Origin of the sequence: Shewanella septentrionalis (assembly GCF_025370265.1) — a bacterium.
In the GTDB taxonomy this organism is placed as follows: Bacteria; Pseudomonadota; Gammaproteobacteria; order Enterobacterales; family Shewanellaceae; genus Shewanella; species Shewanella hafniensis.
Genome location: NZ_JAMTCC010000017.1, coordinates 1 through 57,671 on the forward strand (window position 1 = coordinate 1; position 57,671 = coordinate 57,671).

Genomic DNA, 57,671 nt, shown 5'->3' on the forward strand with positions numbered 1-57,671 from the left:
TTACCTGAGGTCAAACGTACCTTAGCCGTGCGCTATTGCCCTTGCTGCCATCAAGCTATGCATTTTATGGGTGTTCATATGCGTCATCGACCGACAGGCGCTAATATCACCGCTTAAGGCGAGAAGTATAAGGATAACGGGTTAACCAAACAGAATGAGGACTCGATAACAGCTTGATGAACAAGTGATAAAAATATTAGCTCGTTCGCTAAGGGCGGGTCATGTCTGCAAAAAGTTTCTTTCAAAATAAGACCTTCGCCAGTACAAATTCTCAATCCGCTATTTGCATAATAAAGTGTCAACAACCAGCATCGGGCTTGTTCAACACTTGGGATAAGGTCGCGGCTACGCGCGGCCTATCCTTATTTGTTAGTTTTATTTATTGCTCGAATCTAAACATTGCCTTAAATCCAGTGTCGATTCTATGCTGAGCCACCTTATATGCTGATCTTTGTAGTTCATCAAATCTTTCCTTATGTCGAATAACTTCGTTCATATTACTTGAGTCTTTACATATAAAATGATGAAGCTGACTATTTAGTGCAGAGGAAACAACACTGATATTGTCGAGCGATTGATTTAAAAAATCGTAGTTTTGTTTAGCATCAGGAACCAATTCCACATTCCAAAATGCCAACTCACGATTGGCTTTATATAGATTTCTTCTGGATTGGTATAAGTTGCCCCATACATTATGTAAATGTTCAATCCGTTTGATTGAAACGTCTTTGTCTTCAATTAGCAAACCCGGAGTTGGACATATATGGTTGTAATGAAATGCGAGTTCATGAAGATTTTCTTCGACTTCATCTATTGCCGAAAGGTATCTCTTAGCAGAAATATATGAGTCTTCTTTCCGTTTATTACCTAACCATTGGAAATAAGTATAGAAACCAAAAGCAAACCCCAAAAATGTAACAAGTAAGGTTCCAACATCAGTCCATTTAACATCATTGAACATTGTTTTATGTTCAGTGACACCAATAAAGAATCCAACTGTGATCGAGTAAAATACAACAATAGCTAAGATTACTTTTTTCAACTGCCTAATGTCCCCAATTCTCATGACTTCAATATAAAACTAACCTTTGTATAGTGCGCATGCGCGTTTATCTCATTTGACCAGTAAAAACGCGCATGGTTAACTACCTGTAATAAAAGGAACTTACCAGCTTTTGTTTAGATATGCCATCCAGAAAAACACGCATGCGCGTTTTCCAAACCTATTATCTCAAGCTGTCAAAAAAATAAGTTATTGATTATAAATGCTATATACATGAAGATCTTATGTAAACGCGCACAAATATTTTCAATCTAGTCCTTGAAATCGGCACAAACCAGATAACACTGTGTAAACAATCAGTATTAAGGGCGGCGAAAAAACCGGACACCCACCACTCTTTTTACTTTTAGCGCTGCGCAAACAACACAGAAAACAGTGCCAACCATAGTTAAATAAAAACTCCCCCCTTTTGAATCAACAGACTATACAAATGCTAAAAGGTGCGCCATGGCAAACCTACCTGCGATGATAAAGAGTACTTTTTACCAAGAAAGACCGGACACACAACTTTTTTGCTTTTATCGCTGCACAAACAACATCGAGATAACCAGTTCAAGTCAGCGTAAAATGCGAACTCCTGTCTTTAAATCAACAGACTACGCAAATGCTGAAAGGTGCGCCATGGTGATTGGCGAGACGACCGTCCGCCCCATGGACGGGGCGGTCGAGCATCCACGGATGGACTCGCTGCGAGTCGACGAGTGAATACCATGGCAAACCAGACTATGTAGTAAGTTTGATAGCAAAGGCCGAGTTGAGAGTAGTAAGACCTCACGAATTATCATTGGGTAGCATTAGATAGAAAGGTGTTGAAGATCCACGTGACTAATTTTAGGAAAAGGCTTTCTTAGCAGAAAAGAGTACGGATAACGCACTAACGCCATGGGGATTTGAGCGAATTATCGGCAAGTGGTTAATATCAAAAACAATCGTGATGTATGGCTAATGGTCGATATTAAAAACCAATGATGACTATTGATCTACAATCATATTATGCCGCTACCACGTGGCGCTGCGCACGTAGGGGGTGTAAGCGATTATGCATCACTTTAATGGTCTCAAACTGCACCATAGTTTTCGCACCCGACAAAACACATTCAGGTGACAATAACATCACTAGCGCGGACTGTAGGGTATTTTCAACCACGAGGGCGAGCACTCTTTGCTTTTGGCATTTAAGCTCAAAGACTTTACCCACATCGCTATAAACACAGATATCACTGGTATCAAAAAACCATGATTTAGGCATTTGCGGTGTCAGCATAAAATGGGCTGCGGTGGCATTGAGGGCAATTTGAACAATTGCAGCATCGGACAAAGACAGGGTTTTAGGTAATCTATCGAGTAAGCTCATATAGAATTTGGCGTGCGCAATATTAAATTCCATGCTTGATAAGGCATCTGGAATGATTAATTTTGCTTTATAAGACGTCAGAAATTCTATCTCGGAACCTAACGATACGCCTAAAACACCATACGAATCGTTATATTTCCATTGCCAATCTTTTTGTGGCATTAATAACATAACGGTGACCCAATATTTGAACACTGGGACATAATAGTAGATATTTTATCCAATATCAAAATAAAAATAATAAAATACAAATTATTTAACAGTTACTTAGTCGATCTAATATAGGATCTTAACAGCGATCTAGGGATCCTTTTAGATCGCTATTAAAGAATAAGATCTTATTTTAGATCGTTACATTAATCTTAAGATCATTATTTTAAGCGGTATGCATTCACAATTTCTTTAATTAACTTCGGACCTTGATAAATAAAACCCGAATAAATCTGCACCATACTGGCGCCCGCATCAAATTTGGCCAAGGCATCTTCGGCACTATTGATGCCGCCCACACCGATGATCGGGATCTGCCCTTTCAAACATATCGCTAACTGCTTGATCACTTTGGTAGACAGCTCTGTCAACGGTTTGCCGCTTAAGCCGCCACTTTCATTGGCATTAGCAAGACCGCTAACACCATCACGCGTTAAGGTAGTATTAGTCGCAATTGCGCCATCAAATTTGTTTTTAATCAAAGCTTGCGCGATATTTTCAATTTCTTCGATGGTTAAATCTGGGGCAATTTTAAGCGCGATGGGCACGTATTTTTTATGCTTTTCGGCCAGCTCAAGTTGCTTAGTTTTAATTGCGCTTAATAATTCATCTAATAGATCGCCATATTGTAGCGATCGCAATCCTGGGGTATTGGGTGATGAAATATTCACCGCAATATAAGCCGCATGGAGATAAACTTTATCCATACAGATCAAATAATCGTCTTTACCTTGTTCTACTGGGGTGTCTTTATTTTTACCAATATTAACACCAACCATAATGTCGGTCTTTTTAGCGATCAAATTTTTGACCAGATTATCGACACCTTTATTATTAAACCCCATGCGATTAATAATGCCTTTAGCAGGCTTTAATCTAAATAGGCGGGGTAAATCATTACCAGGTTGTGGCCTTGGGGTCACAGTGCCCACTTCAACATGACCAAATCCCATCGCATGAAAGGCATCAATCGATTCGCCGTCCTTGTCCATACCCGCAGCGAGTCCCACTGGGTTAGGAAAAGTCAGTCCCATAACACTCACGGGAGCCGGTGCAATCGTTTGTCCGTATAGACACGTTAACGGGCTATTGGCGGTCATTTTTAGACTGCCTATAGCAAGATGGTGAGCTCGCTCAGGATCCATCTGAAACATGACTTTCTGTGCGATTTTATAAAACATGTACTTTCCTCGACCTAAAAAAAGCCCCGGCGATCGCCAGGGCTTCTGATTGTTATAATAAGTTTACTTTTGGCCTTCGCAGTGAAGGATCAGAAGGTTAAGTTCACGTAGGGCGACAGAGAACTTAGCAAACTCATGGCTTTGCGACGTTTTGAAGTCAGCTAGCATGTGGAACCATCTTTCCAATAAGCCTTGATTGATCTCAATCCACTGAGAAATCACACTTTCGGCATCACAGGTTGCACTGCAGGTTCTTAGTACCACTGAACTTAATGCACGTTGTTGCCAATCCAACTCTTCCCTAAAGGCGGCACGAGCCAGTGCTTGCCAATGGTTAGCCACAGGTTGAGCGCTGATCTGTTCTAAGAACCAGTGCAGCTCAACGCGGGCGCCGAGTTTGAAGTAAGTTTCAGCCACTAGCGCAACTGTCTTATCTTCTGTTTGGGCAATTTGGGCAATGTCTAAGGCAGAGAACAAGGTGCTCATGTTAGCCACAATGGTTGCCACAGCTTGTGGTACGTTTTCTTTGACCAAAGCATTGATCTCAGATTGGATACCCTTAGCTTCTTCTTCGACCAGATATAAATGAACATTGTCTTTAATTTGTTCAAATACTGGTTTGAAGAAGGCAACGGTTTGTTCGATGCTACCAGTGCGGTTACGGTGACGCAGGAACCAGCGGCTAGCACGACGCATATTGCGGCGTAACTGATGCAGCATTTCACCTTGAACCACAGCAGGAACTATGCCGTTTAAGTCAGTGATCGATTTAGTTAATTCAGCTAAACCAAATACTTCGCGGGCCATAGTGTAGCAAATTGCCGCATCAGCAACTGAGGCACCTGTCTCATCTTGCATACGTTGAACAAAATTCAAGCCCATGTCGTTAACGAGTTCATTGGCGAGTGAGGTCGCAATGATTTCGCCACGCAGTGGATGGGTTGCCATTTTGTCGCTGTATTTTTCCTGAAGTTTTTTCGGGAAATAGGCAATAAGCAATTGGCTTAACAGCGTATCCTCAGTGATTTCTGGCGTCACTAATTGCTCTTTCAGCACCATCTTCGCATAGGCAACCAGTACTGATAGCTCAGGACGTGTTAGCGCACGGCCACTGGCTAAACGTTCAGCCAATTCGTCGTCAGACGGTAAGAACTCTAAGGCTCTGTCTAACTTGCCTTCTTTTTCCAGATACTGGATAAAGCGGATCTGCTCTTTTAACTGCTCAGCACCACGCACTTGAGTCACAGAGATAGTACGCGTTTGATCTTTACAGTCTTGCAGTACGATGTGGCCGACTTCTTCAGTCATTTCTTCCAGTAAACGGTTACGTTGTTTCAACGTCAGTTCACCTTCAGTTACCATAGCGTTCAGCAAAATCTTGATGTTCACTTCGTTATCTGAACAGTCCACACCACCGACGTTATCCACGAAGTCAGTGTTGATACGGCCGCCGTTAGACGCATATTCGATACGACCTAACTGAGTACAACCTAAGTTACCGCCCTCGCCGACTATCTTAGCACGCAGTTCGCCACCGTTGACACGCAATGCATCGTTGGCGCGATCGCCGACTTCAGCATGAGTTTCGCGTGCAGATTTAACATAGGTACCGATACCGCCGTTCCAGATCAAATCAACAGGCATTTTCAGCAGTTCTTTCATCAGCTCAGTTGGGGTCATAGAGGTTTTCTCTGTGGCCAACATTTGCTTAATTTCTGCCGATAACGGAATGGATTTAGATGAACGTAGGAAAATACCGCCACCTTTAGAAATCAACTTGCTGTTGTAGTCTTCCCAGCTTGAACGTGGCAGAGCGAATAAACGCGCCCGTTCATCATAACTTAATGCCGTATCCGGATTCGGATCGATAAAGATATGCATGTGGTTAAAGGCTGCAACCAGTTTAGTGTGCTTAGACAACAACATACCGTTACCGAATACGTCGCCCGCCATGTCACCTATACCTAAACAGGTAAAGTCTGTGGTTTGACAATCAATACCGACTTCGCGGAAATGACGTTTAACAGATTCCCAGCCGCCTTTGGCCGTGATACCCATTTTCTTATGGTCATAACCGTTACTGCCACCTGATGCGAATGCATCACCGAGCCAGAAGTTGTATTCAAGAGAAATCGAGTTTGCGATATCAGAGAATGTCGCAGTGCCTTTATCGGCTGCAACCACTAAATATGGGTCATCTTCATCGTGACGAACCACATCCAATGGATGGACGATTTCACCGTTCAAAATGTTATCGGTAATATCGAGCAAGGCACGGATAAAGATGCGGTAGCATTCTTGACCTTCGGTGAAGAAAGCTTCACGGCCGCCTTCGGTTGGCAATTGTTTACAAACAAAGCCACCTTTAGCACCCACAGGCACGATCACAGTGTTTTTCACTTGCTGTGCTTTTACCAGACCTAATACTTCGGTACGGAAGTCTTCACGACGATCTGACCAACGCAGACCACCACGGGCCACTTTACCGTAACGTAAATGCACACCTTCAACCCGTGGCGAATAAACGAAGATCTCGAATTTCGGCAGTGGACGTGGCATTTCAGGGATCAGTGAAGGCATGAATTTAAACGAGATATAACTCTTAGATTCGCCTTTAGCATCCTGTTGGTAGAAGTTGGTACGCAGAGTGGCGTTAATCAAGTCTAAATAACGACGAATAATACGGTCATCATCTAGGCTAGACACTTCGTCTAAACGTAAATTGATCTGTTCCATAAACTTGCCCAGAGTACGGGTTTTCAGTTTAGGGTTAAATTTACGGATGAACATCTTCACCAACAAATCAGCGATTTGTGGGTAACGACCGAAGGTTTCTTCGATATAAGACTGACTGAACGTCGCATCGATTTGACGCATGTATTTGGCATACGCGCGCAGTACCGAGACTTCACGGCCCGTTAAGCCTGACGCCAGAATAATGCGGTTGAAACCGTCATCTTCTAACTTCTTTTGCCACACTTGTGACAGTGCAGTTTGGAATCTGTCTTGGCTATCGGCGATGTTGTCGGTGTTGACGACTTTAACTGTCATCAAGAAGTCTAAGATCCAGAAGGTAGAACCGTCTGAGGTCGTGACTTCATATGGACGCTCGTTGATCACGCGCAGACCAAAGTTTTCCAGCATTGGCAGCACGTCAGAAAGATGAATTGGCTCATCTTTATGGAATAGCTTTAAACGCACTTTGTTGTCGTTCAGCGCCGCTTCTTGCGGTTGATAGAACAACATGCCGAGCTTGTGTTCGTCATCCAGTGCTTCGAGCTGTTGCATGTCAACGACGGCAGAGCTTGGCAATACATCTTCTTTATAGCTTTGCTCAAACGCATTGAAATAACGCTTTGTCAGATGAGTGCCGGCTTCTTCACCGAGTGCACTGTTAAGCGCGGTGCTTAACTTATCTTCCCACGAACGTGCCGCTTCTATTAAGTTGTTCTCTATGGCAGCCACATCTACATCCATATTATTGTTATCAACTTTGACTATGTAGTGAGTGCGGGCTAGCGTCGACTCGGAGAAATAAGTCGTAAACTCTACATCTTCTTTGCTGTTAAAATGCTGGGCCAGAATACGTTGAGTATCTTGGCGGAGTTTAGTGTTATAACGATCCTTAGAAACGTACACTAAACAGGATAAGAAACGGCCAAAGCCATCTTTGCGTACAAAGAGTTTCAGCTTGTCTCTGTCTTGCATTTCTAACACGCCATGGGCCATGTGCGATAAATCATCAACATTGGCTTGAATTAGCTCGTCACGAGGTAAATTCTCAAGAATGTTTAGCAGGGCTTTATAGTCGTGTGAACGTGGGGTTAAGCCTGAACGATCTAACACACGCTGCACTTTTTCGTTCAGCAGTGGGATTTCACGTGGGCTGCGGTTATACAGGTTTGACGCATATAAACCGATAAATCTATCTTCACCAACCACATTGCCTTTCTTATCGAAACGCTTGATACCGATATAATCGACATAAGCTGGGCGATGTACGCGGCTCTTGGCACTGCTCTTAGTGAGGATCAACAAGCTGTGATCTAAGGCTTCTTTGCGGGCGCTATCGGAGAAGCTAGATAGCAACAAACCTTGCTCAGGTTGCGCTTTAGTGTGCTTGTTCATCAAACCTAAACTAGAGGCGATATTAGGCACTAACTCAACATCACCTTCGACACGATTCAAATCGTATTGGCGGTAACCTAACAGCGTAAAGTGATGATTATTCAAGTAAGTCAGGAAGTTAATCGCTTCTTCTAACTCTTGCTTATCGCCCGGGAACGGACGTTTTGGCAATTCCTTGATCATCTCACCCAACTTGGCAGACATGGCTTCCCAGTCATTGACTGATGAAGCAACATCGGCAAGCACAGACTGAATTTCGCGCTCTAATGCTTTGATATCAACAGTGCTGCTTTGACGGTCAATTTCAATCAAGAATACGGCGACATGTTCAGTGCTTTCTGGGCTCTGATTAAGATAAGTGACATTGGTCACACCGCTATCTGAACGCTCGATGGCCAGCGGAGTGTGTAACATCATGTGAGCAGTAATACCCATACGATTCAATGCCATACCAACTGAATCTACCAAGAATGGCATGTCAGGTTGGATAACTTCAATGATCGAGTGGGTAGATTGCCAGCCGTGTTTGGCCTGGCTAGGGTTGAACACTCGTAAGTGAGTGTTACCTTTTGGCGTTTTGTTCAGGGCGTTCCATAAACTGAGAACCGCACCGTATAAATCACTGTCATTACGCGCATTGAGATCGTCTTTCGACATGTGGGCATAAAGGCAGGTGGCAAACTGTTCAACTTGCTTGGCTTGTGAATTAGGGACTTTAGCGTGAATTAAACTGACTACATTTTCAAGTAGTACTGAAGGCATTGCATCTTTCAAGGCCATGTTGCTGTTTCCTTAAGCGTCTATGGCAGCGCTTTTTTCATTATTTGGATGCTTCGGCTTAACGATCTCAGATAAATTAATGTGATCTGGATCATCGCGCGAAGTTTATTACTAAAACCGCTGTATTTCGAGGAAAATTTTAGTGGTACATCCTCTTGAAATCCAGTATTCGCGTAAACAATGAATGACAAATGACCAAACAATCGATAAAGCAGACTAAGTATTCAAAAACAAATGGGGAGCTAAGCTCCCCATTTGTAGACCCTACTTAGGTTGGCGCCAGAAAACGGCGGCCAATGCAGGAAGGATAATTATGGCACCGAGCATATTTACCACAAACATGAATGTTAACAATATTCCCATGTCCATTTGGAATTTAAGTGCCGAGAAGAACCAAGTGCTGACACCAATCGCCAATGTGAGGCCAGTAAAGATCACCGCACTGCCCCGTTCGACCAACGCCTCATAGTATGCCTGTTGCACTGGCATACCGTTCGAGAGCTTAGACGACATGGTCGAGAGGATATAAATACCGTAATCCACACCGATACCGACACCCAGCGCAATAACTGGTAAGGTACTGACTGCTAAGCCAATATCCAGTTGCGTCATCAAGGCTTGTGCCAATGTTGACACCACATACAGCGGGATAATTACCGCCACAGTCGCTTTCAAGGATTTAAAGCTGATTAAACAGAGTACAAACACGGCACCATAGACGTATAACATCATAGGTAATTGCGCTTCAGCTACCGCTTCGTTGGTCGCGGCCATCACGCCTACAGGACCCGATGCCAGTTTAAACTGCAGCTTGTCGTTATCCATTTTCGCGGCGACGGCTTTCACCTTAGCGACCACAGTTTCTATGGTTTCTGCCTTGTGATCTTTCATAAACAAATACACAGGCATGACAGAACAATCGCCATTTAACAAACCAGAGGTCGTCGGAATTTGGCCAATGGCCTGCACTAAACTCGCGGTCGTGCGCGGCAGCACTTCCCACCTTGGATTACCTTCGTTAAAGCCTGCGTTCACTTTTTTAGCAACCGACGCCAGACTCACAGTCGACTCCACCCCAGGCGTATTACGCACTAACCATTCAAACTCATCAATTTGAGTCAGCACATCGTGGTAAGTACAGGCTTCAGGTGCTGCCTCAACAATCACAGTCATCACGTCGGTAGTGATGGAGAAATGATCTGTGATGAAGAAAGTATCGAGGTTATAGCGCGAATCTTGGTGTAACGCTGGCGCCCCGCCCTGTAAATCACCAATCTTCATCTGATTGGCTTGTTGCAGACCGGCAAAATACAACACCACAGTGGCAATAATCACCACTACAGCGTATTTAGGCGTCGCAAAACGTGCTAAGAAACGCCAAATCGCTTCAGTACGGACTTCTTCAGCCGTCGGCTCTGCGGTTTTATTGACTTTGATTTCAGTAAAAGAAATCACCAAAGGCAACAGGATAAGGTTAGTGAAAATGATCACGCCCACACCGAGTGATGCCGAAATCGCGAGCTCGCGAATAATCCCGATATCAATCGATAACAGGGTAATAAAACCAACAGTATCAGACAGTAATGCGACGCCACCTGGCACTAATAAACTACGAAATGCCGAAGCCGCAGCCGCTTTGGTGGTTTGTCCGTCCATCACGCGGCGCCTTACCGCGTTGATCATCTGCACCCCGTGGCTGACCCCGATGGCGAATACCAAAAACGGCACCAGAATCGACATGGGATCGAGACCAAAACCAATCACAGTCAATAAACCAAGCTGCCAGACCACAGCGGTTAAACTGCAGACGAGGGGTAAAACGGTCAGAATGATCGATTTAGAGAAGAGGTAAACCATGACGGCGGTGATCAAAATGGCGATAACGAAGAACAGTAATACGCCCTTAGCACCATCGGCCACATCCCCCGCCATCTTGGCGAAACCTATGATGTGAATTTTAACCTTGTCGGTTTCGAACTTGGCCCTAAGTTCTTTTTCGAGCTGCGCCGCAAAGGCAATGGTATCTAAGGGTTTACCTGTTTGTGGGTCAAAGTCCATTAACTGCGCCGACACCATGGCCGCACTGTAATCGTTGGCAATTAATCGGCCAACGATGCCCGCTTTTTCAATATTATCGCGCACGGTTTCGAGCCCAGATACTGAGGTCGAAAAATCCGCAGGAATAACGGGCCCGCCTGCAAAACCATCTTCAACGACTTCGGTAAAACGAGTAGAAGGCGAAAAAATCGATTTCACCTGCGCGCGGTCAACCCCTGGAATAAAAAACAGCTGATCGTGCACGTTTTTTAAGGTATCAAAATAGTTCGCATTAAAAATATTGCCGCTAGTGTCTTCCACCGCCACCATGATGCTGTTGGCGCCACCAAAATCTTTTTGATGTTTCAGGTAGGTCTGCATATAACTGTGATGCAGTGGAATGTTTTTGATGAAGGCCGCATCCATTTTGAGTTGACTGGCTTGAAAGCCTAAAAACAACGTCAAAAACACAAAAATGCCGACGACCCATGCGCGATTGCGGAATAAAAATGACTCAAATCCGTTGACCAGTTTTTCTAACATCTTCTCGGCCCTGTTATTGTAGTTTTAAAATTTTATGGCTTAAGAATAAACAGCCCTTGGCTGCCGGATAACCACATATTCCCTTGATTATCCTTCGCAATAGAGACTAAGTTTTCCCCTTGGCGACGAGTGACAATACTGCTGGTATCATCCCCATTCAGCTTAATCACTATCCCTGCATTTCCCACGAGATAAACCGCATCGTCCGACACTGACATCGCCCCATTGATTGAAGATTGCACGGGCAGTTCGATTTCATTCCACTGGCTTAAACTCACGTCAGCTTTGAATATATGACCGCGAAGGCCCATCACATACACGGCATCTTTCGTTTCAATGGCATTAAACATAGAGCCATCGTAATCAAAACTGGTACGCGCAAAGGTTTGGCCTTGATCGCTTGAAACCGCCACTAGACCCAACTCGCCGACCAGTAATAAACGTCCGTCAGTCAAGGTTAAAATACGATTAAAGTGCGGCAATAATGAAGCGCGTGCGCTCACATAGGCTGATTGATCGCTGCCTTTCAACTCCGCTAAATAGGACACATCTTCTTCGGCTAACAGCTCCTCATGGAATTCGTCGATCCAATGGGCACCACCATCGTTGGTGCGATAAAACAAACCGTAAGCCCCAATGGCGAACCCCTTGTTTTCATCTAAAAAAACCACATCAAGGAATGGCTTTTCAATCTCGGGCGAATGCATCTGCTGCTGCCAAGTTTGGCCACCATCCTGAGTATGTAAAATGGTCGCATCATGGCCCACGGCCCAGCCGAGTTTGTCATTAAGGAAAAACACTTTGGTCAACTGCGAGCTCACGGGCGTCGCCACTTGATGCCAACTGCCGTCATAAACCAGAACATGACCGCGTTCACCCACAGCCACTAAGCCTTTGCCCACGTTGGCAATATCTAAAATCAGGGATGAAGCCGCAAGCGGTTGAATTTGAGAAAAAATCGGATCAGAGGGCGTTGCAGATAACGTAGAAGGGAAAAAAGCGCCACCGAAACTTAATGCAGCAACACACTGAAGGATGCGAAACGACATACAAACTTCCTTAAACTAATGAGGGGCGCAGAGCGCCCCTTTATTTGTGGCGTATTAACGGATACCTTCGCGACGCAACGCATCGGGGGTAAAGTTAGCTTCAGTCAGTTTGGCATCGAAGTTATACATACCACTTTGGTTGTCTAAACCCATGGCGAGATAACGACGGGATTGCAAATCATGGAAGACTTCCAGCGTGTCCCATTGAGTTGGCACTTCGTAGTAGTTCAAGCCATGTGCAACAGCCACACGATACAGCTGATCACGGTTATCGTAGAGATCGGCTATCGACACTTGCCATGAATCTTCGTCAAGGTACATATCGCGCACTTTGTAAATGTGGCGCATACCGTCTTTCAACGTCGCCTTCACTTGCCATACGCGGTGTTTTTCCCAACGAACATACTCAGGATTAACATGCCCAGGTTTTAAGATTTGGTCATATTTCAGCTTGTCTGAGTGCAGTTTGTAATCGTTGTACGGAATGTAAATTTCTTTCTTGCCAACCAGTTCCCAGTTATAACGCACTGGAGAACCGTTAAACATGTCGAAATCATCCGTCGTACGCAGACCATCAGACACTGTACCCGGTGTATCGAAAGCAACGTTTGGTGCTTTACGGACACGACGTTGTCCTGTGTTATAGGTCCAAGCTTGGCGTGGCAACGCCTCTTGATCCATGGTCTCTTTTACCAATAACGCAGTACCCGCTAAACGTGCTGGCTGAGTCACCACTTGCTTAAAGTAGAACAGCGTATTGCTGGCTTTAAGCAGATCTAAGGTCATCTCTGGACGAGAATATTCGAAGCGAATTTCCTCTGAGGTTTCCACTAAGCTATAGCTACCATCGGCCGTTGGTGCAGCTTGGCTACGGGAAGTCTCGATATCGACCCCGCGAAAACGCAAAATGTGGTTCCAAATCGCTTCTAACCCATTTGCTGGGATAGGGAATGGAATACCAATAGCAGCGCCAGAAATACCATTGCCCTGTGCAATCAATTCTGCACGTGTCGCGTTAGCTTTGGTTGCGTCATAGACAAACTGCGGCACAGAAGCGCTACGGCGAGTCTTATACACATTCATCTTGTAAGTATCAGGGTAAAGTTCGAACAACTTCATCTGACCCGGTGTTAAAAAGTCTTTATATTGCGCGTTGTTAGCATTGGTAATGGTGAATTCAATCTTATCCTCAGGGAAAGGATCTGGGTGATGCATCCCTTTGGTATAACCCGCTACAGGCTTAGTGATACCACCATCCCAAGCCGGAATAGAACCGTCAGCATTACCTGCCTTTTCAGCACCTAAAGGGGTGAGCTCATTGCCAAGTTTAGCCGCTTCAGCCTCTGATACCTTAGCCATAGCGACTGGCGCTACGAGTGCAAACATCACCGCACTCGCCAATATCGTCAGTTTCTTCATTGTTTGAGTCCTTTTAGATCGAATACTTGATATTGAATGAAACATAATCACGATCTGCCATCGCATTCGTCGTACCGACACCGCCAAAGAAATTGTTATAGGAGATATCTGCACCCCAACGGTTTTGATAGTCGAAGTTAACGCCTAGCGCGACAGACTTGCGTCCTTCCGTGAACAGGAACATAGGATCCGGAGTAATACCGTCAACGTCATGGGAGAAAATGACCCGTGGCGACATATTGACCCCTGCAAAGACGTTGTTGAAATCCGCTTTTGCCACTAAACGGTAGCCCCAAGCAAAGTCAGTTGGGAACGGGTTAGTTTCAGGACCATTGTGCAAGGCTTGAATGATGCCAGGCATATCTGGATTGCCGCCAGAACGTGACGTACCAGGACCATTGAGACGTAGCTCATCGAAACCTGGCATATCGTGGATCCACACACCGCCAACCTCGGCCAACATAGTTAAGTTATCTAAACCTAAGGTTGGACCAAATAGATGGGTGAAAGTCATCTGCGCCTGTGTGGTATCAACGCGAATAAAGCCATCCACGGTTTCACCCGGTTGAACGTCTTTAATCTGTGAAATACCATCAAGATCGGGACGAAGCCCCGCATTGGCTAACTGTTGTGGCATACCGGCGAACAGCAACTCAACGTCATCAATCTGCAGTGGCTCATCTTGACGATGGGCAATCTCACCCGCGACAGACGTATCACCAATCAAAGTATTGAAGCTGAAACCGTAGAGTTTAATATCCTCTGGATAGACGATTTGCGCCTTAGAGAAGCTCTTCAGGCTGAGCAACAATTCACGATTAATGTTGCCCGAGTTTTGGCCTACAGTTGCCAGATCTGACAACAATGCGCCCGTGCTAAAATCAGCAGCAGTACCGCTGATCAGTGGACGACGGCTATGGTAATTCATGAAATAGAAACCAAATTCGGTTTCACCTAGCTCAGGCGCGTAATAACCCAGCTTGATACCGTATTGGCCATCATTGCTTGGTTCTTCTTCATCCTGCACTAGCGTCACTTTCGTTGGGTAGGCTAAAGCCATAGAAACCAATTGCTGCGTCGGAATAGATTGGCCGCTGGCGATCATGCCCGCTAAACGCTCATATTCTTGCATCACAAAATCTAAGTTGATGTCAGGGTTAGCGTTAAAACCAAGCTGAGCGTTTTGAGCATAACCCCCAAAACCGGCAAAATCGTTAGTCGCAAAAATGGAGCCCGGAGTTGGGACCCAAATAGGTTGCCAATCATATTGATAGAATGCTTCAACCGTTAACGAATCTGTCAGGCCAAGGGATGCCCACACCATACCTTGCGGTCTAAACGCTTCTTTTAACTCAGCACCAGGTGCGTTAAGAATGTTCAAATCCACGGCGTTAATTTCACTGATCCCATGGGCAATCAGTGTACTTTCACCCCATGACACCACTTGATTACCAACACGAATAGATAATGGATTCGCACCCTCATTCAAATCGAAGTTGGCATAGACAAACGCATCTAATAAACGGATATCTTTACATTGTACTTCTGAAGCGCGGCTATCTTCGCAAGGGTCAAATTCTTTACCCGTGATCGGATCGTTGTAGTCATAATTGCCATCGTTCAGTTTACGATCATAAAAATACATACCGCGGGCGAACAAACCGTAGTTTTTGTATTTCAACGATAATTCATGCAAACCTTTGACGATCTCAGACGTAGTATCGCCTTGAGAATAAAGTAAGTTACTTAAGTCATTGTTGCTGGAATACGACCCAGGCTGGGCCCAAATCTCAGCTGAAGTATATTTTGTATTGCCAAATGCGCTGTAATTAGACCAATCGAATTGGGGTTGATTCACCTTACCAATTTGACCTTCCCAATCGCGCGCCCCAACACGCCAGCTCGCACCAGCAGTCCAAGTTGAGTCAAATGTGCCCTCAACCTCTCCCCAATCAAAAGATATTGCATTAACGCTTGGGATCATTAACAAACTCAATGCCGACGCCACCCCCAAAGCAAGCGCCGATTTGTTAAAACTATTTTTAACAATTTTCATTTTAGCTCTCCGTACCCTGCTGGATTCTTTGTTTTAGGAATTACAACCAACATCTTGTTAGCTCACAGGTAACATCATTGTTACAGCAATTAATCCCCTTGGGCAAGGCGCAGTTAGAGAAAATTTTCTAAAGAATTAAGCATGTAGACACATTTGTGCCAGCAGTTGAAAAGGTGGGATTTAAATTAGAGAAAAGCGGGAGAGAAATGAAGCGGGAAAAGATATCAAAAAATCATATAATTCATTAACATATTTAAAAACTAAATATCACAAACCGAGCCTGATAATCAGCCGACCGTTTAAAGTAATTACTCTAAGCGCAAATAAACAAATTCAGACTAGACTCGATTTAATGAAACAAATTGTCCCTTGTCATCTAAAACCAATTTGAAATAGCCTTGAATGCCATTTTCGGTTAAAAAACGTCTGAAATGACGGCCATTAATCCACAAAATACGTCCTTGCGTTTCGCGGACTTCAATTTTATCAGCAAGCCCTTGATAGTAAGGTAAGAAATCTCGATAACTGATCGTTAGTTTGAAATACAATTCCATAATATCAGGGCGGCATCGATTGCCGCCCTCCTCCTACAAACCGCTATTTTGCCAATGCCTTAGAGACTTTTTCGTACATATCCTTAGATAAGTCAGGTAAAGCCAAAAGTTGCCCTAAACAGGCTTTTATTAAGGTTTGACGGCCTAAGTCGAATTTATGGAACTGGATCAATGGCGTCACCATACGCGCCGCAACCTGCGGATTGAGCTTATTAAGGATCATTAAGCATTCAGTTAAGAAGGCATAACCCTTACCGTCTTGACGGTGGAATTGATAAATATTCCCCGCCGCAAAACTGCCCACTAACGCACGCACTCGGTTTGGATTACTCATACTAAATCGCTTGTGCTGTTGTAATTGACGCAGACGTTCAATCACATCTTGTGCATTATGGGTTGCTTGCAACATGAACCATTTATCCATTACCAATGGCGTGTCTTGCCAACGCAGCTCAAATGCGGTCATCAACTCATCGCGACAAGGCAAATCGCCCACGTTCGCCGCAGTCAGTGCGCCGAGGGAATCAGTCATATTGCTGGCTTTATCAAACTGAGCAATCACTAACGCTTCTGCCTCATCCGGCACCCGTGCTAACCAAGTTAAACACTGATTTTTAAGCGCTCTTGCCTGCGTGCTATCGACTGGTACCAAAGAGCGATAGAGCACGATCAATTCATCTTCAGAGTGTGAAGCCATCTCTGTTAACACAAATTCACGGGCCAAGGCTAACGCATCGAGATCAACGCTCTCTGTTTGCTCAATCAAAGCAGATGCCGTAGGTATGGCTAAGATTTCGGCAATCAATGCAGGGTCAAGTTCAGTGTCTAACAATACGCCTTTAAAACTATCGCGCACCCGGGGATCGAGCGTCATCGCTTGTTGCTGCTGTAAACTCGCCACATTTTGCCAAATCGCTTGGCTCACTAAGGTCACTGAGGCTTCCCATCGCGCCACTTCGCTGCTGGCAAAACGCATCAAGTGAACCAGTTGATCCACATTGAATCGGTATTGTAATTTAACGGGCGCGGAGAAGTTTTGCAGTAACGAAGCCACCGGTTTATGACTTAACCCCTCAAAGCTAAACACTTGTTCAGCTTGGGTAAAGTCGAGAACTTCATTCACTAAAGAGTGGCCCTTGGCATCTAAGAGTTCGATACTGAACGGGATATGCAAGGGGGATGCACAGTTCGCTAAACTTTGTTTAAGGGTTAATTGGTAAACGCCCGTTAGCGCATCGAAACTGTCCATCGCAGTCACAATCGGCGTGCCTGCTTGGCTATACCATAAACGGAATTGGGTTAAATCCACGCCACTGGCATCTTCCATTGCCGCCACAAAATCATCGCAGGTGACCGCTTGTCCATCGTGGCGTTTAAAATACAGTTTCATCCCCGCCTGAAACTTTTCTTCGCCGAGCAAAGTGTGCATCATGCGGATCACTTCAGCGCCCTTGTTATACACAGTGACTGTGTAGAAATTATTCATCTCAATCACAGATTCTGGACGAATAGGATGGGACATAGGGCCAGAATCTTCAGCAAACTGTTGATTCTTGATCACTTTAATTGCGTGAATTCGATTCACCGCGCGTGAACCTAAATCGGAGCTGAATTCTTGATCGCGAAAAACCGTTAAGCCTTCTTTTAAACTTAACTGGAACCAATCACGGCACGTCACGCGGTTTCCGGTCCAATTATGGAAATACTCATGGCCTACAACCGATTCAATACCGTGATAATCCTCGTCGGTGGCCGTTAAGGTATCTGCGAGCACATATTTAGTGTTGAAGATATTTAAGCCTTTGTTTTCCATCGCTCCCATATTGAAAAAGTCGACGGCAACTATCATGTAAATATCTAAATCGTACTCGAGGTCAAAACGACTCTCATCCCAAGCCATGGATTTTTTAAGCGACGCCATCGCATGGTGCGCTTTATGTAAATTACCTTTATCGACGAACACTTGCAGGATCACTTTACGGCGACTGCGGGTAATGAACTCATCTTGCAACAGATCAAAATCGCCAGCGACTAAGGCAAACAAGTAAGCCGGTTTTGGAAACGGATCTTGCCAGCAAACATAATGGCGACCGCCCTCTAATTCGCCTTGATCAATCAAATTCCCGTTACTCAGTAAAAACGGGAATGCGGCGCTATCGGCTTCGATACGAACTGTGTATTTAGCTAATACATCGGGACGGTCGAGGAAATAAGTGATCCGTCTAAAGCCCTCAGCCTCACATTGCGTGCAGTAGGCACCATCGGACATATACAGGCCTTCAAGGCTTGAATTGGCCTCGGGATCGAGCTTAGTGATAATATTCAGTTCAAACTCATCAAGCGCCGTTTCTAAGACTAATTGACCCGCGCTAACATGGTAAGGCACTGCCTCGCCGTCAACCGTCAACGAGACAACAGTTAAGTCTTCACCATCTAACACTAAGGCATGGGTATGTTTTGAAGTGCGTTTTATACGACTGATCGCCTGCACTTGAGTTTCATTGCCCGCCAGATTAAAAGCTAAGTCGATCGTTTCTATCGTAAAAAGTGGCGCTTGATAATCTTTTAAGTATTTTGCTTGAGCTTGTGTCATTTCGATCCCTTTAACGCTGATCTAAATAAGAAAAAACGCGCCATAAGCGCGTTTTGATATTGGATAAATCGACTCGACTAGCGCCTACTTAGCACTAGTTTTAGCCAGTTTTTGCGCATCAGCCATATCTAAAGTGATATAAGCGGTTTCGTCTAAAAATGCGTCTGGCAATTCGGCGTCGTCTTTAATGTCTTCCATTGATTTAACCGGTGCTAAACCATTGGCGACTCGACGCTCGTTTGTTCTGTCGAGGACTTTCTTCTCATCGGCTTCGCGGGAGGCAATGCGCTCACTTTCAACCAGAGAAACTGTCTTCTCTTTGTGGTGCTTTTTAAAGTCGGCAATATCTTGATTGATATAAGCAAACTCTACACTGCTTTTGATGCGGTTAAGGTGCTTGGCCTCAAGGCTAGTCACTAACTCAGGCGTCACATCATTGAGCGTACCATATTGTGCCATTGGCACTTTATCCCAAGGCAAGGCATTTTTCTCTTCAGCTTCGCCGTACTCACCTGGCTCTAACGCACTTGGGTAAGCAATATTGGGTGTCACACCTTTAAGCTGTGTGCTGCCGCCATTGATCCGATAGAACTTTTGAATCGTGTATTGCACATGACCAATTGGCTTTTGATACATATCGTAGATACGGCCTAAGCTCTTATGCTGCTGCACTGTACCTTTACCAAAGCTAGATTCACCAACAATCAGCGCGCGGTCATAATCTTGCAATGCGGCAGCAAAAATCTCAGAGGCTGAAGCACTGTAACGGTCAACCATCACAGTCAACGGGCCCGCATAACTGGTTTTGCCATCGTTATCACGGTGCGCAGACACACGGCCATCGGCATCACGAATTTGCACCACAGGGCCCATATCGATAAAGAGTCCCGTCAGCAACACGGCTTCTGTTAATGCACCACCACCGTTACCTCTAAGGTCGATGACTATGCCTTCAACTTTGGCTTCGTTTAACTTCACTAGCTCTTTTTCAACGTCCTGTGACAGGTTCATGTAGAAACCAGGAATATGGATCACACCGACTTTGCGATTAGCGTACTCGCCATCTTTAGGTTCAATCACCTTAGAGGTTGCCGCTCTGTCTTCAAGACGAATTTTATCGCGTACTAAGGTAACGTCGAATGGCTTAGCATTCGAACCGCCTTTCTTCGGTAAAATTTGCAGTACAACTTTACTGCCCTTAGGCCCTTTGATCAGATCAACCACGTCGTCTAAACGCCAGCCGATCACATCAACAATTTCACCGCCTTCTTGACCGACGCCGACAATCTTGTCTTCTGGCGACAGTTTTTCGCTGCCAGCCGCAGGGCCGCCAGCAATTAAGCTTTTAATAACAGTGTAATCGTCTTCAAGTTGCAGTTGAGCACCAATCCCTTCAAGGCTTAAATTCATTTCCATTTGGAAACGTTCAGCATTGCGTGGCGACAGGTAACTCGTATGCGGCTCAATGCTGCGTGAGAAGGCATTCATCACGCCTTGGAACACGTCTTCACTGTTGGTTTGAGTCAAACGTTTGATGGCGTTGTTGTAACGCTTTTGCAGGATCTCAACAATCTCAGGCCATTTTTTACCTGTGAGTTTCAGATTTAGCGCATCGTATTTAACACGTTGACGCCATAACTCATTGATCTCAGCTTGATCTTTTGGCCATGCCGCATCATCACGGTCGTATTCATAGGCATCGCCGGGGGCGGAGAAGTCCATCTCTTTATCCAGTAGAGATAAAGCATAGACAAAGCCTTCATAACGACGCTTTTGAACAATATCAAACATTTTATAGGCAGGCTCAAGTTCACCAGAACTGAGCATGTCATCGAATTGGGTAGCATAAGGTTTAAAGCTATCGACATCCGCTTGGGTTAACACATTGCGGCGATAGTCTAACTGCTGCAGGTAACGGTCAAAAATTTGCGTAGAAAAGGCATCATCAAGATTAAATCTATGATAGTGCGAACGAGTGTATAAGTCCGTTACCCTTTTGCTCGCGACCTTATGTTGCGCTTCCTGCTTGAGAGTGGGTAACTCGCTGATTTGAATCGTGGGTGGTACGGCCCAAGCCGAGAATCCGACAAAAACAGTGGCGATCGAGGTAGCCAAAGTGAGTTTTCGCATCAACAAGTTACTCCGTTTTAAAAAATGATTACAGCAGGATATGTTCTGCTCTAACTTTAATCGTTAGGCCACTATCAAGCTGAACATGAATATCTTCCTTGTTAATATCAGTAATCACACCGGCTACGGGTGTCATACCTAACTTAACATTGACGCGTTGTTTTTTCGTTAAATCAGTCAATTGTGCTTGGACATAATTTACGACTGGCGCTGCAGCTTTAGGCGCAGGCTTAGCAGGACGCTCAGTTTTAGCACGTTGAGGAACAGCCACCTTTTTAGGTGCTTTCTTCGCCGCAGGCTTAGGTGCGAGTGCTGCACGTTTCGCTTTCGCTTTATCCTGACTCTCTTTCAACATGGCTTGAGCATGGTCAATGTGCTCTTGCTCTAACTCGCCGCAAGGTTCGCCATCCAGATTAACGCGTTGTGCGCCCGCTTTAACGCACTTTAAATAGCGCCAGCTGCTGGTGTAACGTCTTAAGGCAACTCTGAGCTGAGTTTTACTGACTTTAGAATCATCAGCCAACCTTTCAGCCAAATCTTGAAACAATCCGATTTTTAATGGCTTAGTTTCACCTTCAGCAATAAAGCACAAAGGAAATGTTTCATACAAATACGCCAAAATTGCATTGGTGTCGGTCAACTTTTCTGTTGATTCCATCATTACTTCCACAGTCAAAAAGGGACATCGATTCGAGGTGATATATATCAACTTCTTACGTGTCGTTTATCTTCGTTAAACTCAATATTGAGTCAACGTACAAATTAGCATCCTAGCCGCGTTTACTAAAGTTAAAAAAAATATACCTTAACAAATTTTTACAGCTCAAAACACTAAGCTTATTCATTGCATGCGAATCAAACCAGCTTAATGCGTGCAGGCGCATATTATAAGGCGCACGCCACCGATTGCGACTATGAATTATGCGTTATTGTACGCAAATTAATCAAATAGGCAGTTTTCAAAACTTTTAACCAGTAATTCCAGCCCCTTTTGGTCTTCTTCGTCGAAACGATCGAAGATTGGGCTGTCAATATCGAGCACGGCAACCACGTTACCTTGAGCACAAACTGGCACAACGATTTCAGAATTACTGGCAGAATCACAGGCAATATGGCCATCAAATTGATGAACATCGGCCACTCGCTGGGTTTGATTGGTGAATGCCGCCGTACCACACACGCCTTTTCCTAGCGGAATGCGTGTACAAGCCACTTTACCTTGAAATGGGCCTAATACGAGTTGTTCGCCACGCATAACGTAGAATCCCACCCAGTTCAGCTCAGTTAAATTATCATTGAGTAAGGCTGAAAAATTCGCCATTGCCGCAACAAGGTCGTCTTCCCCTTCCAACAAGGCCAAGGCTTGACGGTTAAGTGACTCATAAAATTTCGATTTCATTACATTTCCTAACAATTTTATTCTGCTGCTTCGGTCTTTTTAGCCGCTTTTTTCGCAGCAGGTGGATTCGTTGGCGTACTATTAACCTGAACGACACCTTTAAGCAAGTTCGTCAGCTCATCTTTATTGTTAGCAAAATAGAATGCGAGCTTTTCGCCCACGCTTTCATCTATACCTAAATCAGCTTTTTGAATGAAGGGGATAAGGTTATCGGCGATATCGAGCATCTTATCGTAGGCATCAGCCTCCTTCTTAGATGTGAATGTCATCTTTTCAACCCCTTCTCTGACCACGACAAACTGTGTTATTACTGCCATGACTGCCCTCGCACTGTTTTTATATACAGTAACTAGAGTGACATAGATTGAACTTGTGATGCAAGTGTTCTGATTAATCTGATATTATTAGCGTACTTTCGTTGCCAAGATTATAAAGCGCTAGACTGTGCAGAACGGCTGATTAGCACTACACTTTGCACCGATCTCGCTGTTATTACTCCTATTTAGGCTAATATATATTTTTATATGCATGAAAACGCAGCAGAAAATTCAGTAATCCTTTGCCGTTCCTGCGATTTAGCAGTCCGCAAACGTGCCTTGCCAAGCGGTGTCAGAGCCCTTTGCCCCCGTTGCAGCACTGCACTTTATGACACTCCTTACTGCTCTGTAAATGGCATGCTCGCCCTATGTATCTCGGCACTAGTATTTTATTTTCCTGCCAATTTTTTACCCGTACTCGAAATTCACTTTTTCGGCAGCATTCGCACCACCACGGTTTTTCAGGGCGCGTTTGCGGTATTTGACCAAGGTTATTGGGTCGTTGGTTTAGCCGTGCTTGCCGCCGCTGTGATTGGTCCAGGCTTATTACTGTTGTCGATACTGACGCAGATTTTGATTGTGAAATGGGGACTGAGTCGTCTTTTTTGGCGTAACTCATTAAAGCAATTATTGAAGTTTCATGGCGTATTGTCGCAGCTCACTATGCTGGAAATTTATGTGATCAGCTTTTTGGTTTCATCGTTCCAGCTTTCTGATTTTTCGGATATTTATTTTGGTATGGGCACATTTTGCTTCACTATGTTGTTTCTCGTGACCTTGTTTCTGCAACGAGAGTACGACTTAGAGCACATGTGGACGTTATTGGAAGGTCATCGCTGATATGAAGCAACAAGGTAAAGATATCGGCCTGTGTTTGTGCAAGGTGTGCCGCCAGCTCAATAGTAGTGACCTCACCCATTGCCAGCGCTGTGAAGCTGAGTTACAGGTCAGGGACTATTCCAGCCTGCAAAAAAGTTGGGCTTTGTTGATTACCGCTGCCATCTTGCTGGTGCCTGCCAACATTTACCCTATCACTATGCTGACCAACCAAGGGCAAGTGCGGCACGACACCATTTTTTCGGGCATTTTGCATCTAGTGCATTCAGATATGTTGCCCATTGCCGTGATAGTTTTTACTGCCAGTATTTTAGTGCCATGGATTAAAATCATCGGCTTATCCATTTATCTGTGTGCCATCAGCTTTGATATTCCGATTTCAAAAAAGAAATTGATGGTGGGTTTTCACATCATCGAATGGATTGGTCGTTGGTCTATGCTCGATTTATTTGTCATCTCAATCACAGTGGCATTAGTGAATATGGGACAACTACTCGACGCTAAACCCGCGCCTGCCGCGACCGCATTTGCCTTGGTTATTCTGTTAACTCAGTTAGCCGCAAAAGTGTTAGACACTCGTTTACTCTGGGATCGATTGGAACCTCAAGATGACACAAATTGAATCGCCGAAAGTTGTAAAGAAAAAACTCTTTTCGCCCATTTGGCTACTGCCTATTGTCGCGTTGGCATTGGGTGCGTGGCTGGGCATTAAGAGCATTAAAGAATCGGGCGTTGAAATTCAAATTCACTTTCCGAGTGCAACTGGGATTGACGTAGGTAAAACCTTGGTCAAATACCAAGGCTTGACTGTCGGTAAAGTCAAAGACATAGGAATAGATGAAGATCTCAAGGGCGTGAACGTCAAGGTCATGATGGACTACCGTGCTAAGCCTTTCTTAAATAAGGAAACTCTCTTCTGGCTGGTCACCCCTAAGGCCAGTATCACAGGTGTTGAAGGCTTAGATGCGTTGTTTTCGGGTAACTACATCGCGATTCAACCGGGCAAAGGTAATGCGTCAACCTTCTTCGAGGCTGAACGCCAACCGCCGCCGATGCAAATCGGCTCAGAAGGTGTGATGGTCGAACTGACCTCAGACAAACTCGGTTCGTTGGATGTTGGCTCGCCAATATTTTTCCGCCAAATCCCTGTGGGCAGTGTGGTTAGCTATCGTTTAGATGGTAATCAAAGAGTCATCATCAGCGCTTTTATTCAAGAGCAATACGCGCGATTAGTGAAGAAAAACTCCCACTTTTGGAATGTCTCCGGCGTCAAAATTGATGCATCACTGACAGGCGTTAAAGTCAGCTCTGAGAGTTTGGCATCCATTCTGGCTGGCGGCGTGAGTTTTAGCTCTGATGATAAAGCGGATATTGCCAAAAACGGTGACATTTTTTCGCTTTATGATTCAGAAACCACAGCCCTTGGCGGCATAGAAATAAACCTGACCATGGCTGATGCTAACGGTGTCGACAAAGGCACTCGTATTGTTTATCGCGGCATCAATATCGGCAGCATTTTAAGCAAGCAACTCACCGCGAATGGCGTAATAGCCGTGGCTAAGTTTGAACCTCAATACGGTTCACTGTTAACTAACGACGGGGTGTTTTGGCTTGAAGGTGCCGATATTTCCCTCTCAGGCATTAAAAATCCAGAGCGTTTACTGACGGGTAGCGTGATCAACTTCCTGCCAGGCATTAATACTAAAACGGCTATGCCAAGCAGTTTTGCCTTGCAATCAAAGGCGCCTGACTTACTGCAATCGAAGAAGCGTTTCTTGACCTTAACCTCAGCCGAAAACATGGGCATTTCAGCGGGCGCCGAAGTTCGCTTTAAGCAAATCCCCATTGGCTCTGTGCTTGCGGTTAAGTTAACCAAAGATTTATCGGCGGTAGATTATCAACTCGAGCTACAACCTGAGTTTGCAGGCCTTATTCGCAGTGACAGCTATTTTGTGCCTGAGTCAGCATTAACGGTAAACGCATCGTTAGATGGTGTCTCAGTCAAAGCAAGGGATTTTACAACGCTAACTCAAGGTGCAGTTAGCTTGATCCAAGGCCACAGCGATACGCCACTCGCCGCCAACAGCGCCCTCACCTTGTTTAGCTCAGTGGATGCTGCGACAGCCTTCTATGATCGTCAGCAACAAGTGCATCTGACCTTAATCAGTCAAGATGGCGCTGATGTCAGCCAAGGCTCACCGATTTACTATAAAAAGATGCGAATTGGAACAGTTGACTCAGTGAACTGGCAAAGTAAGACCGAAGACTTCGCTATCAAGCTCGCTATCGACAAACAGTTTCAACCCTTGCTGAAAAAGCCAAAAGTATTCTGGCGTAACAGCGCTGTCGATATCAGCGCCAGTCTTGCCGGTATTGATGTTACGGTCGCGCCGCTTCAAGGAGCATTAAAAGGCAGCATTAGTTTGGGATTGCTTGATAGCAGTGATAAAGCCAGCAATGCAGCTAACTTAAAACTCTATGAAAGCAAGCAGTTGGCATTAACTCAGGCGCAGGCAATTCGCCTCACCTTACCCGCTTCAAGCAAGCTTACCGCCAAAGCAGCGATCCGCTATCAAGGTCATCAAGTAGGTGAAGTGTCGCAGGTGAAACTCAATGCCGATCTCAATACACTCACTGCAACTGCCTATCTCTACGGCGAATACGCCGAACATTTCAGCCGCAGCGACTGTGAATATCATTTAGTGGATGCGCAAATTTCTCTGGCGGGAATTAAAGCGCCAGAAACCTTGTTAACTGGCCCTTATATCGGTGTGCTACCGGGTACAAGCAGTCAAAAAGCGACCCAGTTTGTTGCCAACCTCGCTGCCAGCAGTTATGCCAACGTTGACGAAGATGCGCTTAAATTCGTCTTAGAAGATAACAACTTAGGCTCGATGAAAGTCGGCACACCTATCTTCTTCCGTGGTATCAAAGTCGGTCAAATCGATGGTTATCACCTGTCGACACAGGGCAATAGCGTGCTGATGCAAGCCCATATTGAGCCGCAGTACAGTCACTTAGTGAATCAAAGCAGTCAGTTCTGGGATGCTTCTGGAATTAAAGTCGATGTTGGCCTCTTTTCAGGTGCTCAAATCGAAGCGGGCTCGCTGGAAACCATACTCGCTGGCGGTATTAATGTCGCGACTAAGGACACGACTCAAGAGGGTAATCGTTTAGCAGCAGGAACAGTATTAAGATTGCAACACAAAGCCGAAAACGAATGGCAGGAATGGGCACCGGCCCAGTAATTCTTTTCATCAAAATACTTACACCAACGCACGAATATTAAAGCTCTTACAAATCAATCAGGCGCATTATGCGCCTGATTGATTATTTAGCTTATCGAACTGTTATTGGCACATTACAGGTGCTCAAGACCCTTACCATCCTATTAACCATAAAACCAATAGCAAACGGCGATCGCGGCGCTGATCCCCGCAAAGTCCGCAGTTAACCCGCAGGCTAAGGCGTGGCGGCCATGGCGAATACCCACAGAACCAAAATACACGGCGAGAACATAAAAAGTAGTTTCAGTGCTGCCCTGAAAAATCGCCGCTAATCGGCCAGCAAAAGAATCGACGCCGTGATGATCCATTGTCTCGAGCATCATGGCTCTGGCGCCTGAACCACTAAAAGGCTTCATCAGCGCGGTCGGCATAGCATCGACAAAACGCGTATCAAAACCCAATATCCGCACGCCACTGGCAATCAAGTGCAACAGATAATCCAAAGCACCGGATGCGCGCAGTAAACCTATAGCTAATAGCATGGCGAGCAAATAAGGGATCAACTTAATAGATTGAGCAAAACCCGCCTTCGCCCCTTCAATAAACTCATCATAAACCGCCACTTTGCGGATGCCCGCAACAATCACAAAGGTAAAAACCAGTAACAGCAAGATACCGTTACCCATTGCCGTCGACACTGTGCCAATGGCTTCAGCACTTAAGGTCATCAGATAAAAACCACTCGCCACTAGGCCAGAGAGCATCAAGGCGCCATAACCGAGCACCACTGAGTTCAATAACGAAATCCGCTGCACTAACGCCACTACCAACAAACCCGCCAATGTCGAGGCCGAGGTTGCCAGTAAAATCGGTAGGAAAATATCCGCAGGCGCGGCTGCACCTTGCTGGGCACGGTAAAGGAATACTGTCACAGGCACTAAGGTCACAGAGGAAGTATTGAGCACTAAAAATAGGATTTGTGCATTAGTCGCCACGGTTTTTAGCGGATTTAAACTCTGCAAATCATGCATTGCCCTTAAACCAAGCGGCGTGGCGGCATTATCTAAACCAAAAATATTCGCCGTTAAATTCATCGTGATACTGCCAAAGGCGGGATGGCCCTTGGGCACTTCTGGCATCAAGCGGCGCAGTAAGGGTTCAAACACAAAGGCGATGGCGCCGACTACTCCGGCCTTCTCGCCCACCTGCATCAATCCCATCCATAGGGAAAGTACGCCAATCAGCCCAAGGGAAATTTCGGCGGCAAGCTTAGCACTCGCAAATAATGCAGCGACCGAAGCCGATAGGACTTCTATGTGCCCATTGAACAGTTGCACCGCTATTACCAGCAATGCCGTAACAAAGAAAGCTAACCACACGCGATTCAGCACGCTAATCCCCTTATTTTTATTTGTTTTTATTCTATTAGCTCATGACTACTGAGTGCTAGCTTTATGGCGACTCATTCCATTATTGCGGCAATCGTCCGTGCATAAACATTAAACCATCAAAACGGCTGAGGCACTTGGGATAAAATCTCAGACCCAATAAGGGATTATGATATACTCGCGCCAGTTGATACACAGTCTATTTTCCTATGGTTCAATGAAATCAATGGTTCAATTAAATCAAAATTTTATCGATACAATCACCCAAGAACTCCCCGCCCATTTATCCATGGACGAGTTTATTGCCGCTTGCGACAGGCCGCTTAGACGTTCAATTCGGGTCAATACCTTAAAAATCAGCAGCGACGACTTTAAGACTCTGATGCAACCTAAGGGCTGGACGTTTGATCCTATTCCTTGGTGTGAAGACGGATTTTGGATCAGTTACGATGAAGAAGAACAACTCGGCAATGCCTTAGAGCACATTCAGGGCTTATTCTACATTCAAGAAGCCAGCTCTATGTTGCCGCCAACCGCACTTTTTACGCCTAGTGCATTTACGACTAGTACAAAGTGGCAGTGCGTTCTCGATCTCGCCTCTGCGCCGGGTTCAAAAACCACGCAAATGGCCGCATTGATGCAAAACCAAGGTTTATTGGTGGCGAATGAGTATTCGGCGAGCCGAGTGAAAGTATTGCACGCCAATATGCTGCGCATGGGCGCAAGCCACTGCGCCCTCACCCATTTCGATGGCCGCGTGTTTGGCGAATACCTGTACGAAAGTTTCGATGCAGTGCTCATTGATGCGCCCTGTGGCGGCGAAGGCACTGTGCGTAAAGACGCCGATGCGTTAAAATATTGGAGCCTTGACGATGTGTTGGCGATTAGCGAAACCCAAAAAGCCTTAATCGAATCAGCGTTTCTCGCCCTGAAACCCGGCGGCAGTTTGGTCTACTCAACCTGCACCTTAAACCGCCTCGAAAACCAAGGCGTGTGCGAGTATTTAAAGCAAGTCTACGGCGATGCCGTGCAATTTGAATCCTTAAGCGATTTATTTGATGGCGCTGAGCGAGCCACGACTGCCGAAGGCTTCTTGCATGTCTGGCCACAGATTTACGACAGTGAAGGTTTCTTTGTCGCTAAATTGACAAAAACTGCCTCTGTGCCGCGGTTACAACCAGAGCCTAAACTGCAGAAAAACTTCCCCTTCACGACCGCATCAGCGAAACAAGCTCAAGGGATCAAAGACTATTTTCAGCAGGATTTAGGTATCAGCTTACCAGACGAACTCATCATGGTTCGCGATGATGAATTCTGGCTATTTCCACATGAATTCAACGCTTTTATCGGCCGTATGCGCTTTCAGCGTATTGGCATTAAACTCGCAGATAACAGTAAGCACGGTTTTAAAGTCCGCCATGAAGCGATTATTGCTTTAGCGGGAAAACAACTTAGCCCAACGGCAAAAACGGTCGATGTGAGCGATGTTGAAGCTAAAGAGTATTTAATGGGGCGAGATATTCCCTTAGCCACCGCAGGCAAAGCCCAAGGTGAAGTGATCGTCTGTTATGGCGGCGCGCCATTAGGCATGGCGAAACATTTAGGCAATAAGTTAAAAAACAACCTGCCCAGAGACTTAGTGAAAGATAAAGTGTTATTGCTACCAGAACAGACAAAATCGTTATAGTTCTGCTGTTTTTTAGCGATAAATAACCTAAAAAAGGGGAAGGTGAACGCGACTCTAGGGCAAAAGCTCGACTACACTGAGTCTATTGTAAAGCGCACTGCATGGCGCTTTCACCTGTAGCGCACGGCTCTTCAACGAGCCATTCCCCTAGGCCCAAACAGCTTTCATCGTTTTGGGCCTTTTTTTATGCCAGTGTCTTTTTACATGAGCCTTTATGTCTCAGTATTGGCAATCGCGCAATCGCATAACATGGGTCAAAGCACTTAAAGCTAACGGCCGACTAAACGCGCCGCATCTTTGAATAAATTAAAGAAGTTATTACTGGTGTACTCAGCAAGATCCTCGTAGCGCTCACCTCTAAGCTCGGCCACAAACTCAGCAACATCACGCACATAAGCGGGCTGGTTCTCTTGACCACGGTGTGGAATAGGCGCCAAATAAGGCGAATCCGTTTCAACCAGCAGGCGATCCTGTGGCACTTTACGGATAACAGTGCGAAGTTCACCGGCATTTTTAAAGGTGACTATGCCTGATACTGAAATGTAAAAGCCAAGGTCAATCGCCGCTTTCGCCATTTCCCAATTCTCAGTAAAGCAATGCAGTACGCCGCCAACTTTATCCGCGTTGCCCTGCTTAAGCATAGTGATCGTGTCTTCACGCGCATCGCGAGTATGGACAATCAAAGGTTTATTCACTTCGACCGCAAGGGCGATCTGCTGCTCAAAACATTGTTGTTGCAGCAATTTAGTTTCGTCGGCATAAAAATAATCTAGGCCAGTTTCACCAATCGCGACCACTTTAGGATCGGTGGCAAAGCGGCGGATTTGCTCAACATCAAGCCCTTCTTTAACGTCTAATGGATGCACGCCCGATGACAAAAATACCTGATCGAAGGCTGCAACTTTATCTCGCATCGATTCAAATCCCTGCTGGCGCACGTTGACGCATAGCATATAGTCCACGCCACGGGCTTTCGCGCTGGCCAGAATATGTTCTAGGGTTTGTTGATCAGGCGCCGCTTTAAGGCGATCGAGATGGCAGTGTGAATCAATAAGCACAGGGATTTCCAAGCTGAATAACAAAAGGACGACAAGGATACCCAGCCAAGGGATCGAGGTCAAATTCCACGGAGGCGAAGTATCAGTTTAGAGTGTGGGCCAATGTTAAAACTAGAACAGTTAAACGAGAGCCACGCTTAAAGCAGAGCGTTTAAACCTAAGTAACATTTAAACCTAAGTAACCTTCAAACCAGAGCAATAATGCGGGCCAACTTACATAGTGCAGGTTAGATCGCCGGAGGCCAGTTCGCGGGACAGTAATTTTTCGATGTGGTGTTTATGGCTATCGGGCTCAGAAACAATTTTAATGCCAATGCCTACAGGACGGCCGCCCGAAGCACCTAAGGGATTGATCCATACCACGACACCGCGAAATTCATTCGTTATGGTCGCGCCCGGTAAGCGATACGCAATCGTCAGCGGCTGGCCAAGGTAATGCCCTTCACTGGTGGCAATGAATAATCCTGCCGGCTTAATAAAAGGCATATAGGCACGATATAGCTGATGTAAGGTATCAAAATTAACGACGAGATCTACCATGGCATATTACTTATTTGTTATCTCTCTATATTCTAAGACATAACTTTGACACAAGGCCAGATAATTGACGCTCGGCATTGTACTTAAGCTATGACACATTCCCATGATCTTGGCCGCCAAGTTCCCGAGCTGCGCATGGATAAACGCATCTTGGTGGCTATTTTTCAGTAACACCTGTCGTATAAGCAGGTATAAAACCTTAAGAACATCAATTATTTGTTGTTCACTTATAGTTAACAAACTAGCACACAGATGACCAGACGACAAACTTTGGGCCCAATCTTTGCGAAACTGTAGCAAGGATTGATAACGGCTCTGTTGACCACCTTCAGACTGCAAGCTCTCTGCCAACTTTAGCGGTCCACCCACCACACTCAAGCACCAAGTAACATCCTCTTGGATATCACATTGTTGCGCTAACCAGTTTTTGATGATTTCTCGACTTGGCACAACGAAGGGAATGCGCTGACAACGGCTGCTGACCGTCGCCATTAAACGTGCAGGCGTATCCGACTGCAATATCAGTAAAGTGTCTTTACCCGGCTCCTCAAGGGTTTTAAGGAGAGCGTTGGCGGCAGCGGAGTTAAGCCGCTCACTATGATGAATAATCGCCACTCGCATGCCACTTTGCTGGGCTGTGGCCGTCAGACGTGTGCAAAGCTCACGAATTTGATCGACTTTAATTTGATTGCCATCGGCAGCAATATGGTAAAAATCGGGATGATTTCCCGCATCAAAGAGCTGACAAGACTTACAAAAACCGCAGGCCCCCGCCGGTGTTGACTGCAAACACATGGCCGCACGCGCCATGAACACACTCAGCAGCTCACCACCATAGGCTGAATCAATGCCGACAAGTTGCGCATGTGGCATTTTTTGCCGCGTGAGTTGCGCTAAAAATGCCTGCCTTGGCCCTTCGAGCCAAGGCAATTGTGCAGCCGTAAATCCTGACTCAACTACCATGCCATCGCCTGTAGCACGGCTAAGATATCTTTATGCACTTCGGCCATGGTTTGACTCGCATCGATAACCACTATGCTGTCATCTTCGCTGGCAAGTTTAAGGTAAGTCGCGCGAGCTCGTTCAAAGAAATCAATCGCTTGTTGCTCGATTCTATCAAGCTCACCGCGTTTAGCCGCGCGGGTTAACCCAAGTTTAGGATCTAAATCTAAGTACAAGGTGAGATCGGGTTTAAAGCCTTTAAGGGTGGCAGTGCTCACCGCTTCCACTAACGGCATTAAGCCCCTGCCACCACCTTGATAGGCCAGTGACGACAAATTGTGTCTGTCACCCAAGACCCATTGACCCTGCGCAAGCGCAGGCTTAATGACATTGGCAACCAACTGGGCTCTGGCGGCATAGATAAGTAAACACTCGGCCTCGTCACACAGGGGATCGGTCGCATCGGCAATTTTGACCAAATCACGGATACGTTCGGCCAGTGGCGTGCCACCCGGCTCGCGGGTGCAGATCGGCGCTTTACCCGTATGTTTTTCAATAAAGTCGCGAATAAGGTTAATCGCACTCGACTTACCCGCGCCTTCTAAACCTTCAATAACGATAAATTTTGCAAAAACTGACATTGGATTTTCTTTCTCTGCATTTTTACTTTGGTGATTTTTCTGGCGTCGCCGGTTTTTTCTTACGCTGATACACATCTACAGCTTGGTTGTGTGCTTCAAGTGTGCTTGAAAACACATGGGTACCATCGTTGCGTGACACGAAATAGAGATAACTCACACTAGCGGGTTTAGACACTGCCATCAGTGAGGCTTTACTCGGTGCTGCAATCGGCGTTGGCGGTAATCCAAAAATACGGTAAGTGTTAAAAGGTGTCTCTTCGACTAAATCTTTACGGGTGATATTGCCCTTATAGCGTTCGCCCATGCCATAAATAACCGTCGGGTCGGTTTGCAGACGCATGCCTTGATTAAGACGATTAACGAATACTCCGGCAATTTGGTCGCGCTCATGGGCTTGGCCGGTTTCCTTTTCGACTATCGATGCCAAAATCAGCATTTCATAGGGGGATTTTAACGGCAAATTCGGCGCCCGTTCTGCCCACGCTTTGGCAAGCTCTTGCTCCATCATCTTATAGCTTTGAGTCAGCAGGACTTTAACATCCGCCTCAGCAGTATAATGATAGGTGTCGGGGAAGAATTTACCCTCTGGCAAACCTGAATCATCGCCCTGCGCCATCAATACGGCGGCAAACACCTCTGGTGACATCTGTAAATGCGGCGCGCTGGCAAGTTGTTGTTCCCATTCAACGATGGTTTTACCTTCAACTAATGTCAAACTGAAGGTTTTCACTTTTCCGGCAATCAAATCATTCAGCAAATCGGTAATGGTTTGTGAAGGTGAGATTTCGTAAAGTCCCGAGCGGATCTTAGCAAGCTCAGGGCGGAACTTAAGTAACCACTTGAGTTTCCACGTGTCTTGAATCACGCCATCGTCGGCAAGTTGCTGCGCAAGCTGGTTGACGCTGGTACCGCGTTCAACGGTCAGCTCTTTAGGCTCGCTGAGACTCAGCGGCGTTTGACTGTATTCGATGACGGTTTGATAGCCCCAAAAGGCGCCCAAACAGACTAATGTCAGCAAGGTCAACAAGGTTGAACTGGCGATAAGAATGAGTTTTTTCATAGGGTGAGTGAAAGTGTCTGTCTAAGTTGCGCGGTAATCGGAGCACGGCTGAACTTGAGCGAATCTATCGCCAGCACATCCACAATTCCTAAAACGCTGTTAGTGATAAACGCTGAGTCAAATTCAATTAAACGCTCGGCGCCAACGGGCAAACATTCGATATTCATGTTCTGTTCAAGCAAGGCTATCATAACCTGTTCGCGCATCACACCCGCCACGCCGCACAGGGCTAATGAAGGGGTTATAACGCGATTGCCTTTGATAAAAAACACATTCGCCATCGAAGATTCAATCACATTGTCTTCGATATCGTTAACTAACCAGTCATCAAACCCCTGAGGTAAAGGGTGGGATTTTATTAAGACTTGTTCGAGTCGATTTAAATGCTTCATCCCAGCCAACAAGGGCTGCAAACCCAATCGTATCGAAGAGGTTTTAAGGCAAATGCCCGCTTGCTGCCACTTTGCATAATGGCTTGGAATAGCATGAACTGAGACGATTTCGGTAGGATTAACCGTTTCTGGTGGTGTGTAACCACGGCCACCAACACCACGGGAAACGATTAACTTAATGCAATGATGTGGATATTCAATGGCTAAGGCATGAAGCTGCTGTTGCAGTGCTTCACTCATTTGCCATTGAAACCCAAGCCTTGCGGCGCCTGCGGTTAAACGAGCATGATGGGCGTTGAAAAACAAAATCCCCTCAGCGCCTGTCCGCATAGTCGCAAACAAGCCATCACCATAGGCAAGCCCTCGATCGGAAGGGTCGACACTCGCCTGCGATGCGCCATTCACCCAAAACACTTGTGTTAGTCCTGACTGATACGGCTGGCGACCGCTTCTTGCTGATCTTTATACTTGGCACTTTTACGGGTGTTATAAGGACGTGCAACCGCATGATTGAGGCGTTCAAAGTTAAGCGCGCCTATGGTCATACGTGGACGCAGGGCCAAAGGTAACTTACCGCTGTTATAGAACTCGAGCACGATTTTACCCTGCCAACCTGGATCGATACGGTGCGCAGTCACATGTACCATAAGACCTAAACGCGCCAATGATGAACGACCATCGAGCCAACCGACGATATCGGCGGGCAGCGTCACGCTCTCGTAAGTCACCGCCAAGGCCAATTCGCCAGGATGCAGGAAAAACGCTTCGCCATCAGGGATTTCGATAATTTCACTCATCACCCGATCAAGCGCAGCTTGCATCTCGACGCTTGGGCCACTCAAGTCGATATAAGGCGCAGTATGATCTTTAAACACGCGAAACTGTCCACCTAAGCGCACATCAACACTGACGCCTGAAATAGCTTCTATGCCGGGGCGAGGTTCTATTACGATAGTGCCGTTATCAAGGGCCTGTTCAATTTCGATATCGGTTAAGCGCATCTTGCCTATTACTCCTTGAGTTTTTATGTCGTTATTTTGCCAGTAAATGTTGGATACGAGTTTTTAAAATATCGGTCGCAATACGATTCTTACCGCCACGGGGAACGATAATATCGGCGTATTGTTTCGACGGTTCGATAAACTGTAAGAACATAGGACGCACGGTTTTCTTGTACTGAGAAATCACAGATTCCATCGTACGACCGCGTTCAGCCACATCACGGGTTAGGCGACGTAGGAAACAAATGTCCAGCGGTGTGTCCATAAACACACTCGCGTCCATCAACGCACGTAATTTAGGATCGGTCAGCAGTAAGATACCTTCTAAAATGATCACCTTTTTCGGTGTCATCGTCAGGGTTTCTGCTATACGAGTGTGTTCTGTGTAGCTATAACAAGGGATATCAACAGCTTCGCCAGACTTGAGCAACTGTAAATGGGTGCACAACAGTTGATGGTCCAACGCTTTTGGATGATCGTAATTCGTTAATACCCGTTCATCCATGGATAAATGACTCTGATCGCGATAGTACGCGTCTTCATTAATTACCCCAATTTGATCTGTGCCTAAATCGCGGCGTAATTCGTCAAAAATCGTTTTGGCAATTAAACTTTTGCCCGATGCTGACGCGCCAGCAATTGCAATAATGACACACTGCTGAGAATTCATACCCTTAAACCTTACTCGTCATCTGAAACACTAATAGAAACTGTTTTCTGGCTTTGCTTTAAAGCCAATTCTGCGCCCACTTTACGGGCAATTTCCCGATAAAGTGCGGCTACTTCACTGTCTGGATCGGCAAAGACCGTCGGTGCACCGTTATCCATGGCTTCACGGATATTAATGTGCAACGGCAAGGCGCCTAGCAGTGGAACTTGATAACGCTCGGCGATTTTACTGCCACCGTGTGTTCCAAATGGATGTTCTTTATGGCCACACTCGGGACATAAATGGAAACTCATGTTTTCGACGATACCTAGCACAGGAATGTTCACTTTCTGGAACATATTGATGCCCTTCTTGGCATCGGCCAGCGCGATATCCTGCGGCGTAGTGACGATAACAGCACCACTCACCGGTACTTTTTGCGACAGGGTTAATTGAATATCACCCGTACCCGGCGGCATATCGACGACTAAATAATCCAGCTCTGGCCATTGGGTTTCATTGAGCAGTTGCGCTAGCGCCCCCGCTGCCATTGGGCCACGCCACACAGCGGCTTCATCACCGCTGAGCATAAACCCAATCGATTGCGCGGCAATGCCATGGGCACTGGCGGCGGTCATGTGTTTGCCATCGGGGGAAAGCGGTCTGAAATCAGGAATACCTAGCATCATAGGCACTGACGGGCCGTAAATATCCGCATCAAGAATACCCACCTGCGCGCCTTCAGCCGCGAGGGCCAAAGCTAAGTTCACCGCTGTGGTTGACTTACCCACACCGCCCTTACCTGAGGCAACGGCAATCACTTGCTTCACATTGGCAATCGGTGCGATAGAAGATAACGCTGAATAGGCTTTTGGTTGAAAATCGATTTCACATTCGACTTCATCAATAGCATCGAGCACTGCTAGCTTATTCGTCAGCGCCATGACAGTGTCGCGATACTGGGTCATGCAAGGGTATGGATAGGCTAAGCCAAGCTGCAAACGCTTACCTTCCAACGCCAGTTTATTTACGCATCCTGCGCTCACTAACCCTTTCGCGAGATACGGGTCAACAAATGAATCGAGAATAGCCAGAACTGGCCCGAGAAGATCGTCATTTAGACGATAATCAGTTTGAGTTGAAGACAAAAGAATTACCCCCACCAATAAATTTGCCCAAGTGTACCAGATAATGCAGAAAACATTAGCGCAGATTTAGCTCAATCGGCTCAGCTTTTGATGAAAATCATCCTGTAATCGGTTAGTATCTCTACCAATATTTTTGGCCCACCACGATATTTGAGACAAGATGGCAACTTCACAACGTAAAATTCTCGTGACCAGCGCACTTCCCTACGCAAACGGACCGATACATTTAGGTCACATGTTGGAATACATCCAGACAGATATCTGGTCGCGTTATCAAAAGCTTCGTGGACATGAGTGCCACTATATTTGTGCCGATGATGCCCATGGCACGCCGATCATGCTTAAAGCCCAGCAATTAGGCATAGCGCCTGAAGATATGATCGCCCAAGTGAACAAAGAACATCAGCAGGATTTCGCCGATTTTAATATCGCCTTCGATAATTATCACAGCACCCACAGTGAAGAAAACCGCGTGCTGGCGAGTGATATTTACTTAAAACTGCGGGCGAATGGCTATATCAAGAGCAAGAGCATTTCTCAGCTGTTCGATCCTGAGAAATCCATGTTCCTACCTGACCGCTTCGTAAAAGGTACTTGTCCTAAGTGTAAATCGCCCGATCAATACGGTGACAACTGTGATGCCTGCGGCGCGACTTACAGCCCAACTGAACTGATCAATCCAAAATCAGCGGTATCGGGTGCAACGCCAGTGATGAAAGACACTGAGCACTTTTTCTTTGACCTGCCGGCCTTCGAAGGCATGCTCAAAGAGTGGACTCGCTCTGGCGCACTGCAAGTCGAAATGGCCAATAAACTCGACGAATGGTTCGAGCAAGGTCTGCAGCAATGGGATATCACCCGTGATGCACCGTATTTTGGTTTCGAAATTCCCGATGCGCCAGGTAAGTATTTCTACGTTTGGCTAGATGCGCCTATCGGCTACATGGGTTCGTTCAAAAACCTGTGTGACAAACGCCCAGAACTGAGCTTCGATGAATTTTGGAGTAAAGATTCTACTGCTGAGGTTTATCACTTCATCGGTAAAGACATAGTCTACTTCCACAGCCTCTTCTGGCCAGCCATGCTACACGGCTCAGGTTATCGTCAGCCAAACAGCGTCTATGCCCACGGCTATGTGACGGTCAATGGCGCGAAAATGTCAAAATCAAAAGGCACCTTTATCAAGGCGCGCACCTATTTAGACCACTTAGATCCTGAATATTTACGTTACTACTACGCGGCCAAACTCAGCAGTCGTATCGACGATTTAGATTTAAATCTGGAAGATTTCGCCCAGCGCGTGAACTCAGACTTAGTCGGTAAGCTAGTGAACTTAGCCTCGCGCACCGCAGGTTTTATCACTAAACGCTTCGATGGCAAGCTCGCGAAAATCGCTGATACTACGCTGACCGAAGCGTTTTTAGCCAAGCAAGACGTGATTGCCGATTTTTACGAGTCGCGCGAATACGGCAAAGCGATGCGCGAAATCATGGCGCTGGCGGATATTGCCAACGGGTTTGTGGCCGATGCTGCACCTTGGCAAATGGTGAAACATGACGATCAACAGGAAGCGGCACATCAAGTGTGTTCAAACGCCTTGAATCTGTTCCGTATTCTCGTGACGTATCTAAAACCTGTATTACCACGTTTAGCCCAAGATGTAGAAGCATTCTTCCAATTGCCACTCACTTGGGATGCATTGAGCCAAGATTTAGCGGGTCATGAAATCGCCCCATTCAAGGCAATGATGCAACGTGTTGAGCTGGATAAAGTCAATGCTATGGTTGCCGACTCCAAGGATAACCTGCAAGTCACGGCCGATGCACCAAAGACGGCTCCCGTTGAAAAAGCGGTTGAAGCTTCAGCGGTTAGCAATGAACCGCTGGTTGACGATCCTATCAGTGAGACCATCAACTTTGATGATTTTGCAAAAATCGACCTGCGTATCGCTCGCATCGTTAAAGCCGAGCATGTTGCAGACGCCGACAAGTTACTCAAGTTACAACTCGACATCGGTGGTGAAACGCGCCAAGTGTTTGCTGGGATCAAATCGGCTTATTCGCCAGAAGATCTCGAAGGCAAGTTGACTGTAATGGTTGCTAACTTAGCGCCACGTAAGATGCGTTTTGGCATGTCAGAGGGTATGGTGTTAGCTGCTGGCCCTGGTGGCAGCGACCTGTGGATTCTAGAACCCCATGAAGGCGCACAGCCTGGCATGCGTGTTAAGTAATCTGCGCTAGACAACGCTCGAAAAATCAATAAGGCCGCATTTTATGTGGCCTTATTTGTTGGTATCGATTGTTTGAGCCTATTTGTGGCTTCGAGTGTCACTTTGTCTTTTAAAAGACTGAGTTTACGCCACTAGGTTTAGCTGACAGGTTTAAGCGACTGCTTTAAGTGACAGGTTTCAGAGATCGAGTTAATGCTCGTATTTCTATCGACAAGGCATTTGCTGCAGTGTGATATTCATATCTGTGACCAATCTAAAATCAACGCAGTGTTCAGTGAATCATTCGAGGAGTAGTTATGGGAAATATCGTTGAGCAGTTGCTGTTTTCTGCCTCGATTACGGGTCCAATTTGTTTGATGTTAGCGCTCGGTGTGATCCTAAAACGCACCCAAATCATCAATGAAAACTTTATTGATGTCGCATCAAAACTAGTCTTTAACGTGACGCTGCCAGCCTTGCTGTTCCTTAGCATTATTAGCTCCAATCACGATCTCGCCTCCAGTGCGCCCTTAATTGGCTATGGTTTAGCGGCCAATTTCCTGTTTTTTATACTCTCCACCTATGCAACTGGGCAGCTATTTCCCAAGCACAAAGACCAAGGCGTGATCATTCAAGGGGGATTCAGGGCCAATACCGCGATTATCGGCTTAGCCTATGTTTCCAACGCCTATGGCAGTTCTGGTGTTGCTTTAGCTGCGGTTTATGTCGCCTCGATGACGCTGCTCTACAATATTCAAGCGGTTATTTGCCTCAGCCCTAAAGGCGAAGAATCCAGCCAACGCGCATTTGGCGTGATTATTAAAACCATTACCAAAAACCCGCTGATCATTGCCATTATGGTCGGCATGTTGTTCTATTTACTTGCTATTCCAGTACCGAAAATGGTGCTCGATGCGGGCCAATACTTTGCCAATATGACCCTGCCACTAGCGCTACTGTGCACTGGCGGTTCGCTCGATATTGGTTCACTCAAACATGAAAAGTATTCAACTTGGTTCTCGACCGCATTAAAACTGATCTTTGCCCCGCTTTTTCTTACGATTGGGGCCTTGCTGTTGGGCTATCGAGGGATTGAGTTAGCGCTGGTCTTTTTAATGAGTTCTGCCCCCACCGCAGCCGCCAGCTATGTGATGGCACGCGCCATGGATGGCAATGCACCCCTTGCAGCCAATATTATCGCGCTGACCACAGTCTGCTCGTTGATCACGTGCACCTTAGGCATCTTTGTATTGTCCACTTTGGAGCTGATCTAGCTGCTGCTAAAGGCTAAGAGCTGATTGCTAAATCAGCTAGAGGAACAAGTTTGAGTGCTGATAAATAACCATAACTCACAGTAAAAAAGGCGAGCCATGCTCTAATGCCGTTCACTTAAGAGTGAACGGCATTTTCTTTGCTTTAACCGGAAATTATTTTTGCTTATTTTATGAACTCTTGAATAAACACTTTCCCATTTAACATCCAACTTAAATTGCCGCGCATTTCGTTCTATATCCAATACGTATCTGGGGACATTGCGCGGTGTTTATGATGGCAGTTGTGTCAACTTGAAGATGATATAACTCGCTGTATCACGAAAAATCAGTTGATTGCAATGGACTGATTGCAAGCTTCTAGCTATTAGTAACATATTGTATTTAATGATATTGCAACCCAGAAGCACACCCCGCAGCTCTTGAGTCACCCGCTCATATTGAGTTCCTTTCTTCATTGGCGCTGCGAGCAACATAATCTACCTGAACTCGATGTATGGACTCCACCAAACTACAGTCGTAAGTTGGTGTCAACCAAAACAAAAGGAGTCCAGACTTGAGTAAGCCTACAATAATATCTCTCGACCTTGCAAAAAAAAGTCATTCAAGTTTGTAAAGTGAATCCATATGGTGAGTTGTTATTCAATAAAGCCATGTCACCACAAAAAACGAAAGACCTTCTTGCCAACTCTCCCCCTTGTGTAGTTGCTATGGAAGGCTGTGCTAGCTTTCACTACTGGGCTCGAGTCGCACAATCATTTGGGCATGAAGTCAGAGAGATGGCACCTAAAAAAGTAAAACCCTCTATCAGCAATCAAAAAACAGACGCTAATGATGCTATCGGCATTGCCATCGCATCAACACAGTTAGGAATGACTTTCTGCCAGGTTAAAGACCTATCACAACAGAACATTCAAGCGATTCAAATCAGCAGAAAATGGTTCGACCGAACAATCACATCACTGGGTAACCACATACGAGCGTTGAGTTTTGAATATGGCGCTATCATCACGTTAGGTAAAAAGTCATTAAGGCAAGCCATCACTCACTTTATTTCGCCAGAATCAACAGACTTACCTGAGCAAATCAAACCATTGCTCATGATTTTATGGCAACAATATCAAACAACAGAAGAGCACTACAAAGCGGTAACGTTACAGTTAAAGCAGTGGGTCACTCAATCAGAACTTTGTAAACGCTTGATGAAACTCGAAGGCGTTAGTCATATTGGTGCAGCCGGTTTACTGGCTTGCTTAGGTGACTGTCAGGTTTTAAGAATGGCCGGGATGTGGCTGTCTTCGTTGGTGTTCCCCCTAAACAACACAGCAGTGGAGGTAAGGTTGTTATGATTGGAATAAATAAGCACGGTGGCGATAAATACCTGCGTTCAATCCTCTATCAACCTGTTTATCCCGACAGCGTTAACAACGCTACAATCTCGATAAGGACAGAGGGTACGAATAGATCATTGGTTAAAAGATAGCTTCTTCAATAAAAAACCGTATATACGTGCGCATCTAATCTTTTTGTCAAAGCAATTGCTAAACAGGTGGAGTCCATATATGGGATAAACTGTTGAGCTAATAGCCCTCCAAGTGATCGGATCTTTCGACCAAGAGAAACTCCATCACACCGGAGGGAATATGCATAAATTAGTGGAAGTGTTTTGCGATGTCGATGATTTTTTGCGCTGTTTTCATTCCTGAATGGGGAAAAAAACCTGTTAACCGATGGTACACGCAAGCGTCAACGCGCTGGCCGTATTAAGATGAGCGAAGTGATGACCATCATACTTTTTCAGATGTACAACCATCGTAATTTCAAGAACGTCTACATCGGCTATCTCCGTACGTGAAAAAATGTCCGCCGTTCAGATTGAACTAGCAATTTCATTTGCTGAGCAATTTATGAAAATAGGGCAAATTTCCATGGCACAGACCTAAGTAAGATTTGAAAGGCCAATCAACTGTTCTTCCCTTCATATTAGCTAAGCAACATTTCAGTTGTTTTCACCCCATCCAATAATTCTAGAAATTGTCGAACTAACATAGATGATTTTTTACACACCTACACTTGATAACATACCAACTGCCTGTATGCCTAAGATGGGTAGATAAATGCTGAATGAGTGAAAGAATATCACTAAGGTAAAACCGGAAAAAATGATTGGAAGGGAGATTTTAGGCTAAACAACTATATTAAAATCCACATTTGGATCCCAAATAGTTCCCAAAACAAAAACAGCGACTCTTAAGTCGCTGTTTTTGTTTAAGAATTTGGCGGTGAGAGAGGGAGTCGAACCCTCGATACGTTACCGTATACACACTTTCCAGGCGTGCTCCTTCGGCCACTCGGACACCTCACCATATGTCGATTTATGTTAGCGTGGTTAATCTTTCACGTTTAACAATCGCTAGCGATTTCATATAGCCTTGCCGAGAGGCTTTCATCGTTAACGGAGCGGTACTGTACGCAAAAGCCTAAAGGGGGTCAAGTAAAAAAGACTCAGTTTCAGGCGGTTGCACAATTGCTAAACAAACCAGCGTCATTTCCTGAATCTTTTCACCGTTTTATGCCGTTAATTGACGGTAAATTTGTGTACTTCTTTTGACATTAAATTTGCGTCAAACGTTAGGGCTTTGGTCAGTTCCCTAAGCTCATCGGAGATCCTTTGAGTATTAAGGTAAATCTCACTGATCTTCAGTGCATTACGGTTTACGTCTTCGGATACCGCCGATTGCTCATGGGTTGCTGTGGCAATTTGCTCGTTCATTCGATCAATGATGTCGACTTGCTCTACAATACGTTTCAGTTCGATACCCGCTTTCTCAGCTTCATGAACGCTGTTGTTTGCCTGTGCCAAGCCCCTTTCCATGGCTTTTACTGCAATGCTCGCCCCCGTTTTTAATCTGTCGGTCATATTTTTAATATCGGAAGTAGAAGTTTGCGAGCGCTGCGCTAAACTGCGGACTTCATCAGCGACAACGGCAAAACCGCGGCCCATTTCCCCTGCTCGTGCAGCTTCAATCGCAGCATTGAGCGCCAGTAGATTGGTTTGCTCAGCAATACTGCTGATCACATCGAGCACAACGACTATACCGTGGATCTCTTTATCCAATTCATTTATCGCTTGAGATGCACCACTAATATCATCTGCCAAAGCCTTAATTGATATACCTGTACGGCCAACTTCAATGTTACCTGACTTTGCCTCACGATTAGCGGCCGAGGACGCTTCGGATGCCTGTACGGCATTGCTGGCAATTTCGGTCACTGTCGCGCTCATTTCTGTCATAGCTGAGGCTACTTGCTCTGCCTCGCTGTGACCCGCCATCACATCTTGCTCCATGGCGTGGGTACAAAGGTCCATTTGGGCTACCGCTTGCTGTAGCTTCGCGCCGCTAGCACGCACATGTAGGATAACCTTTTCAAAATCACTCATCATGTCGTTAAAGGCGATGGCAAGTTCACCAAACTCATCCGAGCTTGTTTGAGTCAAACGCACACTCAAATCATAATGTTTACGGGCTTGTGTAATAGTCGAATACAAATGATGCACACTGTCGTGCAAGTAGCGGATCACAGATAAACTCAGTATCAAGACTATCGTTAATACTGAGATTAAGGTCGTGAGCACTAAGAACATTTTCTCATTTGCTGAGGATAATCTCTCATGGGTGATCTTGAGTAAATTAGCTGAGACCTGTTGCTCATATTCACGTAATAACTCAATCCGCGCGGTTGATTTACTAAACCAATCTTCTGGGCTTTGTTGTTGAATTTTTTGATTATCTTGCTCAAATGCAATTTGACGTAACAGTTCAACGTCATGCATTGCAGCTGAACTCTGTAAACGGTTAAATGCAGCGGGTAAATCCATTGAGGCTAAGGCTAAAAACCTTTCTTGGTAGGTATTTTGCTCCGAGACTAAAGTGATAAATTTTGCATAAACCTTAGGCTTAAATCCGGCTTGACCAAAGGTTGAGCTGAGTACTGCCCTTTCAATCCCCGCCCTCTCCTTCAATTGCAAAAAGGCACTAAAGGCCGCGGCTTTAATGGCGATTTCTTGGTTGGCGCCAGTTTTAGCGGTTTCATCGACTATCGCCAGTAATATCTTATTTAATTCTGTGTAATAGGCGACTTCGTCGGCAACGCTGATACTTAAACTGTCCACCTGTGAGCGAATTGAATTTAATCGACCTAACTGTGAATTAAGTTCCTTAAGCTTAGGAGCAAATATCGATGGTAGCTGATTTTGGGTGATAAATTGCTGGTAGAGATTCAGCTGTGTATCCGTAAGCTGTCTTTGACTAGGGATTTTCGCGGCAAAGGCTTTTCCCGCAGAGCCAAGAAATCCAGCGCTCATTCCGCGCTCTTTTTGTAATTCGTGCACTAAATTACTGTTTGTCACAGCCAACTCACTCAATTGTACCACTAAGGTTAAATCCTGCTTATATTCATACTTTTCAATGAGGTAAAGGGAGCCGCAGAGGAAACAAGCTAATAAGGGAGGCAAAACGACCATTAATAATTTTTGTTTTAGACTGAGATTACCAATCCATTGCCATTTCATAAAAATTTCCTTTTAAACGAATTTTTAACTAAATTAGCGAACACTAGGTATAGCATAAGATTATGCATAGGACGACTAAGGTTTGTAGAAAAGTAGTCGCTAATATACTGATAAACTGCGACTTCATGCCTTTCTTTAAAGGTGAAAAAAAGCGCCGACTTATTAAGTGCACTCAGGATAAACCGATAAAATTCAAAAAAATTAGCGTACAAATAAAAACGCACAGGAATAATACCTGTGCGTTTATTGATAAAAGTACGATGAATCCTGCGGAGTAATACTTAGCTAAAGAGCTGCGGAAATAATCCCTTAACACCTGCCGCAATCACTTCAATACCTATGGATAGCATTAATAGCCCCATAAGACGGGTAATCACGTTAATCCCCGTCTTACCCAAAATCTTATAGATGATAGATGCCATTCTAAACAGGCCAAAACTGACTAAACCAAACACAATCACAGTGATGAACATGGCAATAATGTTCGACAATGAATTATGCTCGGCGGCAAAGACAATTACTGAACTGATAGCACCAGGTCCCGCCATCAGTGGCAAGGCCAAAGGCACCACCGCCACAGATTCCATTGCCGAGGATTCTCGGTCTTCTTCTTGGTTGCGTTTCACTTCGCCTAATTTACCTTGCAACATCGACATCGCAATAATGGCAATCAAGCTGCCACCCGCGATCCTAAAGGCTGATAACGAAATGCTGAACATATTCAGAATGTGCTGCCCCGCCACAATTGTGACTAAGAGGATCACCACAACCGCAAAGTTGGCCACTTTACCCGTGTGATTCCGCTCAGCCTCCGTTTGATGGCTGGTTAAGCTCACAAACACAGGCAACAACCCGACTGGGTTAATGATGGCAACTAGGCCAAGAAAAAATTTAACGTAAAGAGTTAACTCCAAGGGACTATCCTTATGTGCGTGTCACGCCGTCTTCATCAAAATATGCTTGAGGGCAAGTATAGTATCTCAAGCGCTATTGACTGAAAAATGAGATTTTTGAGGTTAAATCACAACTTCGAATAATATTTAGTTATCGAAGTCGATGCATTTTCAACGCAATTTTAAACAAACAAGTTACCCTAAGTGTAGTTTTATTACATAAAAGCCCGATATTGTCGGTGGTGTCACACTTTCAACGCGGCTTTAGGTGTAATTTTCTACCATAAAGAGGATTTAGTGAATGCCTTGATTCACTAAATCTTTTTAGGAGTATTAATCATGACAGTGACCAATGCACAAGAACTGGATCTCATGGTCGAGCGTGTAGCGAAAGCACAAGCCGAGTATGCGACATTCAGCCAAGCGCAAGTCGATAAAATTTTCCGCGCAGCTGCCCTTGCCGCTGCCGATGCGCGTATCTCGCTGGCGAAAATGGCCGCAGCAGAAACTCGCATGGGTGTCGTTGAAGACAAAGTGATCAAAAACCACTTTGCCTCTGAGTACATTTATAACAAATACAAAGATGAAAAAACCTGCGGGATTTTATCTGAAGACGTCACCTTCGGCACTATCACCATTGCCGAACCTGTGGGTATCATTTGTGGCATAGTACCGACCACGAACCCAACATCGACCGCGATATTTAAGGCCTTAATCAGCCTTAAAACCCGTAACGCAATTATCTTCTCGCCCCATCCTAGGGCCAAATTTTCAACCACAACTGCGGCAAAGTTAGTGCTGGATGCTGCCATAGCTGCGGGTGCGCCTAAAGACATTATTGGCTGGATTGATGAGCCCAGTGTCGCACTGTCGAATCAATTGATGACTCACCCTAAAGTCAATTTGATCCTCGCAACAGGTGGCCCTGGTATGGTGAAAGCCGCCTACTCTTCCGGTAAACCCGCGATTGGCGTAGGTGCGGGTAACACGCCTATTGTTATCGATGAAACCGCCGACATCAAACGCGCGGTCAGTTCGATTCTCATGTCGAAAACCTTCGATAACGGCGTTGTTTGTGCGTCAGAACAAGCTGTGATTGTAGTTGACAGTATTTATGAGCAAGTAAAAGAGCGCTTTATCTCTCACGGTGGCTACATGCTATCGAAGGATGAAACCGCGGCGATGCAGCAGGTCATTTTGAAAAATGGCGGTTTAAATGCCGATATCGTTGGCCAAAGTGCTGCCAGTATCGCGAAAATGGCGGGCTTTGAAGTGCCACACTGGACAAAAGTGTTGATTGGTGAAGTCACCGACATTTGCGACAGCGAAGCCTTCGCCCATGAAAAATTATCGCCATTACTTGGCATGTACCGCGCCACCGACTTTAACGATGCCATGGATAAAGCCGAAGCCTTAGTCGCACTCGGCGGCATTGGCCACACATCAGGGCTTTATACCGACCAAGATACCCAAACAGAACGTGTTCATGCCTTTGGTTTTAGAATGAAAACAGCACGTATTTTGATCAACACCCCAGCTTCACAAGGCGGTATTGGCGATCTGTACAACTTCAAACTGGCACCTTCGCTCACTTTAGGCTGTGGTTCTTGGGGCGGCAACTCGATTTCAGAAAACGTTGGCCCGAGTCATCTAATCAATAAAAAAACCGTCGCTAAGAGGGCCGAAAACATGTTGTGGCATAAGCTTCCTGCATCTATCTATTTCCGCCGCGGTAGTTTGCCCATCGCGCTCGAAGAACTGAGCGATAAAAAACGCGCCTTAATCATCACAGACAGATTTTTGTTCAATCACGGTTATTGCGATGAAACCATGCGGATTTTAAAAGCCCAGGGCCTTGAAACCGAAATTTTTTACGATGTTGAAGCCGACCCCACATTAGCCATAGTCCGTCAAGGCGCTAAGGTGGCCCAAAGCTTTAAACCCGATGTGATAATTGCGCTCGGCGGCGGCTCACCAATGGATGCGGCTAAGATTATTTGGGTAATGTACGAGCATCCAGATGTGGATTTTGCCGATCTAGCATTGCGCTTTATGGACATTCGTAAACGTATCTACAAATTCCCCAAAATGGGCACCAAAGCCATGATGGTGGCAATTCCAACCACTTCAGGCACAGGCTCAGAAGTCACGCCTTTTGCGGTAGTGACAGACGAAATTACCGGTAAAAAATATCCGATTGCCGATTATCAACTCACGCCCAACATGGCGATTATTGACCCAAATCTAGTGATGGACATGCCTAAATCTCTGACCGCCTTTGGTGGCATAGATGCGGTGACCCATGCTCTTGAAGCCTATGTCAGCGTGATGGCAAACGAATATAGCGACGGCCAAGCACTGCAAGCCCTCGACTTACTGTGCAAATATTTACCCGATGCGTACAACTTGGGCTCACAGTCACCTGTCGCCCGTGAAAAAGTCCACAATGGCGCCACCATCGCAGGTATCGCCTTTGCTAACGCTTTCCTCGGGATTTGCCACTCAATGGCGCACAAACTGGGCGCAGAGTTCCATCTCGCCCACGGTTTAGCCAATGCGCTGCTGATCAATAACGTAATACGCTTTAACGCAACGGATCTGCCCACTAAGCAAGCGGCCTTTAGCCAATACGACAGGCCAAAAGCCCTGTGCCGTTATGCTGCCATCGCAGATCACTTGAAACTAGGCGGAAAAACGGATGAAGAAAAAGTCGAAAAATTGCTTGAGAAAATCACACACCTCAAGAAGACGATTGGCATTCCTGCTTCTATCCAAGAAGCCGGCGTCAACGAAGCCGACTTCCTCGCCAAGTTAGATGAATTAGCCGAAGATGCTTTCGATGATCAATGTACAGGTGCCAACCCACGTTACCCATTGATTAACGAGCTGAAACAACTGTTCCTCGATAGCTATTATGGCCGTGACTATAGCGATAACAACTAGGTAATCACCTAACGATGCTAAGCGCGTGCTAAATAAACGTAGCGCGACATAAATGAAAAAGCCCTCGAATGAGGGCTTTTTACTGCGTGATGTTCAGTGAATGATCTAATTAAGGAGTCGATGCATTAATCGATCGCACGTAAAATCACTTCACTAGCCGCTAACTCAACTTACGATCACTAAGCTAATCATTCATAAACTTAATATCACTAAAATGGTCATCACAACAAACTACGACTAACGCTGCGCCAGTACATAATCGATGGCGCTGGTGATGGCCGCAACCTGCGCCAGATTACATTCGGCAGGCGTGGCCGTTGGGCTATCTGGGTACACTTCTGTCGTGGTGTTATAAATACAGCCAGTGACACTGCTGCAAAGTCCTAATGACTTCAGCGGATAGTTAATCACCCCGTGCTGCACCACAGTCGAGCCTATGATCTCGCCTTTCTCGTCGGCAGGAGCAATGTGCGTCACTTTGCTCACGCCATCGATAATGGCTTGTTGGAAAGCATCCATTGAATGTTCGGTATCACCCACAGCATAAAAGCCATCTGGGATAGTGCCTTTGTCATATTCAATGCCATCACGGGCGCACAGCGCTGGGCGAAACTCTAATTCATCTGAATCTGTGGTTTCATGTAAATCCACATGCAGATCAAAACCTTGCTCAACTGAAGTAACGGAAGCAACTAAAGCCATCAAGGCCGCCGATTCTTCTGCTGGGCTGTTGGCATAGAATGAACGGTTTGGATCGATAGCCTTGGGGTTCCAGCGATTAATGGTCTCGTAACCCCAAGGACTCACGCACACGGCAACTACTAAGTTCACCTGTTGCACGTATTTCGCCGCTTCATTCGTTAAAAAGGCCAATGCGCCATGCACACCGCTGGTTTCATAACCATGCACGCCGCCAGTCACCAGCACGGTTGGCTTTTGTGGATCAAACTGCTGGCTCTTCACCGCAAATAATGGGTAACGCTCGGCGTTAATCGATAAGGCGCCATATTGCACAATGCCAAGCCCAAGCACTGACAGCTCTGTTTCCATCGCCTTGAGTGGCGTCACGACATCATCTTGATATGAACGCTTGATTTGGGTGCTCGCAAGCCATGCGGCTTTTTCAGCCTCGCCCCATTTCTCGCCAGCAGTGCCGATGGGATAAAAGGTTAAATTTGCCATAATTCCTCTATTTTTAGTTCTATTAGCTCAATTGAGAGTACTAGTGTTTGGATGAATGAGTGCTGCCAGCCTAAAGCGTCAACTGCATGGGAATATCGCGGATCCCGCCGCGCTCTCGCTCTGCTCCTAATGGCTCAAAGCCAAAACCTAAGTACACAGCTTGTGCATTCAATGCCGAGTTCACGGTAAATACGCCCGGATTGCCTTGGGCTAAACATTGAGTTTTTGCATGTTCCCATAACATTCGCGCTACGCCTTGTCCCTGCGCATGGGAGGCAACAAAAAGATGATATAAGTGACTATTCGCCTTCATCCCCACTACACCTGCAAGTTGGCCCGAGTCCGTTATGGCGACATGATACTGATAACCCATAGCAAAGTAGCTACCAATCGCTTCAATCGACATGGCATTCACTAAGATTGCAGCGCCCTCTTCAGTGCATGTTGGAGCGATAAAGTCTTGGGTTAACTGAGTGAGCAATTCGCTTATTTCAGGGATATCAGCTAAGGTTGCGGCTCGAATATTCATCTTAACTCCTTGATTAAAAATAAATCCATTACATGACGCAATAAAAAGCCAGAACAGAGTCCTGGCTTTTTAAGACACTTGAACAAAAGACGCTTCGCGTAAAACACTTTAATAGTTAATCACATCAAACGACTCGCCGATGATAACCCTATCAGGGCGAGCCTTACGTCTTTCATTACACTGTCATTCACTGTTTGTTATTAAACAGTCTGTTATTCAACAGTCTGTTATTGTGCTGGCAGTTACTGCTTAGTCCAGCGGTCCATCCAACGGAATACATTGGCGTACCATTGCTCTAGGTTTTCAGGTTTTAAGATCCAGTGGTTTTCATCTGGGAAAATCAACAACTCAGATGGAATACCTTTACGCTGCATAAAGCTAAATGCCGCTAAACCTTGATCATAAGGAACACGGAAGTCTTTCTCGCCGTGGATCACCAACATGGGCGTTTTCCAGTTTTCAACATAATTCACTGGGTTAAACTTCTCATATAAGGCTTTGTTATCTGAGTAAGTACCGCCAAATTCATACTCAGGAAACCATAACTCTTCGGTCACATGGTACATAGAACGCATATCGAACAGGCCAGCGTGGTCAACAAGACACTTGAAACCATCGTTCCAGTTACCTTGGATCCAGTTCATCATGTAGCCGCCGTAAGAACCACCGAGCGCACAGGCGTTTTGCGGATCGAGCCATTTTTGTTGTTGGCTTACTGCCGCTAGGCCTTTTTGCAGATCTTCTAATGGCTTACCGCCCCAATCTTGGCTGATAGAATCCGTAAAGGCTTGGCCGTAACCGGTAGAGCCGTGGAAATCCACCATAACAACACCATAGCCTGCACCCGCCCATAACTGCGCGTTCCAACGACCACTGAAGGCATTACCAAATGAACCCTGCGGTCCGCCATGTACTAAGTAGGCAATCGGGTATTTTTTACCTTCTTGGAAGTTAGCCGGTTTGATCCAGTAACCGTAGACGTCTTCGTTATTCCAACCCTTGAAGCTGAACTGTTCAAATTTACCGAACTTGATCTCGGCTAGCTTGTCTTTGTTCACTTCAGTCAGGCGCTTAAGGCCTTGACCATCTGTGGTGATACTGTAGAGATCGCCCGGCTCAACTAAGGTTTTGCTGTCGAAAATCAGTTCATCGTTAGTGACCGCAATTAAGCTGTTTGTGCCATCGCTGTAGATAGAACGCACATCGCCAAATTGAGTATTCACTTGGAAAATAGACACTTGGCCTATGTCTTGCGCCGTGACATACAAGGTACGATTGTCAGGGGCAAACATCAGTGAGCTTGGGCTACGATCCCACAATGGCGCCACTTCTTTGGTTTGGCCAGTAGTCGTATCGCGCAGCATGATGCCGTAACGATCCGCTTCAAAACCCGGCTTCTTCATCGCTAAATAGGCCATGTAACGGCCATCGCTCGAAAACGTTGGCTGTGCATCCCACGCAAGATTGTCTTTGGTTAAGTTCGTTGCAGTGCCGCCAGTGACTGGCACTTGCCACAAATCATAGTTAGTGGTCCAAGCTTGATCTTTGCTTGGCGCTTTCGCGCTATAAACCACAAACTTACCGTCTGGGGTGAAAGTCACTTCTTCCATACCCGAGAATGGTTTTGGCGGCGTTTCAGTGTCTAAACCTTGGGTGACATCAACCACTTTAGTCAGTTTCTCACCGTTGACTGCACCAACAAATAAGTGGCTACGGGCATGATCTTCCCACGTATCCCAATGGCGAACCATTAACTGCTTGTATTCGCGGCCCGTCGATTTACGCTCAGATTCAGCGGTAAATTTATCCTTTGAGCAGGCTAAATCCTTACACTCTGGGAATACGCGCATGCTGAGTACAACTTGCTTACCGTCGTTTGATAGTTTGTAACCATCAATATCCAAAGGTAAATCAGAAACTTGAACCGCTTCACCGCCCGTTAATGACAGTTGGAATAGCTGGCTTGAACCGCTACGACCGGCAAGAAAATAAATCGATTTGTCGTCAGTGGCAAAACTCACATCGTGCTCAGTGCCCGCAGCAGAGGTCAGTTGTAACGGTTTCGCTTTCGTGTCAGTCAGATCCAATAGATACAGATCAGAACTGCCCTCTCCCTTATCGTTTACCGTTTTAAGACCATAAACTAATTTAGTGCCATCGTGGGACACTGTCGCAGAATGCATCTTATTGAGTTTAATGAGTTGTTGCACAGTAAAAGGCGTTGGATCGGCCGCTTGAGCAGATAAGGCCAAGCCTGCGGCGCCGAGCGCCAATAGGAGAGGAGCTATTTTCATTGTTATGTCCGTCTTTGGTTGAACAGGTTCGAGGCTTGCAAATATTCGATAATCATCATTGCTGCAAACACGAATGTTAAAAACGATCTGAGATCGTATCTTTTGAAGATAAGCTTGCCACACTATCGAAACAAAAACGCTCAGGCAAGCCTAATGGCGAACCTGAGCGTATTTTTTTGTGACAAAATGTCAGTGGCGCAACGTTTTACCTAAAGAACAGATATCAGAACTCAAACTTAAGCTATTTTGCTTAAAAAGCCATCAAGTTCAATCCGCTGCATCCCAACCTTTACGCTTTCGCGTTGGCGATATTCACTTTCCAAATTGCAGGGCCAGTTTCATGGGCGTTCACACCATGTGAATCCACAGCCACAGTCACTGGCATATCTTGCACATCAAACTCGTAAATCGCTTCCATACCCAAATCAGCAAAGGCCACGACGCGAGAATGTTTAATCGCTTTAGACACTAAATACGCAGCGCCGCCAACGGCCATCAGATATACCGCTTTGTGCTTTTTGATCGATTCAACTGTCGCAGGGCCGCGTTCAGCTTTACCTATCATGCCCATCAAGCCAGTTTTCTCTAACATTAAGTCAGTGAATTTATCCATACGAGTTGCTGTGGTTGGGCCCGCAGGGCCGACAACTTCAGTGCCTACAGGATCAACTGGGCCAACGTAGTAAATAAACTTACCGGTAAAGTCCACGCCTTCTGGCAGACCTTCACCGCTTTCAATCAGGCTTTGAATGCGCTTATGGGCAGCATCGCGACCGGTGAGCATTTTACCGCTCAACAGAATGGTTTCACCGCTCTGCCACTGCTCGATATCCGCTTGAGTGACAGTATCTAAGTTAACGCGGCGCACATCATCACCCACTTCACGGGTAATTTCTGGCCAATCGGCCAATGATGGCGGCGTTAATTCAGCTGGACCTGAGCCGTCTAAATGGAAATGTACGTGGCGTGTAGCCGCGCAGTTCGGGATCATCACCACTGGCTTTGACGCCGCGTGGGTGGGCGCCGATTTGATTTTAACGTCTAACACTGTGGTTAACCCGCCAAGACCTTGCGCACCTATGCCTAAGTTATTCGCACGCTCAAAAATGTCTAAACGCAGCTTTTCTTCGGTCGTTTGCGCGCCACGGGCCATCAACTCATGAATATCCACGCTTTCCATCAGCGCTTCTTTGGCTAATACGGCGGCTTTTTCTGCCGTACCGCCAATGCCGATACCCAGCATACCCGGTGGACACCAGCCTGCGCCCATCGTAGGTAGCGTTTTTTCTACCCAAGCGGCGATATCATCAGATGGGTTTAACATCACCATCTTAGCTTTGTTTTCACTGCCGCCGCCTTTAGCCGCAATCGCCACTTCGATATGGTTGCCTGGCACCATGTCGATGTGCACCACAGATGGGGTGTTATCTTTGGTATTTTTACGGCTGCCCGCAGGATCTGACACTATGGATGCACGCAGTGGGTTATCGGGATTGGTATAGGCACGACGAACACCTTCGTCGACCATTTCCTGAATTGTCATATCGGTTTTGTCCCATTGGACACCCATACCCACTTTAACGAAGGTGGTGACAATCCCAGTGTCTTGACACAGAGGACGCTTGCCTTCGGCCGACATACGCGAGTTAATTAAGATCTGGGCAATGGCATCCTTCGCCGCCGCACTTTGTTCACGCTCATAAGCTTGGCTCATGGCATCCACAAAATCCTTCGGGTGGTAATAAGAGATGTATTGCAAAGCATCCGCCACACTTTCAATAAAGTCGGCTTGCTTAATCACAGAATTGACAGACATTTCATGGTTAGATGACATAGTAGGAGCGCTCCAGCAGCCTTTGCGGCCTAACTTATTTTTGTTTAATTCTTTCTGGGCCAATATGATACTCTTTCCCATCTTTTTGGGCTACATCACATTTTGAATAGGGTTAATCGATGGCAATTAGGGCGTCAAAACAGCTTGCATCACGCCAACTTGACTGGACATTAAACACCGCAGCACTCTTCGAACACTTTGCCAATGACCCATGGGCAATTCTGTTAGATTCGGCGAACGCGCCGCATCAAGACGCCAGATTCGACATTATTTGCGCCAATCCTATCGCAACGTTAGTAACCAAGGGTGAACGTAGCGATATAAAGCTCATCGATACGAGCTTGAGCTTACCCGAGGCAATAGACCCAAACCGTGATCCCTTCGAGTTACTCAACACTTTATTAACCCATTGGTATTCAAAATCTTTTGATTGCGACTTGCCCTTTAGTGGTGGCGCAATGGGCAGTTTTAGCTACGATTTGGGCCGCAGAATTGAATCCCTGCCGATAACGGCCAAGCAAGATATTCAACTGCCAGAGATGAACATCGGCTTTTACGACTGGGCGTTAGTTTTTGATTACCAAGCCCAGTGTTGGCATTTACTGCATTATTTAGGTGAAGCAGCACTCGATATTGAATTGAATAAAATTCAAGATAAAATCGCCAAAAAGCCAAATTCTGCCAGATTCATGCTCACAAGCCCATGGACAGCACAGATAGACAAAGCTCAATACACGGCCAAATTTGCAGCAGTTCAAGCCTATTTGCACAGCGGTGATTGCTATCAAATAAATTTAACCCAAAGATTCGAAGCCCATTATCAAGGCGATGAATGGTCAGCCTATAGCCAACTGCGCAATGCCAATAAAGCACCCTTCTCGGCCTTTATGCGTCTGCCGCAAAACACGATTTTATCGATTTCACCCGAGCGCTTTATTCAGCTTCGCGGTGACGATATTCAAACCAAACCCATCAAAGGCACACTGCCGCGTCATACCGATCCCGCACTGGATGTGAAAGCCGCCAATACACTGGCAAACTCACCAAAAGATCGCGCCGAAAATGTCATGATTGTCGATTTACTGCGTAATGATATCGGCAAAGTGGCGGCGGCAGGCTCAGTACGTGTACCGCATCTGTTTGAGATTGAAAGCTTTCCTGCCGTGCATCACTTAGTCAGTACGGTGACGGCCAAGCTTGATAGCCGATTCACGGCGAGTGATTTACTGCGCGCGGCGTTCCCCGGCGGCTCGATTACCGGCGCACCGAAAATTCGTGCCATGGAAATTATCGAAGAGCTCGAACCTTCACGGCGCAGCCTTTATTGTGGTTCTATGGGTTATATCAGCCAAGACGGCCAAATGGATACCAGCATCACCATTCGCACTATTGTGGCCGAACAGGGCAAACTCTATTGCTGGGCTGGCGGCGGCATAGTGGCGGATTCAGAAGTGGATGCCGAGTACCAAGAAACCTTTGATAAGATCAGCCGTATTTTACCTTTGCTTGGCGCTGCGTCACAAAAGCCGTAAGCTTTAATACTAAACAGTAACGAGAACGTCGATGGATCAAGCGGAATTTAGACTCAGATTTAATCTGCACCCGTTAGCGCGGCAAGATCCGGCGGCCTTCCCTCACCTTGGATTACGCAAAGCCGCGGTTTTGATCCCACTGCTGGAGATGAACGGTGAGCTGAATCTAATTTTGACCCAAAGACCTATGCATCTGCGCGCCCATCCGGGGCAGATCAGTTTCCCAGGCGGTAAAATTGAGCCCTATGATATTGATGCGATTGCGGCCGCGTTAAGGGAAGCAGAAGAGGAAATTGGACTCTCAAGGCATAACGTCGACGTGGTGGGCACGTTTCCAGCCCATAATACCTTCACAGGGTTTGAAATCACTCCTGTGATAGGCATTATCAAGCAGGCATTTGATTTAAAACTCGATCCCGGTGAGGTAGCCGATTGCTTTACCGTGCCATTAAGCTTTTTTATTGAACCGAATAATCGCCACCAAAAACGCTTTTTACGCCAAGGGCGCTATTACAGCGTGCATTTTATTCCCTATCAACAACGGTTTATCTGGGGTGCGACTGCCGCGATTATCGACCATCTGTGCCGCCAATTAAGCATTCCTGCCGATATCCTCTGACTTCACTTGCCATAGCGAAACCGCCACAAGCCAACAGGCTAGCTTAAACCACCAAATGGATATACAAACCGGCGACAATAGAGGTTAACAGCAACATGGGAATGTTAAACCAATATCCCATACGACTATGGTGGGCGACATAAAAATTAAACGCTAAACTGACCAAACTAATACCGCCACAAACCCAAATCAAATACTGCAATAGTTGGGTTTCATGTGGATCCCAATGGACTCTAAATGTCGCACCACGGGTTAAATAATCGCCAACTTCGCGATCGGGTCTCGCGTCACCAAACACTAATAGCGCATAGACGGCAATTGCCCAGCCTAAAATGGATAAGGCCGCAAGGATAATTTGAAATATTCTAGTCTTGCTCATACCGCCTCCCACCGTTTAACTCACTATATC

42 protein-coding genes, 1 tRNA gene and 3 pseudogenes are annotated in these 57,671 nt (G+C 45.9%); 13 read left to right on the forward strand and 33 right to left on the reverse strand.

The genetic code is table 11. The annotated features are described in order from the left end of the window. Window positions 1–117: pseudogene (locus NE536_RS22980) on the forward strand (IS91 family transposase); the annotation flags it as partial. A gap of 262 nt (window positions 118–379) precedes the next feature. Here the strand turns inward: NE536_RS22980 and NE536_RS11305 are convergent. The 14 genes from NE536_RS11305 to NE536_RS11370 form a co-directional block, all read right to left on the reverse strand. Next, window positions 380–1,042 (reverse strand): hypothetical protein, encoded by a 663-nt coding sequence (locus NE536_RS11305; RefSeq protein ID WP_261272746.1) that lies wholly within the window; start codon window positions 1,040–1,042, stop codon window positions 380–382. A gap of 1,012 nt (window positions 1,043–2,054) precedes the next feature. Further along, entirely contained in the window at window positions 2,055–2,588 is a 534-nt protein-coding gene (locus tag NE536_RS11310) for a cell division protein ZapC (protein ID WP_261272747.1), read from the reverse strand. Window positions 2,589–2,788: 200 nt separating this feature from the next. Further along, window positions 2,789–3,808 (reverse strand): quinone-dependent dihydroorotate dehydrogenase, encoded by a 1,020-nt coding sequence (gene pyrD / locus NE536_RS11315; protein WP_259522650.1) that lies wholly within the window; start codon window positions 3,806–3,808, stop codon window positions 2,789–2,791. 63 nt (window positions 3,809–3,871) lie between these two features. After that, window positions 3,872–8,716, reverse strand: a complete 4,845-nt coding sequence (locus tag NE536_RS11320) for an NAD-glutamate dehydrogenase (protein ID WP_011846980.1) — start codon at window positions 8,714–8,716, stop codon at window positions 3,872–3,874. Between the two features lie 264 nt (window positions 8,717–8,980). Beyond that, window positions 8,981–11,296: an efflux RND transporter permease subunit gene (locus tag NE536_RS11325; protein WP_261272748.1), complete on the reverse strand. Its 2,316-nt coding sequence runs from the start codon at window positions 11,294–11,296 to the stop codon at window positions 8,981–8,983. A gap of 32 nt (window positions 11,297–11,328) precedes the next feature. After that, a complete protein-coding gene (locus tag NE536_RS11330) occupies window positions 11,329–12,345 on the reverse strand; it encodes a YCF48-related protein (RefSeq protein WP_261272749.1) in 1,017 nt (338 codons plus the stop codon). A gap of 54 nt (window positions 12,346–12,399) precedes the next feature. Then, window positions 12,400–13,764, reverse strand: coding sequence for a DUF1329 domain-containing protein (locus NE536_RS11335; RefSeq protein WP_261272750.1), 1,365 nt, complete (start codon window positions 13,762–13,764; stop codon window positions 12,400–12,402). A 13-nt stretch (window positions 13,765–13,777) separates the two neighbouring features. Further along, a complete protein-coding gene (locus tag NE536_RS11340) occupies window positions 13,778–15,820 on the reverse strand; it encodes a DUF1302 domain-containing protein (RefSeq protein WP_006086279.1) in 2,043 nt (680 codons plus the stop codon). Window positions 15,821–16,158: 338 nt separating this feature from the next. Beyond that, on the reverse strand, window positions 16,159–16,374 hold the full coding sequence (locus NE536_RS11345) for a DUF2835 domain-containing protein (RefSeq protein WP_006086278.1): 216 nt from the start codon (window positions 16,372–16,374) through the stop codon (window positions 16,159–16,161). Window positions 16,375–16,417: 43 nt separating this feature from the next. Continuing rightward, the gene (pepN, locus tag NE536_RS11350; protein ID WP_261272751.1) at window positions 16,418–18,967 is read right to left on the reverse strand and encodes an aminopeptidase N; all 2,550 of its coding nucleotides are present in this window, start codon (window positions 18,965–18,967) and stop codon (window positions 16,418–16,420) included. A gap of 84 nt (window positions 18,968–19,051) precedes the next feature. Next, a complete protein-coding gene (prc, locus tag NE536_RS11355; RefSeq protein WP_261272752.1) occupies window positions 19,052–21,097 on the reverse strand; it encodes a carboxy terminal-processing peptidase in 2,046 nt (681 codons plus the stop codon). Window positions 21,098–21,125: 28 nt separating this feature from the next. Next, window positions 21,126–21,755, reverse strand: coding sequence for an RNA chaperone ProQ (gene proQ, locus NE536_RS11360; protein WP_006081911.1), 630 nt, complete (start codon window positions 21,753–21,755; stop codon window positions 21,126–21,128). A gap of 282 nt (window positions 21,756–22,037) precedes the next feature. Next, a complete protein-coding gene (locus tag NE536_RS11365) occupies window positions 22,038–22,496 on the reverse strand; it encodes a GAF domain-containing protein (protein WP_006081912.1) in 459 nt (152 codons plus the stop codon). A gap of 17 nt (window positions 22,497–22,513) precedes the next feature. Then, window positions 22,514–22,813 carry a YebG family protein gene (locus NE536_RS11370; protein WP_006081913.1) on the reverse strand — a complete coding sequence of 100 codons (300 nt, stop codon included), beginning with the start codon at window positions 22,811–22,813 and terminating at the stop codon, window positions 22,514–22,516. A gap of 207 nt (window positions 22,814–23,020) precedes the next feature. Here NE536_RS11370 and NE536_RS11375 point away from each other — a divergent pair, with 207 nt between their 5' ends. From NE536_RS11375 to NE536_RS11385, 3 genes are read left to right on the forward strand one after another with little or no spacing between them, the layout of a single operon-like run. Next, the gene (locus tag NE536_RS11375) at window positions 23,021–23,653 is read left to right on the forward strand and encodes a paraquat-inducible protein A (protein ID WP_006081914.1); all 633 of its coding nucleotides are present in this window, start codon (window positions 23,021–23,023) and stop codon (window positions 23,651–23,653) included. A 1-nt stretch (window position 23,654) separates the two neighbouring features. Then, complete coding sequence (locus NE536_RS11380) at window positions 23,655–24,272, forward strand: paraquat-inducible protein A (RefSeq protein ID WP_011846987.1); 618 nt, start codon at window positions 23,655–23,657, stop codon at window positions 24,270–24,272. Then, the gene (locus tag NE536_RS11385; RefSeq protein WP_261272753.1) at window positions 24,259–26,898 is read left to right on the forward strand and encodes a PqiB family protein; all 2,640 of its coding nucleotides are present in this window, start codon (window positions 24,259–24,261) and stop codon (window positions 26,896–26,898) included. Before NE536_RS11380 ends, NE536_RS11385 begins: the two co-directional genes overlap by 14 nt. A gap of 143 nt (window positions 26,899–27,041) precedes the next feature. Here the strand turns inward: NE536_RS11385 and NE536_RS11390 are convergent, their stop codons facing one another. Further along, window positions 27,042–28,268 carry a nucleoside recognition domain-containing protein gene (locus NE536_RS11390; RefSeq protein ID WP_261272754.1) on the reverse strand — a complete coding sequence of 409 codons (1,227 nt, stop codon included), beginning with the start codon at window positions 28,266–28,268 and terminating at the stop codon, window positions 27,042–27,044. A 223-nt stretch (window positions 28,269–28,491) separates the two neighbouring features. On the opposite strand from NE536_RS11390, the gene rsmF reads away from it, so the two are divergent. Continuing rightward, a complete protein-coding gene (rsmF, locus tag NE536_RS11395) occupies window positions 28,492–29,952 on the forward strand; it encodes a 16S rRNA (cytosine(1407)-C(5))-methyltransferase RsmF (RefSeq protein ID WP_261272755.1) in 1,461 nt (486 codons plus the stop codon). A gap of 269 nt (window positions 29,953–30,221) precedes the next feature. On the opposite strand, the gene NE536_RS11400 is transcribed toward rsmF, so the two are convergent. From NE536_RS11400 to apbC, 9 genes are all read right to left on the reverse strand, one after another. Continuing rightward, window positions 30,222–31,010 (reverse strand): TatD family hydrolase, encoded by a 789-nt coding sequence (locus tag NE536_RS11400; RefSeq protein WP_006086270.1) that lies wholly within the window; start codon window positions 31,008–31,010, stop codon window positions 30,222–30,224. A gap of 213 nt (window positions 31,011–31,223) precedes the next feature. Further along, window positions 31,224–31,550 (reverse strand): PilZ domain-containing protein, encoded by a 327-nt coding sequence (locus NE536_RS11405; protein WP_006081920.1) that lies wholly within the window; start codon window positions 31,548–31,550, stop codon window positions 31,224–31,226. A 6-nt stretch (window positions 31,551–31,556) separates the two neighbouring features. Continuing rightward, window positions 31,557–32,513, reverse strand: a complete 957-nt coding sequence (holB, locus tag NE536_RS11410) for a DNA polymerase III subunit delta' (protein ID WP_063883455.1) — start codon at window positions 32,511–32,513, stop codon at window positions 31,557–31,559. Continuing rightward, window positions 32,507–33,133 carry a dTMP kinase gene (gene tmk / locus NE536_RS11415; protein ID WP_006081922.1) on the reverse strand — a complete coding sequence of 209 codons (627 nt, stop codon included), beginning with the start codon at window positions 33,131–33,133 and terminating at the stop codon, window positions 32,507–32,509. The genes holB and tmk overlap by 7 nt, the downstream gene beginning before the upstream one ends. Before the next feature lie 22 nt (window positions 33,134–33,155). Further along, complete coding sequence (gene mltG, locus NE536_RS11420; RefSeq protein ID WP_012089387.1) at window positions 33,156–34,193, reverse strand: endolytic transglycosylase MltG; 1,038 nt, start codon at window positions 34,191–34,193, stop codon at window positions 33,156–33,158. Then, window positions 34,190–34,999 carry an aminodeoxychorismate lyase gene (gene pabC, locus NE536_RS11425; RefSeq protein WP_261272756.1) on the reverse strand — a complete coding sequence of 270 codons (810 nt, stop codon included), beginning with the start codon at window positions 34,997–34,999 and terminating at the stop codon, window positions 34,190–34,192. Before pabC ends, mltG begins: the two co-directional genes overlap by 4 nt. Window positions 35,000–35,004: 5 nt before the next feature. Further along, the gene (gene dcd, locus NE536_RS11430) at window positions 35,005–35,586 is read right to left on the reverse strand and encodes a dCTP deaminase (RefSeq protein WP_006081925.1); all 582 of its coding nucleotides are present in this window, start codon (window positions 35,584–35,586) and stop codon (window positions 35,005–35,007) included. Window positions 35,587–35,617: 31 nt separating this feature from the next. Further along, a complete protein-coding gene (udk, locus tag NE536_RS11435; RefSeq protein ID WP_006081926.1) occupies window positions 35,618–36,256 on the reverse strand; it encodes a uridine kinase in 639 nt (212 codons plus the stop codon). 11 nt (window positions 36,257–36,267) lie between these two features. After that, a complete protein-coding gene (gene apbC, locus NE536_RS11440) occupies window positions 36,268–37,383 on the reverse strand; it encodes an iron-sulfur cluster carrier protein ApbC (protein ID WP_261272757.1) in 1,116 nt (371 codons plus the stop codon). A gap of 160 nt (window positions 37,384–37,543) precedes the next feature. On the opposite strand from apbC, the gene metG reads away from it, so the two are divergent. Next, window positions 37,544–39,613, forward strand: a complete 2,070-nt coding sequence (gene metG / locus NE536_RS11445) for a methionine--tRNA ligase (RefSeq protein ID WP_261272758.1) — start codon at window positions 37,544–37,546, stop codon at window positions 39,611–39,613. Window positions 39,614–39,909: 296 nt separating this feature from the next. Further along, window positions 39,910–40,866, forward strand: a complete 957-nt coding sequence (locus tag NE536_RS11450) for an AEC family transporter (protein WP_261272759.1) — start codon at window positions 39,910–39,912, stop codon at window positions 40,864–40,866. Between the two features lie 115 nt (window positions 40,867–40,981). On the opposite strand, the pseudogene NE536_RS11455 reads toward NE536_RS11450, so the two are convergent. Then, window positions 40,982–41,300: pseudogene (locus NE536_RS11455) on the reverse strand (IS4 family transposase); the annotation flags it as partial. Window positions 41,301–41,450: 150 nt separating this feature from the next. Here NE536_RS11455 and NE536_RS11460 point away from each other — a divergent pair. From NE536_RS11460 to NE536_RS11465, 3 genes and pseudogenes are all read left to right on the forward strand, one after another. Further along, a complete protein-coding gene (locus NE536_RS11460) occupies window positions 41,451–42,212 on the forward strand; it encodes a hypothetical protein (protein WP_261272760.1) in 762 nt (253 codons plus the stop codon). Continuing rightward, a complete protein-coding gene (locus NE536_RS22985) occupies window positions 42,152–42,346 on the forward strand; it encodes a transposase (RefSeq protein WP_425347532.1) in 195 nt (64 codons plus the stop codon). Before NE536_RS11460 ends, NE536_RS22985 begins: the two co-directional genes overlap by 61 nt. Before the next feature lie 160 nt (window positions 42,347–42,506). Beyond that, a pseudogene (locus NE536_RS11465) lies at window positions 42,507–42,709 on the forward strand (IS982 family transposase); the annotation flags it as partial. A 431-nt stretch (window positions 42,710–43,140) separates the two neighbouring features. Here the strand turns inward: NE536_RS11465 and NE536_RS11470 are convergent. The 3 genes from NE536_RS11470 to NE536_RS11480 all read right to left on the reverse strand — a co-directional run bounded on the left by NE536_RS11470 (window position 43,141) and on the right by NE536_RS11480 (window position 46,350). Further along, window positions 43,141–43,228, reverse strand: a tRNA-Ser gene (locus NE536_RS11470). Window positions 43,229–43,441: 213 nt separating this feature from the next. Further along, window positions 43,442–45,436, reverse strand: coding sequence for a methyl-accepting chemotaxis protein (locus NE536_RS11475; RefSeq protein ID WP_261272761.1), 1,995 nt, complete (start codon window positions 45,434–45,436; stop codon window positions 43,442–43,444). A gap of 281 nt (window positions 45,437–45,717) precedes the next feature. Then, window positions 45,718–46,350: a YchE family NAAT transporter gene (locus tag NE536_RS11480; RefSeq protein WP_006081420.1), complete on the reverse strand. Its 633-nt coding sequence runs from the start codon at window positions 46,348–46,350 to the stop codon at window positions 45,718–45,720. 318 nt (window positions 46,351–46,668) lie between these two features. Here NE536_RS11480 and adhE point away from each other — a divergent pair, with 318 nt between their 5' ends. Beyond that, window positions 46,669–49,272 (forward strand): bifunctional acetaldehyde-CoA/alcohol dehydrogenase, encoded by a 2,604-nt coding sequence (gene adhE / locus NE536_RS11485; RefSeq protein ID WP_261272762.1) that lies wholly within the window; start codon window positions 46,669–46,671, stop codon window positions 49,270–49,272. A gap of 237 nt (window positions 49,273–49,509) precedes the next feature. On the opposite strand, the gene NE536_RS11490 is transcribed toward adhE, so the two are convergent. The 4 genes from NE536_RS11490 to NE536_RS11505 all read right to left on the reverse strand — a co-directional run bounded on the left by NE536_RS11490 (window position 49,510) and on the right by NE536_RS11505 (window position 55,111). Continuing rightward, complete coding sequence (locus NE536_RS11490; RefSeq protein ID WP_261272763.1) at window positions 49,510–50,454, reverse strand: M14 family metallopeptidase; 945 nt, start codon at window positions 50,452–50,454, stop codon at window positions 49,510–49,512. A 70-nt stretch (window positions 50,455–50,524) separates the two neighbouring features. Continuing rightward, on the reverse strand, window positions 50,525–50,983 hold the full coding sequence (locus NE536_RS11495; protein WP_261272764.1) for a GNAT family N-acetyltransferase: 459 nt from the start codon (window positions 50,981–50,983) through the stop codon (window positions 50,525–50,527). A gap of 242 nt (window positions 50,984–51,225) precedes the next feature. After that, a complete protein-coding gene (locus NE536_RS11500; RefSeq protein WP_261272765.1) occupies window positions 51,226–53,277 on the reverse strand; it encodes a dipeptidyl-peptidase 5 in 2,052 nt (683 codons plus the stop codon). Between the two features lie 289 nt (window positions 53,278–53,566). Continuing rightward, complete coding sequence (locus tag NE536_RS11505) at window positions 53,567–55,111, reverse strand: fumarate hydratase (protein WP_261272766.1); 1,545 nt, start codon at window positions 55,109–55,111, stop codon at window positions 53,567–53,569. A 119-nt stretch (window positions 55,112–55,230) separates the two neighbouring features. Here NE536_RS11505 and pabB point away from each other — a divergent pair, with 119 nt between their 5' ends. Then, entirely contained in the window at window positions 55,231–56,643 is a 1,413-nt protein-coding gene (pabB, locus tag NE536_RS11510) for an aminodeoxychorismate synthase component I (RefSeq protein ID WP_261272767.1), read from the forward strand. 31 nt (window positions 56,644–56,674) lie between these two features. Further along, window positions 56,675–57,262 carry a CoA pyrophosphatase gene (locus NE536_RS11515; protein ID WP_261272768.1) on the forward strand — a complete coding sequence of 196 codons (588 nt, stop codon included), beginning with the start codon at window positions 56,675–56,677 and terminating at the stop codon, window positions 57,260–57,262. Window positions 57,263–57,305: 43 nt separating this feature from the next. Here NE536_RS11515 and NE536_RS11520 read toward each other — a convergent pair whose 3' ends face one another. After that, on the reverse strand, window positions 57,306–57,641 hold the full coding sequence (locus NE536_RS11520; RefSeq protein WP_261272769.1) for a hypothetical protein: 336 nt from the start codon (window positions 57,639–57,641) through the stop codon (window positions 57,306–57,308). Window positions 57,642–57,671: the final 30 nt, after the last annotated feature.

Excerpts from the sequence above, each read along its gene's own strand:
- NE536_RS11310 (WP_261272747.1), bottom strand. The coding sequence starts at position 2,588 with ATGTTATTAATGCCACAAAAAGATTGGCAATGGAAATATAACGATTCG.
- pyrD (WP_259522650.1), bottom strand. The coding sequence starts at position 3,808 with ATGTTTTATAAAATCGCACAGAAAGTCATGTTTCAGATGGATCCTGAG.
- NE536_RS11320 (WP_011846980.1), bottom strand. The coding sequence starts at position 8,716 with ATGGCCTTGAAAGATGCAATGCCTTCAGTACTACTTGAAAATGTAGTC.
- NE536_RS11325 (WP_261272748.1), bottom strand. The coding sequence starts at position 11,296 with ATGTTAGAAAAACTGGTCAACGGATTTGAGTCATTTTTATTCCGCAAT.
- NE536_RS11330 (WP_261272749.1), bottom strand. The coding sequence starts at position 12,345 with ATGTCGTTTCGCATCCTTCAGTGTGTTGCTGCATTAAGTTTCGGTGGC.
- NE536_RS11335 (WP_261272750.1), bottom strand. The coding sequence starts at position 13,764 with ATGAAGAAACTGACGATATTGGCGAGTGCGGTGATGTTTGCACTCGTA.
- NE536_RS11340 (WP_006086279.1), bottom strand. The coding sequence starts at position 15,820 with ATGAAAATTGTTAAAAATAGTTTTAACAAATCGGCGCTTGCTTTGGGG.
- NE536_RS11345 (WP_006086278.1), bottom strand. The coding sequence starts at position 16,374 with ATGGAATTGTATTTCAAACTAACGATCAGTTATCGAGATTTCTTACCT.
- pepN (WP_261272751.1), bottom strand. The coding sequence starts at position 18,967 with ATGACACAAGCTCAAGCAAAATACTTAAAAGATTATCAAGCGCCACTT.
- prc (WP_261272752.1), bottom strand. The coding sequence starts at position 21,097 with ATGCGAAAACTCACTTTGGCTACCTCGATCGCCACTGTTTTTGTCGGA.
- proQ (WP_006081911.1), bottom strand. The coding sequence starts at position 21,755 with ATGGAATCAACAGAAAAGTTGACCGACACCAATGCAATTTTGGCGTAT.
- NE536_RS11365 (WP_006081912.1), bottom strand. The coding sequence starts at position 22,496 with ATGAAATCGAAATTTTATGAGTCACTTAACCGTCAAGCCTTGGCCTTG.
- NE536_RS11370 (WP_006081913.1), bottom strand. The coding sequence starts at position 22,813 with ATGGCAGTAATAACACAGTTTGTCGTGGTCAGAGAAGGGGTTGAAAAG.
- NE536_RS11375 (WP_006081914.1), top strand. The coding sequence starts at position 23,021 with ATGCATGAAAACGCAGCAGAAAATTCAGTAATCCTTTGCCGTTCCTGC.
- NE536_RS11380 (WP_011846987.1), top strand. The coding sequence starts at position 23,655 with ATGAAGCAACAAGGTAAAGATATCGGCCTGTGTTTGTGCAAGGTGTGC.
- NE536_RS11385 (WP_261272753.1), top strand. The coding sequence starts at position 24,259 with ATGACACAAATTGAATCGCCGAAAGTTGTAAAGAAAAAACTCTTTTCG.
- rsmF (WP_261272755.1), top strand. The coding sequence starts at position 28,492 with ATGGTTCAATTAAATCAAAATTTTATCGATACAATCACCCAAGAACTC.
- NE536_RS11405 (WP_006081920.1), bottom strand. The coding sequence starts at position 31,550 with ATGGTAGATCTCGTCGTTAATTTTGATACCTTACATCAGCTATATCGT.
- holB (WP_063883455.1), bottom strand. The coding sequence starts at position 32,513 with ATGGTAGTTGAGTCAGGATTTACGGCTGCACAATTGCCTTGGCTCGAA.
- tmk (WP_006081922.1), bottom strand. The coding sequence starts at position 33,133 with ATGTCAGTTTTTGCAAAATTTATCGTTATTGAAGGTTTAGAAGGCGCG.
- mltG (WP_012089387.1), bottom strand. The coding sequence starts at position 34,193 with ATGAAAAAACTCATTCTTATCGCCAGTTCAACCTTGTTGACCTTGCTG.
- dcd (WP_006081925.1), bottom strand. The coding sequence starts at position 35,586 with ATGCGCTTAACCGATATCGAAATTGAACAGGCCCTTGATAACGGCACT.
- udk (WP_006081926.1), bottom strand. The coding sequence starts at position 36,256 with ATGAATTCTCAGCAGTGTGTCATTATTGCAATTGCTGGCGCGTCAGCA.
- metG (WP_261272758.1), top strand. The coding sequence starts at position 37,544 with ATGGCAACTTCACAACGTAAAATTCTCGTGACCAGCGCACTTCCCTAC.
- NE536_RS11450 (WP_261272759.1), top strand. The coding sequence starts at position 39,910 with ATGGGAAATATCGTTGAGCAGTTGCTGTTTTCTGCCTCGATTACGGGT.
- NE536_RS11475 (WP_261272761.1), bottom strand. The coding sequence starts at position 45,436 with ATGAAATGGCAATGGATTGGTAATCTCAGTCTAAAACAAAAATTATTA.
- adhE (WP_261272762.1), top strand. The coding sequence starts at position 46,669 with ATGACAGTGACCAATGCACAAGAACTGGATCTCATGGTCGAGCGTGTA.
- NE536_RS11490 (WP_261272763.1), bottom strand. The coding sequence starts at position 50,454 with ATGGCAAATTTAACCTTTTATCCCATCGGCACTGCTGGCGAGAAATGG.
- NE536_RS11495 (WP_261272764.1), bottom strand. The coding sequence starts at position 50,983 with ATGAATATTCGAGCCGCAACCTTAGCTGATATCCCTGAAATAAGCGAA.
- NE536_RS11500 (WP_261272765.1), bottom strand. The coding sequence starts at position 53,277 with ATGAAAATAGCTCCTCTCCTATTGGCGCTCGGCGCCGCAGGCTTGGCC.
- NE536_RS11505 (WP_261272766.1), bottom strand. The coding sequence starts at position 55,111 with ATGTCATCTAACCATGAAATGTCTGTCAATTCTGTGATTAAGCAAGCC.
- pabB (WP_261272767.1), top strand. The coding sequence starts at position 55,231 with ATGGCAATTAGGGCGTCAAAACAGCTTGCATCACGCCAACTTGACTGG.
- NE536_RS11515 (WP_261272768.1), top strand. The coding sequence starts at position 56,675 with ATGGATCAAGCGGAATTTAGACTCAGATTTAATCTGCACCCGTTAGCG.
- NE536_RS11520 (WP_261272769.1), bottom strand. The coding sequence starts at position 57,641 with ATGAGCAAGACTAGAATATTTCAAATTATCCTTGCGGCCTTATCCATT.